The organism is Actimicrobium sp. CCI2.3 (genome assembly GCF_035019065.1).
GTDB lineage: Bacteria > Pseudomonadota > Gammaproteobacteria > Burkholderiales > Burkholderiaceae_D > Actimicrobium.
Map to the genome: position 1 here is coordinate 1 of NZ_JASJWR010000028.1, position 57,671 is coordinate 57,671.

Annotated in this window: 52 protein-coding genes; 20 read left to right on the plus strand and 32 right to left on the minus strand. The window is 57.6% G+C overall.

Features of this window, described 5'->3' with window-relative positions; genetic code table 11:
• The first annotated feature begins 4 nt into the window (after nt 1-4).
• On the plus strand, nt 5-205 hold the full coding sequence (locus QN370_RS15380) for a hypothetical protein (protein ID WP_323581748.1): 201 nt from the start codon (nt 5-7) through the stop codon (nt 203-205).
• Here the strand turns inward: QN370_RS15380 and QN370_RS15385 are convergent.
• The 10 genes from QN370_RS15385 to QN370_RS15430 all read right to left on the minus strand — a co-directional run bounded on the left by QN370_RS15385 (nt 190) and on the right by QN370_RS15430 (nt 10,419).
• Complete coding sequence (locus QN370_RS15385) at nt 190-1,386, minus strand: patatin-like phospholipase family protein (protein ID WP_322128531.1); 1,197 nt, start codon at nt 1,384-1,386, stop codon at nt 190-192. The genes QN370_RS15380 and QN370_RS15385 overlap by 16 nt on opposite strands.
• A 9-nt stretch (nt 1,387-1,395) precedes the next feature.
• Nucleotides 1,396-3,180: a gamma-glutamyltransferase gene (gene ggt, locus QN370_RS15390; RefSeq protein ID WP_322128532.1), complete on the minus strand. Its 1,785-nt coding sequence runs from the start codon at nt 3,178-3,180 to the stop codon at nt 1,396-1,398.
• Nucleotides 3,181-3,296: 116 nt separating this feature from the next.
• Nucleotides 3,297-4,055, minus strand: a complete 759-nt coding sequence (locus tag QN370_RS15395) for a 3-hydroxyacyl-CoA dehydrogenase (protein ID WP_322128533.1) — start codon at nt 4,053-4,055, stop codon at nt 3,297-3,299.
• 162 nt (nt 4,056-4,217) lie between these two features.
• Nucleotides 4,218-6,374, minus strand: a complete 2,157-nt coding sequence (locus QN370_RS15400; protein ID WP_322128534.1) for a sodium-translocating pyrophosphatase — start codon at nt 6,372-6,374, stop codon at nt 4,218-4,220.
• 262 nt (nt 6,375-6,636) lie between these two features.
• Nucleotides 6,637-7,293 (minus strand): adenylate kinase, encoded by a 657-nt coding sequence (gene adk, locus QN370_RS15405; protein ID WP_322128535.1) that lies wholly within the window; start codon nt 7,291-7,293, stop codon nt 6,637-6,639.
• A gap of 135 nt (nt 7,294-7,428) precedes the next feature.
• The gene (gene kdsB / locus QN370_RS15410; protein WP_322128536.1) at nt 7,429-8,178 is read right to left on the minus strand and encodes a 3-deoxy-manno-octulosonate cytidylyltransferase; all 750 of its coding nucleotides are present in this window, start codon (nt 8,176-8,178) and stop codon (nt 7,429-7,431) included.
• A 7-nt stretch (nt 8,179-8,185) separates the two neighbouring features.
• Nucleotides 8,186-8,374: a Trm112 family protein gene (locus QN370_RS15415; protein WP_322128537.1), complete on the minus strand. Its 189-nt coding sequence runs from the start codon at nt 8,372-8,374 to the stop codon at nt 8,186-8,188.
• Nucleotides 8,355-9,341, minus strand: coding sequence for a tetraacyldisaccharide 4'-kinase (gene lpxK, locus QN370_RS15420; protein ID WP_322128538.1), 987 nt, complete (start codon nt 9,339-9,341; stop codon nt 8,355-8,357). Before lpxK ends, QN370_RS15415 begins: the two co-directional genes overlap by 20 nt.
• 38 nt (nt 9,342-9,379) lie before the next feature.
• Entirely contained in the window at nt 9,380-9,817 is a 438-nt protein-coding gene (locus tag QN370_RS15425; protein WP_322128539.1) for a biopolymer transporter ExbD, read from the minus strand.
• A complete protein-coding gene (locus QN370_RS15430; protein ID WP_322128540.1) occupies nt 9,814-10,419 on the minus strand; it encodes a MotA/TolQ/ExbB proton channel family protein in 606 nt (201 codons plus the stop codon). The genes QN370_RS15425 and QN370_RS15430 overlap by 4 nt, the downstream gene beginning before the upstream one ends.
• 373 nt (nt 10,420-10,792) lie before the next feature.
• Here QN370_RS15430 and xseA point away from each other — a divergent pair, with 373 nt between their 5' ends.
• The 4 genes from xseA (at nt 10,793) to ahpF (ending at nt 15,418) form a co-directional block, all read left to right on the plus strand.
• The gene (gene xseA, locus QN370_RS15435) at nt 10,793-12,157 is read left to right on the plus strand and encodes an exodeoxyribonuclease VII large subunit (protein WP_322128541.1); all 1,365 of its coding nucleotides are present in this window, start codon (nt 10,793-10,795) and stop codon (nt 12,155-12,157) included.
• A gap of 105 nt (nt 12,158-12,262) precedes the next feature.
• On the plus strand, nt 12,263-12,841 hold the full coding sequence (gene sodB / locus QN370_RS15440) for a superoxide dismutase [Fe] (RefSeq protein ID WP_322128542.1): 579 nt from the start codon (nt 12,263-12,265) through the stop codon (nt 12,839-12,841).
• A gap of 266 nt (nt 12,842-13,107) precedes the next feature.
• A complete protein-coding gene (gene ahpC / locus QN370_RS15445) occupies nt 13,108-13,671 on the plus strand; it encodes an alkyl hydroperoxide reductase subunit C (protein WP_322128543.1) in 564 nt (187 codons plus the stop codon).
• 166 nt (nt 13,672-13,837) lie between these two features.
• Nucleotides 13,838-15,418 carry an alkyl hydroperoxide reductase subunit F gene (ahpF, locus tag QN370_RS15450; protein ID WP_322128544.1) on the plus strand — a complete coding sequence of 527 codons (1,581 nt, stop codon included), beginning with the start codon at nt 13,838-13,840 and terminating at the stop codon, nt 15,416-15,418.
• Between the two features lie 68 nt (nt 15,419-15,486).
• Here the strand turns inward: ahpF and QN370_RS15455 are convergent, their stop codons facing one another.
• A complete protein-coding gene (locus QN370_RS15455) occupies nt 15,487-16,170 on the minus strand; it encodes a DUF2076 domain-containing protein (RefSeq protein WP_322128545.1) in 684 nt (227 codons plus the stop codon).
• A gap of 219 nt (nt 16,171-16,389) precedes the next feature.
• On the opposite strand from QN370_RS15455, the gene QN370_RS15460 reads away from it, so the two are divergent.
• Both QN370_RS15460 and QN370_RS15465 read left to right on the plus strand, forming a co-directional pair.
• Entirely contained in the window at nt 16,390-18,774 is a 2,385-nt protein-coding gene (locus tag QN370_RS15460) for a GspE/PulE family protein (RefSeq protein WP_322128546.1), read from the plus strand.
• 176 nt (nt 18,775-18,950) lie between these two features.
• Nucleotides 18,951-19,598: a DUF642 domain-containing protein gene (locus QN370_RS15465; RefSeq protein ID WP_322128547.1), complete on the plus strand. Its 648-nt coding sequence runs from the start codon at nt 18,951-18,953 to the stop codon at nt 19,596-19,598.
• A gap of 60 nt (nt 19,599-19,658) precedes the next feature.
• On the opposite strand, the gene QN370_RS15470 is transcribed toward QN370_RS15465, so the two are convergent.
• From QN370_RS15470 to dacB, 3 genes are all read right to left on the minus strand, one after another.
• Nucleotides 19,659-21,764 (minus strand): prolyl oligopeptidase family serine peptidase, encoded by a 2,106-nt coding sequence (locus QN370_RS15470; protein ID WP_322129188.1) that lies wholly within the window; start codon nt 21,762-21,764, stop codon nt 19,659-19,661.
• Nucleotides 21,765-21,802: 38 nt separating this feature from the next.
• On the minus strand, nt 21,803-22,093 hold the full coding sequence (locus QN370_RS15475; protein ID WP_322128548.1) for a DUF427 domain-containing protein: 291 nt from the start codon (nt 22,091-22,093) through the stop codon (nt 21,803-21,805).
• Nucleotides 22,094-22,184: 91 nt separating this feature from the next.
• Nucleotides 22,185-23,585, minus strand: coding sequence for a D-alanyl-D-alanine carboxypeptidase/D-alanyl-D-alanine-endopeptidase (gene dacB / locus QN370_RS15480; RefSeq protein ID WP_322128549.1), 1,401 nt, complete (start codon nt 23,583-23,585; stop codon nt 22,185-22,187).
• 91 nt (nt 23,586-23,676) lie between these two features.
• On the opposite strand from dacB, the gene QN370_RS15485 reads away from it, so the two are divergent.
• From QN370_RS15485 to QN370_RS15510, 6 genes are all read left to right on the plus strand, one after another.
• Nucleotides 23,677-24,135, plus strand: a complete 459-nt coding sequence (locus tag QN370_RS15485) for a MarR family transcriptional regulator (protein WP_322128550.1) — start codon at nt 23,677-23,679, stop codon at nt 24,133-24,135.
• A 102-nt stretch (nt 24,136-24,237) separates the two neighbouring features.
• Entirely contained in the window at nt 24,238-24,657 is a 420-nt protein-coding gene (locus QN370_RS15490) for an organic hydroperoxide resistance protein (RefSeq protein ID WP_322128551.1), read from the plus strand.
• Nucleotides 24,658-25,060: 403 nt separating this feature from the next.
• Nucleotides 25,061-25,351 carry a co-chaperone GroES gene (locus QN370_RS15495; RefSeq protein WP_009666956.1) on the plus strand — a complete coding sequence of 97 codons (291 nt, stop codon included), beginning with the start codon at nt 25,061-25,063 and terminating at the stop codon, nt 25,349-25,351.
• A 95-nt stretch (nt 25,352-25,446) separates the two neighbouring features.
• On the plus strand, nt 25,447-27,096 hold the full coding sequence (gene groL, locus QN370_RS15500; RefSeq protein ID WP_322128552.1) for a chaperonin GroEL: 1,650 nt from the start codon (nt 25,447-25,449) through the stop codon (nt 27,094-27,096).
• Nucleotides 27,097-27,435: 339 nt separating this feature from the next.
• A complete protein-coding gene (locus QN370_RS15505) occupies nt 27,436-29,634 on the plus strand; it encodes a hypothetical protein (protein WP_322128553.1) in 2,199 nt (732 codons plus the stop codon).
• A gap of 80 nt (nt 29,635-29,714) precedes the next feature.
• Nucleotides 29,715-30,638: a 3-hydroxyacyl-CoA dehydrogenase family protein gene (locus QN370_RS15510; RefSeq protein WP_322128554.1), complete on the plus strand. Its 924-nt coding sequence runs from the start codon at nt 29,715-29,717 to the stop codon at nt 30,636-30,638.
• Nucleotides 30,639-30,657: 19 nt separating this feature from the next.
• Here the strand turns inward: QN370_RS15510 and ylqF are convergent, their stop codons facing one another.
• Together ylqF and QN370_RS15520 are read right to left on the minus strand one after the other, a co-directional pair.
• Entirely contained in the window at nt 30,658-31,590 is a 933-nt protein-coding gene (ylqF, locus tag QN370_RS15515; protein WP_322128555.1) for a ribosome biogenesis GTPase YlqF, read from the minus strand.
• 74 nt (nt 31,591-31,664) lie between these two features.
• The gene (locus tag QN370_RS15520) at nt 31,665-32,615 is read right to left on the minus strand and encodes a histone deacetylase family protein (protein ID WP_322128556.1); all 951 of its coding nucleotides are present in this window, start codon (nt 32,613-32,615) and stop codon (nt 31,665-31,667) included.
• Between the two features lie 138 nt (nt 32,616-32,753).
• Here QN370_RS15520 and QN370_RS15525 point away from each other — a divergent pair, with 138 nt between their 5' ends.
• From QN370_RS15525 to mltB, 4 genes are read left to right on the plus strand one after another with little or no spacing between them, the layout of a single operon-like run.
• Entirely contained in the window at nt 32,754-33,674 is a 921-nt protein-coding gene (locus tag QN370_RS15525) for an AAA family ATPase (RefSeq protein WP_322128557.1), read from the plus strand.
• A gap of 10 nt (nt 33,675-33,684) precedes the next feature.
• Nucleotides 33,685-34,671, plus strand: a complete 987-nt coding sequence (locus QN370_RS15530) for a DUF58 domain-containing protein (RefSeq protein ID WP_322128558.1) — start codon at nt 33,685-33,687, stop codon at nt 34,669-34,671.
• Nucleotides 34,668-36,686, plus strand: a complete 2,019-nt coding sequence (locus QN370_RS15535; RefSeq protein ID WP_322128559.1) for a DUF3488 and transglutaminase-like domain-containing protein — start codon at nt 34,668-34,670, stop codon at nt 36,684-36,686. The genes QN370_RS15530 and QN370_RS15535 overlap by 4 nt, the downstream gene beginning before the upstream one ends.
• Nucleotides 36,683-37,780: a lytic murein transglycosylase B gene (gene mltB, locus QN370_RS15540; protein ID WP_322128560.1), complete on the plus strand. Its 1,098-nt coding sequence runs from the start codon at nt 36,683-36,685 to the stop codon at nt 37,778-37,780. The genes QN370_RS15535 and mltB overlap by 4 nt, the downstream gene beginning before the upstream one ends.
• Here the strand turns inward: mltB and QN370_RS15545 are convergent.
• A complete protein-coding gene (locus QN370_RS15545; RefSeq protein WP_322128561.1) occupies nt 37,770-38,306 on the minus strand; it encodes a YaeQ family protein in 537 nt (178 codons plus the stop codon). The two genes, mltB and QN370_RS15545, sit on opposite strands and share 11 nt — an antisense overlap.
• A 139-nt stretch (nt 38,307-38,445) precedes the next feature.
• Between QN370_RS15545 and QN370_RS15550 the strand changes: the two genes are divergently transcribed.
• Together QN370_RS15550 and QN370_RS15555 are read left to right on the plus strand one after the other, a co-directional pair.
• Complete coding sequence (locus tag QN370_RS15550) at nt 38,446-39,054, plus strand: DUF1415 domain-containing protein (RefSeq protein ID WP_322128562.1); 609 nt, start codon at nt 38,446-38,448, stop codon at nt 39,052-39,054.
• 399 nt (nt 39,055-39,453) lie between these two features.
• The gene (locus tag QN370_RS15555) at nt 39,454-39,798 is read left to right on the plus strand and encodes a hypothetical protein (RefSeq protein WP_322128564.1); all 345 of its coding nucleotides are present in this window, start codon (nt 39,454-39,456) and stop codon (nt 39,796-39,798) included.
• A 121-nt stretch (nt 39,799-39,919) separates the two neighbouring features.
• Here the strand turns inward: QN370_RS15555 and cysM are convergent, their stop codons facing one another.
• The 15 genes from cysM to gyrA form a co-directional block, all read right to left on the minus strand.
• Nucleotides 39,920-40,822, minus strand: a complete 903-nt coding sequence (gene cysM, locus QN370_RS15560; protein WP_322128565.1) for a cysteine synthase CysM — start codon at nt 40,820-40,822, stop codon at nt 39,920-39,922.
• A 90-nt stretch (nt 40,823-40,912) separates the two neighbouring features.
• Nucleotides 40,913-41,212, minus strand: coding sequence for a ComEA family DNA-binding protein (locus QN370_RS15565; protein ID WP_322128566.1), 300 nt, complete (start codon nt 41,210-41,212; stop codon nt 40,913-40,915).
• Nucleotides 41,213-41,332: 120 nt separating this feature from the next.
• On the minus strand, nt 41,333-42,262 hold the full coding sequence (gene rfaE1 / locus QN370_RS15570; RefSeq protein WP_322128567.1) for a D-glycero-beta-D-manno-heptose-7-phosphate kinase: 930 nt from the start codon (nt 42,260-42,262) through the stop codon (nt 41,333-41,335).
• Nucleotides 42,259-43,632, minus strand: a complete 1,374-nt coding sequence (locus tag QN370_RS15575) for a UDP-glucose/GDP-mannose dehydrogenase family protein (RefSeq protein WP_322128568.1) — start codon at nt 43,630-43,632, stop codon at nt 42,259-42,261. Before QN370_RS15575 ends, rfaE1 begins: the two co-directional genes overlap by 4 nt.
• 52 nt (nt 43,633-43,684) lie before the next feature.
• Nucleotides 43,685-44,860, minus strand: coding sequence for a lipopolysaccharide assembly protein LapB (gene lapB / locus QN370_RS15580; protein ID WP_322128569.1), 1,176 nt, complete (start codon nt 44,858-44,860; stop codon nt 43,685-43,687).
• 46 nt (nt 44,861-44,906) lie between these two features.
• A complete protein-coding gene (locus tag QN370_RS15585; RefSeq protein ID WP_322128570.1) occupies nt 44,907-45,290 on the minus strand; it encodes a LapA family protein in 384 nt (127 codons plus the stop codon).
• A gap of 88 nt (nt 45,291-45,378) precedes the next feature.
• On the minus strand, nt 45,379-45,684 hold the full coding sequence (locus QN370_RS15590) for an integration host factor subunit beta (RefSeq protein ID WP_322128571.1): 306 nt from the start codon (nt 45,682-45,684) through the stop codon (nt 45,379-45,381).
• Between the two features lie 18 nt (nt 45,685-45,702).
• Nucleotides 45,703-47,421 (minus strand): 30S ribosomal protein S1, encoded by a 1,719-nt coding sequence (gene rpsA, locus QN370_RS15595; protein ID WP_322128572.1) that lies wholly within the window; start codon nt 47,419-47,421, stop codon nt 45,703-45,705.
• Nucleotides 47,422-47,562: 141 nt separating this feature from the next.
• The gene (cmk, locus tag QN370_RS15600) at nt 47,563-48,258 is read right to left on the minus strand and encodes a (d)CMP kinase (protein WP_322128573.1); all 696 of its coding nucleotides are present in this window, start codon (nt 48,256-48,258) and stop codon (nt 47,563-47,565) included.
• Between the two features lie 11 nt (nt 48,259-48,269).
• Complete coding sequence (gene aroA, locus QN370_RS15605; protein ID WP_322128574.1) at nt 48,270-49,592, minus strand: 3-phosphoshikimate 1-carboxyvinyltransferase; 1,323 nt, start codon at nt 49,590-49,592, stop codon at nt 48,270-48,272.
• The gene (locus tag QN370_RS15610) at nt 49,592-50,491 is read right to left on the minus strand and encodes a prephenate dehydrogenase (RefSeq protein WP_322128575.1); all 900 of its coding nucleotides are present in this window, start codon (nt 50,489-50,491) and stop codon (nt 49,592-49,594) included. The genes aroA and QN370_RS15610 overlap by 1 nt, the downstream gene beginning before the upstream one ends.
• 5 nt (nt 50,492-50,496) lie before the next feature.
• Nucleotides 50,497-51,603, minus strand: a complete 1,107-nt coding sequence (gene hisC, locus QN370_RS15615) for a histidinol-phosphate transaminase (RefSeq protein ID WP_322128576.1) — start codon at nt 51,601-51,603, stop codon at nt 50,497-50,499.
• A gap of 35 nt (nt 51,604-51,638) precedes the next feature.
• Complete coding sequence (gene pheA / locus QN370_RS15620) at nt 51,639-52,715, minus strand: prephenate dehydratase (protein WP_322128577.1); 1,077 nt, start codon at nt 52,713-52,715, stop codon at nt 51,639-51,641.
• A gap of 64 nt (nt 52,716-52,779) precedes the next feature.
• The gene (gene serC, locus QN370_RS15625; protein WP_322128578.1) at nt 52,780-53,883 is read right to left on the minus strand and encodes a 3-phosphoserine/phosphohydroxythreonine transaminase; all 1,104 of its coding nucleotides are present in this window, start codon (nt 53,881-53,883) and stop codon (nt 52,780-52,782) included.
• A 3-nt stretch (nt 53,884-53,886) separates the two neighbouring features.
• Nucleotides 53,887-56,541, minus strand: a complete 2,655-nt coding sequence (gene gyrA / locus QN370_RS15630) for a DNA gyrase subunit A (protein ID WP_322128579.1) — start codon at nt 56,539-56,541, stop codon at nt 53,887-53,889.
• A 257-nt stretch (nt 56,542-56,798) separates the two neighbouring features.
• On the opposite strand from gyrA, the gene QN370_RS15635 reads away from it, so the two are divergent.
• On the plus strand, nt 56,799-57,488 hold the full coding sequence (locus QN370_RS15635; RefSeq protein WP_322128580.1) for an OmpA family protein: 690 nt from the start codon (nt 56,799-56,801) through the stop codon (nt 57,486-57,488).
• The last annotated feature ends 183 nt before the right edge of the window (nt 57,489-57,671 follow it).

Below are 57,671 nucleotides of genomic sequence, written 5' to 3' on the forward strand. Positions count from 1 at the left end.
GTGTATAAGAGACAGCGTCTATGTCCAGCCCCCGCCCGTTTATTACGCGCCCCAACCCATCTATGTTCAGCCAGCACCTGTCTATGTGAGACCAGCACCGGTTTTCGTACCCGCTTACCCGGTGATCTATGGTCCCTACCGTGCCCCCGGTTACCGAGAGTACGTCTGGCGCAGGCACCACCACTGGCATTACGACCGCGACTGAGGAGCCGCTGGAGTCACATCAAAAAAAGCCAGCACGTCTGCACGTCGGGCAAGCGCATCACGCTCACCGAGCGCTATAAGCTCGCTGGTATAACTTGACTCGAACAAAAGATACGATGCGAGCGCCGCCCCGCGCACCTCGGTCGCCCCGATCCCTGCCAGCATCATCCGTATTGGCTTGGGCAGACTGCCGGTATGCCGACTCGCAATTTCGTCGAGCCGCTGCGATGGCGCAATGATCAGCATGTCGACCGGGCGCAACTGGGTCTGACTGCGCTGCGCCTGCGTCAATACCGACAAGGTCAGGTTGATGCGATTCATGCGCTCGATATCAACCGCCAGACTGTCAAGGAAAATGCTCGACATCGCGTGTCCGGCAATTTGCGCCAGACTGGGATAACGCGCTGTGACATCGCTATCATGCGCCGGCTCATGCAGTCGACCGGCACCGATCACAAAAACCCTGTCGGCACCAAGATGGATGGCGGGCGAAATTGGAGCCAACTGTCGCATGGAGCCATCGCCGCAGTAGTGACGCCGTCCATCGCAATACAACGGTGTGGCAGGAAACATCAATGGGATCGCAGACGATGCCAGCAAATGCTCGACGCCGATCTGGGCCCGCATCGCCACGCGCTGCGTGCGTATCCAAGGCGCAATATCGGCCTCACTCTGGTAAAACGTGATGTGCTGTCCTCCCGTATAAGACGACGCAGTGACAGCGAGCGCGTGCAACTTGCCGTCCAGCAGGGCCGCGTCGAGACGCGGAAAATTCAGCATACGATGAAGTAGCGTCACCAGCGGAGTATTGTCGAGCAACGCATTGGGTGGATTCGCGTGCCACCGGCGCAGCAACCAGCCGAACGACAGCAACGACAGCCAGCGCGCACCGGAGCGCAGTACCCCCAGAGAATCGGCGCGGTACACCTGCTCGACTGAAAAGTTCTCCCATATCTTGAGCACCAACTGCAGGCCTTCACCGAAATCATCTGCGTGACAGGCCAGTGCCGTCGCATTGATGGCACCGGCAGACGTGCCGCAGATGATGTCGTACGGATTGCGCTCTGTCGCCCAACCCGCCTCGCACAGGATGAGCGAGACCGCCTTGAGCACCCCGATTTGATAGGCACCCCGCGCACCGCCGCCACTCAGAACCAACCCGGTTTTCTTTTGATTATGCATAGCGGGCGATCAGTCGCCCTTGACCGTTCCTTCCCGACGCGGGTCGGCACCGCCGAACCAGACGTCCTCGCCATGGTCGTTCATGCGCATGATGCCTTGCAAGCCGGACGTCTGTTCCATGAGACGCACGGTATGCCCCTTGGCTTGCAGCGCCGCGACCAACGTATCGGGCACGCGACCTTGCTCCAGTTCGGTCGGACCGTTGCGGCTACCGAAGTTGGGCAGACTGATCGCGTGCTGTACATCGAGCCCCCAATCCATCATACCGACAAGTATTTTGCCGACATAATTGATGATCGCCGAGCCACCCGGCGACCCTACCGACAGCATCAACTTGGACGTGCCTTTTTCAAAGACAAAAGTTGGCGACATCGCACTGCGGGGACGTTTTCCACCCTGTACCCGATTGGCAATCGGACCGCTCTCATCGGCAGCAACAAATGAAAAATCCGTCAGCTGGTTATTGAGCAAAAAACCGTCGACCATCTGGCGCGAGCCAAACTGGTTTTCAATCGAGGTGGTCATCGATACGGCATGGCCCCGCGCATCGACGATCGAGATATGCGAGGTCGAATTGAACTCGGGCGACGTATCCGTGCCTTGTGCCAGCATGGTCGCCTGTGGTTGACCCGGCCGCGCGACGCCCATTGATTTTTCACCAATCAGCGCGCCGCGTGCAGCGAGGTATTGCTTGTCCAGCAGTGACTTGACACTCCCGCCCGGCAGCGACACGAAGTCGGTATCGGCGACATAGCGAGCGCGATCGGCAAAGGCCAGCCGACCGGCTTCGGAAAAAAGGTGCACCCCCTCCGCATCCAGCACCCCATCCGTCGGCGCATAGGCACGCATGTTGCGCGCTTCGAGCATGCCCAGCATTTGCGCAATGGCAATGCCACCGGAAGAAGGCGGCGGCATCCCGCATACAGTCCAGGCGCGATAATCACTGCACACCGGTTCGCGTACTTTAGCCTGGTAACCGGCGAGATCGGCCACCGTCAGGCCACCCGCATTAGTGGGATGTCCCTGCACTTTGGCCTCGATGTCGCGCGCCACTCGCCCGGTATAAAACGCATCGGCACCACCGGCGGCAACTTCGCGCAGAACTCTCGCCAGTGCCGGATTTTTAAGCAAATGACCCGCGCTCCACGGCTTGCCTTGAGTGCTATAAAAATAAGCGCTCGCCGTCGCGTCGCGCTTGAGAAATTGTTCTCGATCGAGCAGGCTGGCCAGACGCGGACTGACAACGAAACCCTCTTCGGCAAGTTTGATGGCGGGCCCGAACAACGATGCCCAAGGCAACTTCCCATCCTGTCGATAAGCCAGCTCCAGCATGCGCAGCAGTCCGGGCGTACCGACCGACCGACCGCCGATCACGCTGTCATCGAAGGCCATTGGTTTGCCGTCTGCATTGAAGAACAGGTTTTCGGTTGCACTGGCCGGCGCAGTTTCGCGGCCATCGTAGGCCTTCACGTTGCGACCGTCGAACGCCATCAGAAAGCCGCCTCCGCCGATACCGGACGACTGCGGCTCAACCAGGGTCAGGACCATTTCGGCCGCGATCGCCGCATCGATTGCCGATCCCCCTGCGTTAAGCATCTGGTAACCGGCGTCGGTGGCCAGCGGGTTAGCTGAAGCGATCATGAATTTTTTTGCTACGACACCAATTTTTTCGGTGTAGCCGGTGGCGGCTTCGGGAGCGGACTTGGTTGAAGGAAAAATTGGGGTGGGCTGGCTGGCACAACCAGCCAAAAAGACTGCACTGAAAACGAGGGAGGCGAGGTAGAGTTTGGCCATGCGGACTCCATGCAAAACAAAAAAGGCAAGCACATTGCTTGCCTCAGTGTAGGCTGCCCGCCCGTCGCTGTCATCGACAAATCCGTTGCGACACGCTGCGACAGATCAGTCTGTGTTTATTTAGGCTGCATCCGGATCGCGCCGTCCAGACGAATGGTTTCGCCATTGAGCATGACGTTTTCGATGATGGCCTTGGCCAGATGTGCGTACTCGGCAGGACGCCCCAGCCTTGGCGGGAACGGCACCATTTTCCCCAGCGCGTCCTGTACTTCCTGTGGCATGCCAAGCAGCATCGGCGTCTCGAAAATACCGGGCGCAATCGTCATCACGCGAATACCGCTGCGTGACAAATCCCGCGCCATCGGCAGTGTGAGGCCGACCACGGCGGCTTTTGACGACGCGTACGCGGCTTGTCCGATCTGACCATCGTAGGCCGCAACCGATGCCGTATTGATGATGATGCCGCGTTCGCCATGTTCGACACCGTCGGTTTTTTCCATTGCCGCCGCAGCCAGTCGCGCCATATTGAAGGTGCCGACCAGGTTAATGTTGACCGCGCGCTGAAACACATCGAGAGGATGCGGACCATTTTTTCCGACGGTCTTGACGGCAGGTGCCACACCGGCGCAATTGATCAGACCCCGCAACGTGCCCAATCCCACGGCCGCATCGACCGCTGCCTGGCCATCGGCTTCGGACGTCACGTCACATTTGACGAACTGGCCGCCAAGTTCGGCCGCTAACGCACACCCCGCTTCGACCTGCACATCGGCCAGCAGTACTTTGCCGCCGTTGGCGGCGATCATGCGGGCAGTGGCGGCACCGAGCCCCGATGCGCCGCCGGTGATCAGGAATACATTGTCTTTGATTTGCATACTGTTCTCGCTGGGTTGAAAAAAAGAAGGCCATCTTTACTCGTGACGTTAACGTCAACGTCAAGCTCGCAAGATTGTAACGGCAATTTTCGCCTGTACGGAAAAAAGGCCGCCATGGCAGCCTTTGGTCCTGTACTTCCCGTTTGATGCAAACCTCCGGCACTATCTGGGCGCTGCAAGCGCTGGTTGCACTGATGACACCGATGGCACCAGCGAGGCAGGCGTCGTGATTGCCGCGACGCTTATGCCGCTCTGTCCGCTGCCCATTTGCGGCCCGGTCGCTGGCAGTAGCGGCACCATCAACAGCGCAACGATGTTGATGATCTTGATCAGCGGATTGATGGCCGGACCGGCTGTGTCCTTGTAGGGATCGCCCACCGTGTCACCGGACACCGCCGCCTTGTGCGCTTCCGAACCTTTGCCGCCGTGATGGCCGTCTTCGATATATTTTTTGGCGTTATCCCAGGCACCGCCACCGGTGGTCATCGAGATCGCCACGAACAGGCCTGTCACGATGGCCCCCATCAACAATCCGCCCAGCGCAGCAGGCCCGAGCAGCATGCCGACCAGAATCGGCACGATCACCGGCAGCAGCGATGGCAAAATCATTTCCTTGATGGCTGCCGTCGTCAGCATGTCGACGGCCTTGTCGTATTCCGGCTTGCCTGTGCCGTCCATGATGCCCTTGATGTCACGGAACTGGCGTCGCACCTCGACCACCACCGCACCTGCCGCGCGCCCGACCGCTTCCATCGCCATCGCACCGAACAAATAAGGGATCAGGCCACCTATGAAAAGACCGACGATGACGAGCGGATTCGACAGGTCGAACGCCGTACTTTTGCCGACGGAATCGAGCGCATGGGTGTAGTCGGCAAACAAGACCAGCGCTGCCAGTCCGGCCGAGCCGATCGCATAGCCTTTGGTCACTGCCTTGGTGGTATTGCCCACCGCATCGAGCGGATCGGTGATGGCACGCACCGAGTCGGGCATGCCGGACATCTCGGCAATCCCGCCGGCGTTATCGGTGATCGGACCATAGGCGTCGAGCGCGACAATGATGCCTGCCATCGACAGCATCGACGTGGCAGCAATCGCAATACCGTAAAGACCGCCGAGGTAATACGACACCAGAATCGCGACGCACACGGCCAGCACCGGATACGCAGTCGATTTCATCGACACGCCCAGTCCGGCAATGATGTTGGTGCCATGTCCTGTCGTCGAGGCTTGGGCAATATGCTGCACCGGCTTGAAGTCGGTGCCGGTGTAATACTCGGTGATGTACACCATCAGTCCTGTCAGGACGATACCGACCACGGCCGATCCCATCATTGACAGGCGCATTTCCGGCGGCAACACGGTCCACGTCACGGCGGCAAAGCCGATCAGCGACAAGCCTGCTGCCCACCACAATCCGGTGTACAACGCCGACATGATTTTTTTACCGGGTTTGGCTTTTACCATTGAACAGCCAACAATCGATGCCAGGATCGACACGCCACCCAGCAGTAGCGGATACAGTGCGGCCTGCGCCTCATTGCCCTTGATCAGCAATGCGCCCAGCAGCATTGTCGCGATCAGCGTCACCACATAGGTTTCAAACAGGTCGGCTGCCATACCGGCGCAGTCGCCGACGTTGTCACCGACGTTATCGGCGATGACGGCAGGATTGCGCGGATCATCTTCCGGAATACCCGCCTCGACCTTGCCGACCAGATCAGCACCGACATCGGCACCCTTGGTGAAAATGCCGCCGCCTAAACGCGCAAAGATCGAAATCAGCGAGGCCCCGAAGGCCAGTCCGATCAGCGGTTTGAGCAAGTCATGCAGCACCACGGTACCAACGGCACCAACGGCAGCCGCACTCAGGTACCAGTAAAACAAGGTCACGCCAAGCAGTCCCAGTCCGACTACCAGCATGCCGGTGATGGCTCCGCCGCGAAAGGCCACATCGAGTGCGTCGTTCATGCCACGCGTAGCGGCCTGGGCGGTGCGCACATTGGCTTTCACCGACACGTTCATCCCGATGAAACCGCAACCACCCGACAGGACCGCGCCAACCAGAAAGCCGATAGCGGTGACCATCCCCAATCCTGGTAGCAGCGCAATCAGTAGAAACAACGACGCCCCGACCATGCCGATGGTGCGGTACTGGCGCGCCAGATACGCCGAGGCACCGAGTTCGATCGCAGCAGCAATTTCCTGCATGCGCGGATTACCCGCATCCTGCTTCAGAATCCAGCTACGCGAGACCAGACCGTACATCACTGCGATGATTCCGCATGCTACGGCGAACCACAACCCTGCTGTTGCCATGTCGACTCCTCCTCATGTTCACTACCAAGCTCACATTGGAAAAAGTATGGCGATACAGCGCCGCATTGCGCCGGCATTTGCTGCGTCGTCATGCTCAGGTCCACCCCTGCACTACGCTACCTTGCCGATGGCAACCACTGTTTGATGCAAGTGGACTGCTACTGTAAGCCACATCAGACGAGCGACCAAGAAAAAGCGGACACATGGTCCGCTGTTTTCTTACTGTTCTTCTTACTGTTCTCTTGCTGTTCCTGCTGTTCCCTTACTTGGCCAGCGCTTCGAACGCTGCATCCCGTATTGCCTCGACGGCCCCGACTCCCGCAATCTTGCGATATTTCGGAGCGCCAGGCGCTCCCGACTCAGCCCACTGGTTGTAGTAGTCAACCAGGACTTCGGTCTGCTCGTGATACACCGACAAGCGCTTCATGACGGTGGCTTCCTTGTCGTCATCACGCTGGATCAACTCTTCGCCCGTCGCGTCATCAAGATTGGCGACCTTTGGCGGATTGAAGGTGACATGGTAAGTGCGACCCGAACCCGGATGCACGCGCCGGCCACTCATGCGCTCGATGATGGCTGAATCGGGCACATCGATTTCCAATACGTAATCGAGCGTGACTCCTGCCTCCTTGAGTGCATCAGCCTGCGGTATCGTGCGCGGAAACCCGTCAAACAAATAGCCGTTGGCGCAATCCGCATGGGTCAGGCGTTCCTTGACCAAGCCGATGATGATGTCATCGGACACCAGTCCGCCGGCATCCATGACCTGCTTGGCAGCGATACCCAACGCGGAACCCGCCTTGACGGCAGCACGCAGCATGTCGCCTGTGGATATCTGGGGAATGTTGAATTTTTCTTTGATGAATGTAGCTTGTGTGCCTTTACCGGCACCAGGCGCTCCCAGAAGGATAAGGCGCATTTTTATTCCCTAACTATAGTTTTGAATTCTTGCGGTGATTGTCTCGAACAACACGACCTGAGTATGCTGTTGTATCACACGAACTTTGCACGAAACTTACCATACAAATTGATTAATACGATTATTCGGCAGCTTTCAACTGAAATGACGGCGTATCCGGGCCAGATCTTCTGCCGTATCAACACCGGCAACCGGGGCACTGTCGGTCACATGGACAGCAATCGGAAATCCGTGCCACAACACCCGCAACTGCTCGAGCGCCTCGACCTGTTCGAGCGGACTGACAGCCAGAGCCGGATAAGCTTGCAGGAAATCGTTCCGGTAAGCGTACAAACCGATATGTCGCAGTGGCCGGTAGCCTTGCGGCAGCACGGCCTGCGAAAGTGCAAACCCATCGCGATGCCACGGAATCACGGCACGCGAAAAATACAATGCCCGACTGCGCTGATCCAGCACCACCTTGACGACATTGGTATTGAACAGGTCAGCGTGATCGGTGATGGCATGGGCCGCCGAGGACATCGGCACCTGATCGGCAATCAATGCCGCCGTCGCGGCGATCAACGATGGATCGATCAATGGCTCGTCACCCTGGACATTGACCACAACCGCGTCGGACGACAAACCGAGCGCGGCCGCCACTTCGGCAATGCGGTCGGTTCCCGAAGGATGATCGGCGCGGGTCATCTGAACTTCGACGCCATGCAATTGGCAAGCGGCACGGATATCGGCATGATCAGTCGCGACAATGACACGTGCAGCACCCGACTGTGACGCACGTTCGGCCACACGCACGACCATTGGCTTGCCGCCGAGGTCGGCCAGTGGCTTGTTCGGCAAACGGGTCGATGCGAGCCGTGCCGGAATGATGACGATAAAGGACACCGACCCGTCAGCCCGGTGGTGCCAGATGGCGCGCTACGGTCTCGCGCGCTTCGTCGGCCCACATGATAGGAATGCCGTCCCGGATCGGATAGGCCAGTCTGTCAGCATGGCAGATCAGTTCCTGGGCTTTCTTGTCGAACTCCAGCGGTCCTTTGCAAATCGGGCACACCAGTATGTCAAGCAGTCGGGAATCCACGCAATTTCTCCACAATGAGTTCAGCCAGCGGGCCGTCGAAGCACGCTGCAACAGGCACGACCCACAGACGCGGGTCAATTTTCAAAGCCTCGATTTGGCCACATTTTACTGCATCCTTCTCCGTGATCAGGATCACGTCGGCATTCATCCCGGCAAACGGATTATCGGAAAAATCATGATGATCCGGCAGCGCCAATGTGTCGATCTTCAGACCCTGATCACGCAACATGCGAAAAAAACGTTCCGGATGACCAATGCCGGCGGCAGCCAGGATGTGGCCCGACAGACTCGCCAGAGGCACCGACCGCGTGCGCTGCGCGAGTGCTTCGGCACGGTGGCCGGTCAGCGTCATACGAAGAGTGTCCGTCGGAAAATCGCCGGGCACCCGTGCACCATTGACCACCGTGATATCGCGCCGTCGCGACATCGGCTCGCGCAATGGTCCGGCCGGCAATAGCCAACCGTTGCCGCCACCGCGCTCATCAAACAGGACGATTTCAATCGTGCGCTGCAACCGGTAATGCTGCAAGCCGTCGTCGGAGACGAGCACATTGACAGAGGGGTGCGCGGCCAGCAGAGCACGTCCGGCAGCAACACGGTCGCGGCCCACGAACACCGGACAGGCACCGCGACGAGCAATGAGCAGTGGCTCGTCACCGACCTGTTGCGGCAACGAGTCTGCCAGCACCGCACCGGATCGCCCATGCTGTCCGCCGTAACCGCGCGAAATCACGCCCGGCACAAAGCCTGCATCGCGCAACGCGGCCACCAGCCACAATACCAGCGGCGTCTTGCCAGTGCCGCCAACAAACACATTCCCGACCACAATCACCGGCACCGGCAGCCGCTGACTTGCCAGCCAGCCACGTCGAAAGGCGAGTCGTCGCAAAGCCGACAAGACGCCGAACAACAAGGCGATCGGCAGCAGCAGGCAAGCCAGCAAGCCACGTCGCTGCCAAGCCACCATAAGTCGCTGCGAAAAAGAGAGGGAACCGGAAGACAAAGTTATTTGCTGCTAGCACTTTGTGCAGCAAAAGTGACACGCTCGAAACCCGCCAGCCGCGCCGCTTCGAGCACATTGATCACGGACTGATGCGTGGCAGTACCGTCCGCATTAATAATCACGATCGGGTCCTTGCCCGCGTCGCCGCCCTTGCCGCTGGCGGCATTACGCATGTCGTCGGCCAGGCCACGCGTATCGCGAAACGCTACCTGCACGTTGTTGACGGCATACCGTCCCTGCGCGTCCACCATGACATTGATTTCGACAGGTCGATCGACCGCCTTTTCGGCATCGGCGGTCGGCAGCGTGATTTGCAGTTCGGTAAATTTGCTGTAGGTCGTGCTGACCATCAGGAAGATCAGGATCACTAGCAAGACATCGATGAACGGAATCAAATTGATCTCGGGGTCTTCCCTGCCGTTGCGTCGCCGAAATTTCATTTCCGTTTTCCGTGCACGGTATCGACAAAACGGACTGCCTGCATCTCCATATCCACCACAAAACTGTCCACCAGTGCCCGGAAATGCCGGTAAAACACCAATGCTGGCATTGCGATTGCCAGCCCGAACCCGGTGTTGTACAGCGCCACAGAAATGCCATGGGCAAGTTGTACAGGATTAGCCCCGGTCGCATTTTGTGCGCCGAAAATCTCGATCATGCCGACCACGGTACCAAACAACCCCATCAACGGCGCGAGTGTCGCGATTGTCCCCAGCGTCGTCAGGAAACGCTCAAGTTCATGCGCCGTGGCCATACCGGCTTCTTCGATGGATTCTTTCATGATGTCACGCGGGGCGTCGACATTGGCCAGGCCAGCCGCTAGAACCTGCCCCAGCGGCGAGTTCTGCTCCAGGTTGGCGAGTATTTCAGCATTGATCTTGCCATTGTGATAAACCCGAATGACTTCCTGCAGCAACTTGGGGGGCAGGATGCGGCTACGACGCAGGTAGATCAAGCGCTCGACGATCAGGGCCAGGCCGACTACGGATGCAATGAATAACGGCCAGATCGGCCAACCGGCAGCTTGGATGATAGCGAACAAAGCGCTCTCCCTTGAAAAATAGACGTGTATGGCTCCCGAATGTAACTTGTTGTGGCAGTCAGGGCAAGCGACCTGACGTTCACGCATTTCGGGAGATAATCTGACAATGTGCCTTGAAAGAAGATGTCGATGCCCAATGCGGCACAGCGCAGTAGAGACGTCCTGCGGACTGTGGATAACTTTGTGAATAACTTCCTGCGCAGTGTAAGACCACCACAAAACCGGCATTTCCCCTGACAGTTATGGAAAAATATCGAATACCTCTTTCCTATTAAAATCAACCACTTGGAAAGAGTTCCATTGAATACAAATTATAATTACGACATTCACAACGACCCGTGGCCCTGTGGACAGGGTTCACTATGAGGAGAGCATGAGCACCGACCATTTATTCGATAAAGCCGACAGTTCTTCGCCGGTACTCACGGTATCTGCCCTGAATCAGGCCGTGGCGCGCATGCTGGAACAGAACTTCCCATTGATGTGGGTTGCCGGCGAAGTCTCCAACTTCACGCGGGCGGCGTCGGGACACTGGTATTTTTCGCTCAAGGATGCTTCGGCGCAAGTTCGCGCGGTCATGTTTCGCGGACGCGCGCAGTACGCCGGATTTCTTCCCAAGGAAGGTGACAAGGTGGAGGTGCGCACGCTGGTGACACTGTACGCCGCGCGCGGCGACTTTCAGCTCAGTGTCGAATCAATTCGGCGGGCGGGTGTCGGCAACCTGTTTGAAGCTTTCTTGCAGCTCAAGCAGAAACTGGAAAGCGAAGGCTTGTTCGATCCGGCACGCAAGCGGCCGCTGCCGCAATTTCCGCGCACGATAGGCATCGTCACCAGTCTGCAAGCGGCTGCGCTGCGCGATGTGCTGACCACACTGAAACGCCGTACCCCGCATATAAAAGTAATCCTGTATCCGACGCCAGTTCAGGGCGACGGAGCCGCACAAAAAATCGCCCAGGCAATCACCACGGCTTCCCGCCGTGCCGAATGCGATCTGTTGCTACTGTGCCGGGGTGGCGGCAGCATCGAAGATTTGTGGTCATTCAACGATGAAACGGTGGCACGCGCCATCGTTGCCTGTCGGGTTCCTGTCATTGCTGGAATCGGCCATGAGACGGACTTCACCATTGCCGACTTTGCCGCTGACCTGCGCGCAGCAACGCCAACTGCGGCAGCAGAACTGGCTGCGCGACCTCGTCAAGAATGGATCGCGCACATCGAACTGACTGCGCGCACTTTGACACGCGTGGCGCGACGCCATCTGACAGATCGCAACCAGGGACTGGACTGGTTATCGCGCCGACTGGTCAGCCCGGCAGCAACAATCCGGCATGAACAAGTCCGGCTGGCCGGCTGGCAAGTGCGACTAGGTAATGCAACACGCACGCCACTCAATAATGCGCGACATGCACTCCATCATCTGCGCAGCCAGCTGGCGTTCCAATTACCTGACACCCGGCCAGCACGATGGCAATTGACGGAGCATCGTCGACGCCTGGCAGGTGGTATCGACACCCACACGTCCCGCCTGCGCCTGCATTTGTCCGGTCTGGAGACCCAACTCGAGTTACTCAATCCCCAACGTACGCTGGAGCGCGGTTACGCGATCATCATCGATGCCGAAGGACATATCGTACGCACGACGGCCCAGCTACATCCGGAGCAAACCGTGACGGTCCGGCTGGCTGAAGGTAACGCGCAGATCGGCATTGCCAGTGTCCAGCCAACCTTGCAGGAGTAATGTCAATGTGAGGGTGCACGCTGCAAGCCCGTGGCTTCCGACATACAATGACTTCGGTTTTTAAAGCTCTGCCTGTAATTTTATTTCACCCCTGAAAGGATGACTATGGAACACACTCTGCCCGATCTGCCATATGCAATGGACGCCCTTGCGCCGCATATCTCCAAAGAAACCCTTGAGTATCACTACGGCAAGCATCATCAAACCTACGTGACCAACCTGAACAATCTGATCAAGGGCACCGAATTCGAAAGCGCAACGCTTGAAGACATCATCAAGAAGTCGACCGGCGGCGTATTCAACAATTCCGCTCAGGTCTGGAACCACACGTTTTACTGGAACTGCCTGACGCCAAACGGCGGCGGTGCCCCGACCGGTGCACTGGCCGATGCCATCAACGCCAAGTTCGGTTCATTTGACAAGTTCAAGGAAGACTTCACCAAGTCTTGCGTCACCAATTTTGGTTCCGGCTGGACATGGCTGGTCAAAAAGGCCGATGGTTCGCTCGATCTGGCCAACACCTCCAATGCAGGCTGCCCACTGACGGGTGGCGACAAGCCGCTGATGACCTGTGATGTGTGGGAACACGCTTACTACGTCGACTACCGCAATGCCCGTCCGAAGTATGTCGAAGCATTCTGGAACCTGGTGAATTGGGATTTCGTGGCAAAAAACTTCGCCTGATAGCCTGACCTGGTTGGACGGAAGGGTCCGCACCGCAAGGGCTGGCCCTTTTTTTTCGACGCAGGACAGGGCGTCATACCCTATCCCTATCGAATACATTTAAACAATTGCATTTACGTTAGCGCCAACCTTCGCTATCGTTCGTCTACCCAATCACTGAATCACTGAATCACTGAATCACTGGACTTCTGAATTTTTGAATTTCTGAATCACCTGGTTTCTGGATTACTGCAATATTTAATCACTTCAACGAAAGCGAGCCCCACATGTCATTGATCAATACAAAAATCGTACCCTTCACTGCCAATGCTTACCACAACGGCAAATTCACTACCGTCACAGACGCAGACCTGATGGGAAAATGGTCGGTATTTGTGTTCTACCCAGCCGACTTCACGTTCGTCTGCCCAACCGAACTGGGCGACCTGGCCGACCACTACTCGACCTTCCAGAAACTGGGCGTCGAAATCTATAGCGTCTCGACCGACACGCATTTCACGCACAAAGCCTGGCACGATACGTCAGACACCATCAGCAAGATCACCTACCCGATGCTGGCTGACCCTACCGGCCATCTCACACGCGCATTTGACGTGATGATCGCTGAAGAAGGTCTCGCATTGCGCGGTACGTTCGTCATCAATCCAGAAGGCGAAATCAAGTTGTGCGAAATCCATGACAACGGTATTGGCCGTGACGCCAGCGAATTGCTGCGCAAAGTACAAGCTGCACAGTACGTTGCGGCGCATCCAAACGAAGCATGTCCTGCCAAATGGACCCCGGGTGCAGAAACACTGACCCCATCGTTCGATCTGGTTGGCAAAATCTAAGTTGTAGTAATCATGGCGTGCCCTGTGCGGCACGCCAATCGGCAGCACTTCCCCCCGATCAGCTTGATCTCCGACAGCCCAGGCTACTCCGGTGGTGGTACTGCGCATTGACCTTGGCGCCTGACCATGCGCCCATTGACACCTCATTTTTGAAAGCGAGCACATCATGCTGGATGCAAATACAAAAGCCCAATTAAAAGCCTACCTTGAAAAAGTCGTCATGCCGATCGAGATCGACGCGTCACTCGACGACAGCGCCAAGTCCGCAGAAATGCTCTCGCTGCTCAATGACATCAACAGCATGTCCAGCCAGGTCACGCTGCGTGAACACCGTAACGACGGTCACCGCACGCCGTCCTTCTCGATCAACCGCGTCGGCGCCGACATGGGTATCCGCTTTGCCGGTATCCCGATGGGTCATGAATTTACTTCGCTGATCCTGGCCCTGCTGCAGGCAGGCGGCCATCCACCGAAAACCGACGCCGATGTACTCGAGCAAATCCGCAATCTGGATGGCGACTACAAGTTCGAGACGTATATCTCGCTGTCATGCCACAGCTGCCCGGAGGTGGTCCAGTCATTGAATCTGATGGCGGTCATCAACCCGAAAATCCGTCACGTGATGATCGACGGCTCGCTGTTCCAGGATGAAGTCAAGGAACGCAACGTCATGTCGGTGCCAAGCATCTATCTCAACGGTGAATTTTTCGACTCAGGCCGCATGGAGCTGACTGAAATTCTGGCCAAGCTCGACACCGGTTCGGTCAAGCGCGATGCCGAAAAGATTTCGAAAAAAGACGTCTTCGATGTCCTGATTGTCGGCGGCGGACCTGCCGGCGCTTCAGCGGCCATTTATGCCGCCCGCAAGGGTATCCGTACCGGCATCGTTGCCGAGCGCTTTGGCGGCCAGGTCATGGATACGATGGGGATCGAAAACTTCATTTCGGTAAAAGCCACCGAAGGGCCAAAGCTGGTTGCTGCGCTCGAAGAACATGTCAAGGAATATGAAGTTGACGTCATGAATCTGCAACGCGCTGCCGCGCTGATTCCGGGCGACCTAATCGAAATCAAACTGGCCAGCGGTGCCAGTCTGAAAGCCCGTTCAGTGATCCTGGCTACCGGTGCGCGCTGGCGCGAAATGAACGTCCCGGGCGAGCAGGAATATCGCAACCGCGGCGTCGCCTACTGTCCGCATTGCGATGGTCCGTTGTACAAGGGCAAGCGCGTAGCTGTCATTGGCGGGGGAAATTCGGGAGTCGAGGCAGCAATCGACCTGGCCGGAATCGTCTCGCACGTCACGCTGATCGAATACGACACGCAGTTGCGCGCCGATGCCGTCTTGCAGCGCAAGTTGCATAGCCTGCCGAACGTCACCGTGATCACCAGTGCCTTGAGTACCGAAGTCTCTGGTGACGGTACCCGTGTCAATGGCCTGCACTACACCGACCGGACGAACGGATCGGCACACACGGTCGACCTGGAAGGCATCTTCGTGCAGATCGGGCTATTGCCGAATACGGACTGGATCAAGGGCACCGTTGCCTTGACCAACCGTGGCGAAATCGAAATCGATGCGCGTGGCCAGACCTCGATCTCCGGCGTGTTTGCAGCCGGCGACGTCACCAACATTCCATTCAAGCAGATCATCATTGCGATGGGTGAGGGTTCAAAAGCCGGATTGAGCGCCTTTGACCACCTGATTCGCACCTCCGCACCTGCGGAAAAGGAAGTGGCTAACGCCGTCTGAAAAAATTGACCTGAAAAAAAGGGGGATGGGCTTGTCGCCCTTCCCCCTTTTTTTATCGCAATATCCGCTCAAGCCATCGCGTCGTCATCACCAAAATCAATATCGCCTGCACTATCGTCAACGTTCGCACTCTGCATATCGGACGACGCGACGGGATCGACTGCCGCCGCTGCAGCGGGCTTGTCAACGCTGTCTGCCATTGACGAAAAAGCGTTACTTTGCGTCGACGGTGCCGCGGCCCCATGATGTCCCATCATGCTGCCAATCCCCTGAAACAGCAGCGCTCCGCCTGCCACGCCCGCAGCCGTCGCCGCCATCGTGCCAAGAAAATTGCCCCCCCCTCCCCCGAAAAATCCCGCGCCTGCTGGTGCCTGTGTCATTGCAGCAGGTGCACTTGCCACGGCGGCACTGGCCATCGGGACCGAAGCGGGTGTCGCTGGCGCGTTATAAGCACGCGCACTGACCGGGGAAGCAGAACGCCCCCAGGCATTATTTCCGCCATCGAGAAAACTGCTGGGCGCAACAGCAACGGCTGGAACGGCTTGCGCCTCGAGGACAGCAATGCGAGCGCTTGCGCTCGCCAAGGCCTGGTCCTGCAGCAAAGCGCGCTGCACCAGCAAGTAAAGTGCGTCAGGTTGCGCCAGCGCCGCGTCGGCGATCAGCGCCGCCGCTTCGGGGTCCTTCTGTATGCCTTGCACCTGGCGCAATTGCAGGAGGAACTCATTGAGCATTCGGGATTCAGTGGGGGTCATCGTGATTCTCCAAGGCAAAAATTAAAAAGCCACAATGAGATGGGGTCATGCCTCGTACAGTTCAAGATCGAGCAAACCATAAAACAAGTCAGTTAAACTCTTTCCAAGCTTCGTGGTTTGCCTGCCAGGACCATCATGAGAGCCTTACCATTTTCGGGAGAGCGCCATGCAGCACATCATCAATCATCAACGCGCTCGCGAAGCGCACGGCCAACGCCCATGCTGAACGATTTCAAATGGCCAATACCAGCCCATTACGACGTCATGTCACCTATCGGCATCAACGATGGGTCGGACATCGAACCCGCCGACATCACGATGCAGAACAGTCGCAGTCAGGAAGGCCTGCTCGTACGCATGGATGGAGCCGAAGCGTTTCTTGAATTCCGCACCCGGCGTGCCACGACCAGCGTGCGCATCGCCTTCGGCAGTCTGCGCCTGCTGCGCCTGACCGACCCGGTCGTGATGACGCAGTTGATGCTGTCGGATGCCCTTACCGATGACGCTACCGTGCCGCTACTGAGCCAGAAATGCGTGGTCAACTATCACAGCGGCGAACCCTTCGTGACGCAAACGCTGGGACTGGTATCAAAACCGTTTGGCTTGTTTCTCTACGTGCCGATCGGAGGGACCAATAAAGTGACCCGCTGCTTTATCCCGGCAGAAGTCATGCGCAATTACCAGCTCGGCGAGCATCTTGGAAAAATGCTGGTCGAAGAACAACTCGTCAGCGAAACCAAAATCAGTGCCGGCCTTGAAAAACAGGAGCAGCTCCGTTCGCAAAAACTGGGCGACTACCTGAAACAAAAAAACATCATCACCCAGGAAAATATCGAGGCAGCGCTACAAAGCCAGAAAAACAAACCGCAATTGCGGCTCGGCGAAGCACTCCTGCAAGAGAACATCATCACCGAATTGCAACTGGCAGATGCCCTGGCAGCGCAGATGCAAAACCGCAAAGTACCGCTGGGCGACATCCTGGTCGAAATGAATTTTGTCAGCCTCGATACGATCAAGCGCGTGCTGGCGCAAAAACTGGGCATCCCCTTCGTCAACCTGCGCGGCTTCAAGTTCGATCCGGCACTGATCAAGACCGTACCGGCCGACTTCGTGCGCAAGTACATCGTGATGCCGTTGTATCAGACCAGCACGCGCATGGTGGTCGCGATGGAAAACCCGCTGGCCAATCAGCCGCTGCAGGAACTGGCATTTACGACCAAGCTGAAAATCGATCCCGTCATGGCCTCGGTGGATGATTTGAGACTGGTCATCAGCCAGGTCTACGGCCTGCAAAGCGATGGCGGCAACATCGCCGAACTGGTCTACGAGCTCGGTGCCGACGATATCAAGTTCGACCTGCCGGCCGAGGTCATTACCGAATCCGACAACACGCTGGTGCGCCTCGTCAACAAGATCATCATCGATGCCAATGAGCAGGGCGTCTCTGACATCCACATCGAAAACATGAAAGGCAATCGACCAACACGGGTGCGCTTTCGCAAGGATGGCGTGATGCAGGCCTATTCGGAGGTCCCGGCGCAGTTCCGCAACGCGCTGGTGTCGCGTATCAAGATCATGTGCCGCCTCGACATTTCCGAAAAACGTCGCTCGCAGGATGGCAAGATGAATTTCGAGCAGTACGGGCCGGCAGCGATCGAATTGCGGGTGCTGACCATCCCGACCACCGAAGGTCTCGAAGATATCGTGATGCGGATTCTGGCAGCGCCAAAGGCGGTCTCGATCGAAAGCCTGGGCTTGTCGCAGTACGGTATTGACGGACTCAAGAAACTGGCCTTGAAACCGCATGGACTGCTGTTTGTCTGTGGCCCGACCGGCTCCGGAAAAACCACCACGCTGCATTCGCTGCTCAACTTCATCAACACCCCCGAGCGCAAAATCTGGACCGTCGAAGATCCGGTCGAGATTACCCAGGATGGATTGCGTCAGGTGCAGGTACAAACCAAGATCGACTGGACTTTTGCCGCCGTGCTGCGCAGTTTCCTGCGCGCCGATCCGGACGTCATCATGGTCGGCGAAACGCGCGACCCGGAAACCGCGAAGACCGTCATCGAAGCCTCGCTGACTGGCCACCTCGTGTTCTCGACGATGCACACCAACAGCGCCGCCGAAAGCGTCGTGCGGCTACTTGATTTTGGCCTCGATCCGTTTAACTTTGCCGATGCACTGCTGGGTGTCGTGGGGCAGCGACTTGCCCGTCGCCTGTGCAACCATTGCAAGATTTTCCACGAGGCTGGCGACGAAGAGCTCGACATGCTGGCCAGCGAATACTGCTTTGAAACCGAACTCGACAAAGACACCGTCCTGCGTCGCTGGCGTCAACATTACGGCAAGAATGAAGGTGCGATTACCCTGTACAAGGCCGGTGGCTGCGACCTGTGCAACGACAGTGGCTACAAGGGACGACTGGGCATTCACGAAGTGCTGATCGCGACCGCTGCGGTCAAGAAAAAAATCCACGCGCGCGCCAATGTGCCGGAAATCCTGCAAACGGCGGTATCGGAGGGCATGCTGACGCTACGTCAGGACGGGATAGAAAAGATTTTCCAGGGACAGACTGATTGGGAGCAGATCCGGGCAATCTAGTGGTCAAACAGCGCCTGCCTGATGAAGATTTATTTTCAAAATGTAAATTTTTGACAACTCCGAAAAATGATGAATTCTTTGCGCTACTATCCGATCCAAATGGTGTTCAAAGAACGCCATCGGGTTTCACGAACGACCATTTAGTCTTTCGCCTCATCATCATCCGGAGCGACATCATGAACTTTAAAACTTTCGCAGCAGGCACTGTGCTGGCACTGATCAGCATCACTTCGCAGGCTGCAACAAACATCGTCAGCAACGGCAGCTTCGAGAGCCAACAAATCAACCAGGCCTGGACTTCGTTGTCCGCCATTACAGGGTGGACTTCATCGGACGCGTTCGAAATCCAGCGCGGCAGTAACTTCGGCGGACAAAGCAACTTCAATACAGCCATCGACGGTACGCAATATCTGGAACTCAATGGCAGCAAACTGACAACCGTTACCCAGACATTAACGACGGCTGCCAACAGCATGTACTCATTGAGCTTTCTGTATTCCGGACGCCCGGATCAAACGCAGACTCAGCCAAGTTCAATGCAAGTACTCTGGAATAATATCGTCGTTGGTACCGTGTCGGCACCGTTCAATTCGGGCTGGCAGTCGTATTCCTACCAGCTGCAGTCCAATAACAGCAGCAGCTCACTACTAGCATTCCGGTCGACCGGCCCGACCTCGCAAGTCAGCTACGGCTCCTATCTGGACGCAGTCGCCGTGAGCGCGGTACCGGAACCGGGTTCGCTGGCAATGATGATTCTGGGTGTTGGAATGGTCGCCTATGTCAGCCGCCGTCGCGCTGACAAGTCGATCCTCGAATCACGCTGACCTGAGCGCTCGCCAGGCTAGAAAAGCCGGATAACATACCGGCTTTTTCATGTCTGCACGTCAGGGCTTGCGACTATCCATCCCCAGTACCCGGGTCAGAAACCCCCATCGATCAGCGACTTCGTCGATCTGCTTGCCAGTCGGTTTTCCGGCACCATGGCCCGCCTTGGTATCGATGCGGATCAGGACCGGTGCCGGTCCGGCCTGGGCCGCCTGCTCGGCCGCTGCAAACTTGAAACTGTGCGCCGGCACGACCCGGTCATCATGGTCCGCTGTCGTCACCAGCGTGGCCGGATAACAGGTGCCGCTGCGCAGATTATGCAATGGCGAATAAGCACGCAGCGCAGCGAACTGCGCGGCATCGTCGGACGAGCCGTAGTCTGCCGTCCAGGCCCAGCCGATCGTGAACTTGTGAAAGCGCAGCATATCCATCACACCAACGGCAGGTAGCGCGGCACCAAACAATTCCGGCCGCTGCGTCAACGCCGCCCCGACCAGCAAACCGCCATTGCTACCGCCGCCAATCGCCAGTTTCGGCGTCGAGGTGACTTTGTTGGCGATCAGCCATTCCGCTGCGCCGATGAAGTCATCGAATACATTTTGCTTCTGCAGTTTGGTACCGGCCTGATGCCAGCTTTCGCCGTACTCACCACCACCGCGCAGATTCGGCACCGCATAGACGCCGCCCATCTCCATCCAGGCCAGATTGGCGACCGAAAACGCCGGCGTCAGCGAAATATTAAAGCCACCATAGCCGTACAGATAAGTCGGGTTGCTGCCGTCGAGCTTGATGCCTTTGCGGTTGACGATGAACATCGGCACGCGCGTGCCATCCTTGCTGCGATAAAAAACCTGGCGCGTCTCGTAGTCAGTCGGGTCAAAGGCGACCTTGGGCTGACGAATCACGCTGCTGGTATCGCTGGCAATGTCATAGCGGTAAATCGTGGTCGGCGTCGTGAAGCCGGTGTACGAATAATAGGTCGTCGCCTCATCGCGCTTGCCACCGAAACCAGACGCCGTGCCCAGACCCGGCAACGCCACGTCATGTTGAAAAGTGCCGTTCAGGTCGAATACCTTGATCTGGCTGTGGGCGTCCTGCAGGTAACTACCAATGATCCGCTCGCCGACCAGGTTGGCCGATAGCAGCGTTTCGGCCGCTTGCGGCACCAGCTCTTTCCAGTCGGCCATGCCCGGCTTGCGCACATCGATGGCAACGATACGGCTGCGCGGCGCCTCCTTGTCCGTGCGGAACAGAAATACCGGACCATTGTTGTCGATGAAACTGTAGGCCGCGTCGAAGGCATCCAGCAACGGCAAGACCGGATTCCCGGCAACGGCCAGATCCTTGTAATAGACCCGAGATTTGCGCTCGGTGCCCTGCCAGATCGTGATGATCAGATACTTGCCATCATCGGTGACCCTGCCATCGAAACCCCAATCCTTGTGATCGGGACGGTCGTAGACGAGCACGTCGGCGCTTTGCAGCGTGCCGATCTGATGGTAGTAGAGCTTCTGAAAATAATTCGCTTCGGCCAGCTTGGTCGCTTCGCTCGGCGCATCGTAGCGGCTGTAAAAAAATCCCTTGCCGTCCTTGCTCCATGACGCACCGGAAAACTTCACCCACGCCAGTTCGTCAGCCAGATCCTTGCCGCTGTCGATGTCACGAATCTTCCAGGTATTCCAGTCCGATCCGGAAGCCGCGGTACCGTAGGCCAGATAACGGCCATCCGGACTCACCGCCATGCCGGCCAGTGCGACGGTGCCGTCGGCGGCCAGCGTGTTCGGATCGAGCAGCAGGCGCGGGACGTCATCGAGTTCGGCCATCGTGTAGAGCACGGCCTGGCTTTGCAGACCATCATTACGGCTGATGAAATAGCGACCGCTCTCGCGAAACGGCACACTGTAGCGCTCGTAATTCCAGAGCGTGGTCAGGCGCTCCCGGATCGCGCTGCGCGCCGGAATCTCGGACAAATACGACTGCGTCAGCTGGTTTTGCGCAGCGATCCAGTCGTGCGTCGCAGCACTGTTGCTGTCTTCCAGCCAGCGGTACGGATCGGCGACCTTGATGCCGTGATAGTCATCGACCTGATCGACCGTTTTACTGACCGGATACGTCATTGGCAAACCAGCCGGGCACTGCTGTGCCATGGCACCTTGCATTGACATCGCCGACACCAGCACCGCCGCATGACCGAGTGGCCGGATCACGCCGTGACCTGCACACCTCGCCAGAAAGCGACATAGCCGGCAATTTGCTTGGCTTCGTCTTTTGGCTCCGGGTAGAACCACGCCGCATCGGCATTGACCTTGCCATCGACGACGAGATCGTAATAGCTTGCCGTTCCCTTCCAGCCGCAGACGGTGTGTTTTTCGCTAGGTGCCAGGTACTCCTGATGGACCGCAGCAAGCGGAAAATACGTGGTGCCCTCGACGAGTTCGACGGCGGAAGAATCAGCTTGCGCAATAACTGCGCCGTTCCAGGTAGCGGTTGGCATAAGAGCTCCGTATCAGTGATGGGTGAGCAAAAATAACACACGCCACGCTGATGTGCCGAGTCCTGTCTGATCAGAATTGTGGCCGACTTTTCTATTTGTTTTCAAACACCCACTGCAGCAAGGCATCCTGCGCTTCGCCACCGCGCGCGGCATTCGGATCATTGATCAGGCAGACCACGGCAACCTGTTTGCCGGATGCCGTCTGCACATAGCCGGCAATGCTGCGCACGTTCTGCAGGCTGCCGGTCTTGATGTGTGCATGGCCGGACACGCCGTCGAAGCGCAAGCGCTTGCGCATGGTGCCGTCGTAACCAACCAGCGGCAGCGACGAGATGAATTCCGGCATCGTCGGTGCCCGGTAAGCGGCCATCAGCAATGCGCCCAGCGTGCGTGACGAAATCCGTTCGAGCCGCGACAACCCCGCACCGTTTTCCAGTATCAGGCCGGTCGCGTCGATCTGCCTGGCGGCGAGCCATCCGGCGATCGCACTGCGACTGGCCGCGATGCTGGCCGGCTGCAACGGCACCGTGCGGCCCAGCGTCAGAAACAACTGACGCGCCATCACGTTATTGCTGAACTTGTTGACGTCCCGGATCAGCTCGGGCATCGACGGCGACTCCCACTGCGCCACGGCCACCGCATCCGTCGTCACGACACCATCGATGACGCTGCCATCGAACGTGCCCCCCAGCTCGGTCCAGAGCTGGCGGAAGACCAGCTCCAGATACCGGTTCCTGCTCAGCTGATACGGGGATAGTTGCCAGGATTTTTCGCCACAACCCAGCGCATAGGGGCCATCAAAACTGGCACCGGCCGCATCAAGCGTGGCGCTGATCGGCGCGCGCCAGTCGCCGATGCACTCGCCGCTGGTGAGCTGCGGCGGACGTATCGCGTAACCGTTTAACGCCGGGTCCAGCCTGACCTTCACCACGCCCTGCTCGCGATCCGGCATGAAGCTGACCGCCAGTGCATGGAAGTTCAGCAGCAGCGCATCGGGACCCACGTTATAGGCCTTCAGCGGATCGCCATCAAACAGCGCAGGATCGGTCACCGTGTCATCGAAGGCGCTGCGATCAAGCACCAGATTGCCACGAATGTCGCGCACGCCCTGGGCCCGGATCTTGCGCAAAAAGAGCCAGAAATTCTCGATGACGAGTTTGGGGTCGCCGCTGCCGCGCAAGATCAGATCGCCCTGCAACTGCCCGTCCCGGAGTGTGCCGCGCCGGTAGGCCTCGGTGGTAAAACTGTAGGCGGGGCCAAGCAAATCGAGAGAGGCACTGGTGGTCAGCAACTTCATGGTCGAAGCCGGATTGAGGGGTAGCTCGGGATTGAGGCTGAGCACGTTACGGCCACTCGCCATATCGACCACCTCGATGCCGACACCCGACGGCGCGATGCCCGCGCGCTTGAACGCCGCGGCAACCGGCCCCGGCAATCCGGCATGTGCTGTACCGGCCAGCAACAAAGTGACCAGCACAACTTGGAGTCTCATCAGAATTCGCATAGCATTACAACCATATCGCCAGATAAACATAACAACCGATTATCCCATGCGCCACTCTCCGTCTGATCAAGGAAACTCTATGCCCTCCGCTCCACTCGCCGCTGACGATATGCTGGCACTGGATAACCAGTTCTGCTTCGCGCTGTATTCGGCCTCGCTGGCAATGACCAAGACCTACAAACCGTTCCTCGAAAAACTCGGCATCACCTATCCGCAATACCTGGTGATGCTGGTACTTTGGCAAAAAGACGATGTACTGGTCAAGCATATTGGCGAAAAACTTTTCCTCGACTCGGGCACGCTGACACCGCTGCTCAAACGCCTCGAGATACTGGCACTGGTCATGCGTACGCGTGACGATATCGACGAACGTCAGGTCCGGATCACCCTGACCCGCGAAGGCCGTCTGCTCAAACGGAAAGCCCAGGGCATACCGGAGCAAATCGTCTGCGCCAGCGGCAAGACGCCGACCACGCTGGTCGGCATGCGCTCGCAACTGCTGCAGATACGGGACGATCTGATCGGCAGCAAGGAATAGCAATCTAGATTTTAAACAATTAAATTGCACACAATCTAATTGTGAGTTAAATTATGGCACGCCATCGACATCGATGCCGCACTAACCCACATTGGAAAAACCATGCAAATCATCTATACCGCAGAAGCCACGTCTACCGGCGGCCGTGAAGGCCGTTCGATCAGCAGCGACAAGCATATCGACCTGAAGCTGAGCACACCAAAAGAAATGGGCGGTGCCGGCGGCGATGGTACCAACCCGGAGCAACTGTTCGCAGCCGGTTATTCGGCCTGCTTCATCGGCGCAATGAAATTCGTTGGCAATGCAACCAAGGTCGCCGTGCCGGCAGACACGTCGATCCACGCTGAAGTTGGCATCGGCCCGAACGACAAGGGCGGTTTCGGCATCGCCGTCACCCTGAACATCAGCATTCCAGGCATGGACAAAGCCACGGCACAAACGCTGGTCGACAAGGCCCACGAAGTCTGCCCGTATTCGAACGCTACCCGCGGCAATGTGGATGTGAAGATCGTACTGGTCTGATAGGACCTGACAGGTCTGGCGCGTCACTCCGACGTCAATCACGTATCACCATCACGGCTGGTCCCGGATTGTTCTCCGCGACCAGCCGTTTTGTCTTGTGAAGACTTCTCGAAAAGACAGCCGGCACGACCGCGCGTCAACGCCGCCATCCTTTTTGCGCAATGGCGCAAGCCAAGCGTGTGCCCCGGAATCGATGCCGGTGGCATCAGGCAATGACTCTTTCTCACCGACCCCGCTTGAAAAACAAACATGTCGCCCATATACTTAGCACTCGTCGGGAGAGAGTGCTAACAACTCCCCCGGCGTTCCACTTTTCTGGTGCGGTAATGCTGCGCAGTGAAGTCATCTTTGCAGCAGTATTGCCGCAAAACAATCGTAACCCACTGAACTTTAAGGAGTTTTCATGAACCTTCGTCCACTGCACGATCGCGTCATCGTCAAACGCCTCGACCAGGAAACAAAAACTGCGTCCGGCCTCATCATCCCTGAAGCAGCTGCTGAAAAACCGGACCAGGGCGAAGTGCTCGCCGTTGGTAACGGCAAAATTCTGGAAGATGGCAAAGTCCGTCCGCTGGATGTCAAAGTCGGTGATCGCGTTTTGTTCGGTAAATATTCGGGCCAGGCAGTCAAGATCGCCGGCGACGAATTGCTGGTCATGCGCGAAGAAGACATCATGGCAATCGTTCAAAAGTGATGTTGCTGACCGGTCAAAACGACTGGTCCACGATGTCCTGCGTTGGTCGGAACCCGGCGCAACGCAATCCCAACTGAATTCAAGGAGCTATAAACATGGCAGCTAAAGAAGTTATTTTCGGCGACGCCGCCCGTGCACGCATGGTCGAAGGCGTCAACATTCTGGCCAACGCAGTCAAGGTCACCCTGGGCCCTAAAGGCCGTAACGTCGTGCTGGAGCGCTCGTTCGGTGCCCCGACCGTGACCAAGGATGGTGTCTCGGTCGCCAAGGAAATCGAACTCAAAGACAAGCTCATGAACATGGGCGCGCAAATGGTCAAGGAAGTTGCTTCCCGCACCAGCGACAACGCCGGCGACGGCACCACGACCGCCACCGTGCTGGCACAAGCGATTGTCCGCGAAGGCATGAAGTTCGTTGCCGCCGGCATGAACCCGATGGATCTGAAGCGCGGCATCGACAAGGCTGTTGCAGCGACCGTCGAAGAACTGGCCAAGATCGCCAAGCCATGCACGACGACCAAAGAAATCGCTCAAGTTGGCGCGATCTCGGCAAACTCGGACTACTCGATCGGCGAGCGTATCGCTGAAGCGATGGAAAAAGTCGGCAAGGAAGGCGTCATCACTGTTGAAGACGGCAAATCCCTGAACGACGAACTCGACATCGTCGAAGGCATGCAGTTCGACCGCGGCTATCTGTCCCCGTACTTCATCAACAATCCAGAAAAGCAGACCGCAACACTGGACAATCCGTTCATCCTGCTGTGCGACAAAAAAATCTCCAACATCCGTGACCTTCTTCCGGTGCTGGAACAAGTCGCCAAGGCCGGTCGTCCACTGCTGATCATCGCAGAAGACATCGAAGGCGAAGCGCTGGCAACCCTGGTTGTCAACAACATCCGCGGCATCCTGAAGACCTGTGCTGTCAAGGCACCAGGTTTTGGCGATCGTCGTAAAGCCATGCTCGAAGACATCGCCATCCTTACCGGTGGTCAAGTCATCGCTGAAGAAGTCGGCCTGACACTGGAAAAGATCACGCTGGAAGATCTGGGCCAAGCCAAGCGTATCGAAATCGGCAAGGAAAACACCACTATCATCGACGGCGCTGGTCAAGCTGTGGCGATCGAAGCACGCGTCAAGCAAGTGCGTGTCCAGATCGAAGAAGCGACCTCGGACTACGACCGTGAAAAACTGCAAGAGCGCGTTGCCAAACTGGCCGGCGGTGTTGCAGTGATCAAGGTTGGCGCTGCCACCGAAGTCGAAATGAAAGAAAAGAAAGCCCGTGTCGAAGATGCACTGCACGCTACCCGCGCTGCCGTGGAAGAAGGTATTGTTCCTGGCGGTGGCGTTGCCCTGCTGCGCGCACGTGCCAACATCAACGTCAAAGGCGACAATCCTGACCAGGAAGCCGGTATCAAGATTGTCCTGCGCGCCATGGAAGAGCCACTGCGCATGATCGTGCAAAACGCTGGCGAAGAAGCCTCAGTTGTGGTTGCACGCGTCCTCGAAGGCACGGGTAACTACGGTTACAACGCGGCCAACGGCACCTACGGCGATATGGTCGAAATGGGTGTTCTGGATCCAGCCAAGGTCACGCGTTCGGCACTGCAAAACGCCGCTTCGATCGCATCCCTGATGCTGACAACCGACTGCATGGTCTGCGAACTGGCCGAAGACAAGCCAGCCGGCGGCATGGGCGGCGGCATGGGTGGTATGGGCGGCATGGGTGGTATGGACGGCATGATGTAATGTCGATGGCAGCGCTTCGGAAAGCTACCGAAGCGCTGCTGTACTGCAATTAAAAAGCCTGCATGGTTCATCGCCATGCAGGCTTTTTTGCGTCTTGTCGCACCTGAGATTTAATCCGCATCAAACAATCATCAAGCGACCATCGAAAGAGCCTGATCTCCCCCGTTAATAACGGAACCCGTGTTCATCCTCTGGCCACATAACGCCGCCCACCCGCGCAAGTCCCTTATTGCCGGTTCAGCACGCGACACCGTTGCGGTGCCCGCGTTATCGCCCAACGCACTTCTGCCTGCAACACGCAGAAGCGCTTCTATCAGGATGCTTCACAAGGAGAATACGATGTTTTCAACCATCACTAGACTACCCCCACCAACCCTGTGCCAGCCACCGAATCAACACAGTCTTGGCGACAAGATCAATCGCCTCGTTGCCAGCGGCTATGCCCGCGCACTTCAACAATTTGCAACGCCTTCCAGCTTGCCTGGGCGCTCTTCCCCGTCACAAAAAACAGCCCGACGCGGAATCGTATCGCAAGCGATTCTGGAATCACTCCAATCGATGCCAGCGACCAAAGCCGCCTCCAGCAGCTTCGCTTTCAATCGCGAACACCTGGCGCTGACGGATACCTGCAACTTGCAACGCGCAGTCGTCACCAAGCTGGCCCCGGAGGCAACGACGCAACCTGCTCTGGTGGTTCATCACAACCCTGCTGTCAATGATATCGAAGCGCTGGTTGCCAAACACGGCCCGGTGAGCTTGAGCCTTCTCGGCATGCTCGCTGCGCACGAAGGCGGCAGTGCACTTCCGCGCAGTCATACGGTGCTGGTGCTGCACACCTTTCGTGATGAGCACGGCTGCTGCTTTGCCGTGGTGGTCGACGGCAACCCGCATGCGCGCAATGCGTTCAAAGATGCTGCCGAAGAAACGGCACAGCGCATCGGCAAGCAATTGCACGAACTCGGCCAACCCGAACTGGCGGCCGTTGAGCGAAAGCTGGCACTACGCGGTGAACGCATGGGAAGGGAGGAAGCCATTCATGATCTGATCAATCTCGACCGTGCGTTTGAAACCCATGAGGCGACCACAACGAGTTATCGCAATTTCCTCGGGACACTGGGCAAGGACCTTGAAAAAGAAGGGCTGCTCGACAATGACTTCAACATGAATTCCCTCCCGACAGCGCAAGCGACTTACGCGCGCAATGTCCGGATCGACGGTGCGTTGCCCGGCGAGATCGCCAACGCCTTGCGCGAGCAGATCAAACGACGTCCCGACTATGTGAAGCCATTTATACCCCTGCAATCGCCGGTAGCGCCGCCGGACCTGTTTGAACAGATTCCTGCGGTGCGCGATGTCTTCAATGCGCCTTCCGTAGCAGGTCGCTGGTCACCACCCGCCACGACAGAAGAGCTGAAAAATGCACTTCGCCAGGAATCGACCTTTGCCGCCGCCGTCGATGCACCTGAAAACCAGGCACGCCTGGACATGCTGCACAAAGCCATTACCAACACGGTGCTGCCACCGAATCATCGCGGGGTGTCGCTGCAATTACAGTTCCCCGTCACCTATGGCCATGTCGCGCATATTGCGCCACTCAATTTGTGGCGCGAAGCGGGACCGGACGGCACGTCAGGCAAGCTGCAGATGGGATGTCTGTATCAGGACGCCCGGCTCCAGATGGGCCTCCTGCATCAGGAAGCCACCCCGATCAGCGGCAAGGTATGGGAAGGCGAAGTACACCCGACATTCGATACGTCGGCAGTCTATCCTGGCGGCGTGGCACCGATTGCCGAGTCACTCAAGTTCACTGGTCTGCCCAACGTGACCACCGTCCTGCCGTGCAAATATCCGGACAAGATCGTGCCGCTGACACGTGCCATGGCGGGGCGCGACAACGCTTATCCGTATGGCGGCACGCCGCTCTGGCACGGTGACAAAGGTCGCTTCCCGCCGGAGCGTCCCTTCAATTCCTGCTCGAATACCTCGTATGAAGTGCACATGATTTGCAACGGTCAATATCCGACTTATCAATCGACCCTGCCGGAACTATGGCGCGGAAAAATCGGCGAGCTCTACAACGTCGATCAGCGCAAAATCCAGACATGCCGGGTCGGGGACAAAGAGTATAACGTCGAGGACATGCTGCATTTGCCGTTCGACATCGTCGGCGCGATGTGGCCGAAAGTGACCGTTCACTCGGCCACGTTACCAAGCGCTGTGCCGTGTACTTATGCGCCGGAACATCCGGCACCGACGCCACTTGAGGTTGGCGACAATCTGCGTTTGCCGGACGCCGTTTTTCCGGCACGCTTCCATGCCGCCCGTTTCATCAATCCCGTCAAGGACATGCGCCTCGCCGACGGAACGCCGATCAAGAACGGCATCACGTATTTTGCCGATACGCTGCGTCAGGGGATTTTTTACTCCAACAATAAAGCCGGCAAAAAGCTCGATTTCTGGCTCTCGGGCATCGCAACTTCTTCGCAGACCGATGGCTCACGCCACGACTTGACCGGCGACAAGGGGGCCGTGGTGTAAAGTCACAGACTATTCATCAACGGGGCATGCCACGTTCGGCGCGGCATGCCCCTTCCCCAACCCGGCTGAAAAGGACAACAATGAAAATCGGTTCCATTGGTGTAATCGGTGGCGGCTTGATGGGTGCGGGTATCGCGACGCGCTTTGCTCTTGCCGGTTTTGACACCATCCTGATCGAAGCAGATCCCCGGCGCATGACGCAGATTCCCGTCATCGTCAACGACATCCTCACCGAATTGATCGACGCAGAGTCATGCACGCCAGCCCAGCGCCAGCAGGCACAGCAGTCGCTGACCGTCACCAGCGATCTGGCCGCGCTGGCGAACGCCGCCATCGTGATCGAAGCGATTCCGGAAGTGCTTGAGATCAAGCACACGCTGTATGCACAGCTCGAATGTCTGCTGCCGGCGGACGCGCTCATCATGAGTAATACCAGCGGTTTTTTGCCTGACCTGCTGTGTGAAAACATGCAGCACAAGCAGCGTTTTCTGATCGCGCATTTCTGGAATCCGCCGCATCTGATTCCGCTGGTAGAAGTCGTTCCGGCCAGCGCGACCACACCGGACGTCATTGAAAAAACCATGGCAGTGCTGCACCAGATCAAGGCCGAACCAGTCTTGCTCGCCAAGGCGATCCCCGGCTTCATTGGCAATCGCTTGCAGTTCGCACTCTTGCGCGAGGCGCTGCATATCGTGCGCAGTGGCGCTGCCGACGCGGCAACAGTCGACGCGGTCATGACCGCCTCATTGGGACGACGCTACAGCATCATGGGACCACTGGAATCAGCCGACCTGGGCGGACTGAACACATTGCTACAGATCGGCATGCATCTGATGCCAGAGCTGGCAGATGACCAGCAACCGCTCGAACTGCTGCGCCAGCAGGTTGAACAAGGTGATTTCGGCATCTCCAGCGGACGCGGATTTTATGAATGGAATGAAGAACGCATTGCGTCGGTAAGCGCCCGCCGCCGCGCACTGCTACGCCGCAATCGCACCGCCTGAGACCCGATCAACCGGCGAATCAATTGCGATAGTTATCCGTCGGTGCCTCGACGAATGCGGCTTTTGCCGCGGCCTTGGCATCGAGCATGGCCTGATGCTCGGCCAGCAGGACTTCGCGCGTCTGCGGCGTCTCCAGCGAAATCCGTCCCAAGGCACCGCTGCGGTAATCCTGCAGCAACGTGTGCGCCGCTTTTTCCAGATCAACGCCCTTGCCTTTGAGGCGAAAGCCACGTCGCAACGCGACGGCCTCGACGATCCCGACACCGTCCATTGCAGCCGGATCAACCCCATAGCGCGCTGCCAATTGCTGCGGATAGTACATGAGCAAGGCATCCGCCAGAAACGTCGCCACCTCTTCTTCGATCAGCGCGTTGCTGCCCACTGCATGGCTTGCTGCCAGCATCAGTCCATCGCTGGGCAGTGCGATTTTTGGCCACAACATGCCAGGCGTATCAGTGAGCACGATGTTATTTCCGAGATACAGGCGCTGCTGAATCTTGGTGACCGCCGGCTCATCGCCGACCTTGGCCACGCGCTTTTTTAACAGCGCATTCATCAGCGTGGATTTGCCAACGTTCGGAATGCCCATGATCATGATGCGCAGCGGCTTCAGTGGCGTACCCCGATGCGGTGCGATCTTCATGCACAGGGCCGGAATTCTGGCGACATCGGCGGGTAGCTTGCAGCTCAGTGCCACCGCATGCACGTCGGGCTGGCGGTTGTAATACGCGATCCATGCCGCCGTCGCAGCCGGATCAGCGATATCGCTTTTGTTGAGGATTTTCAGGCAGGGCCGCTGCCGGTCGGCACGCAGCGTTTCGATCATCGGATTGCAGCTGGCCTGTGGCAAACGGGCGTCCAGCACCTCGATCACCATGTCGACCTTCTCCATGGCTTCGGCCGCCTTCTTGCGGGCGGCATTCATGTGACCTGGGTACCATTGTATGGACATTGACGATTCGATCCTGAGAAAAGAGGTCGCTATTCTACCCGCTGCCTGCCGCAGACCGGACCGTTCTGTCAGGCTTAATCGATTTCAGCCAGCACCTTCAGATGGGCGACCACGCTGCGTCCGAGTGCCGACAGGTTGTAGCCGCCTTCCAGGCAGCTGACGATACGACCCTGTGCGTACTGCTGCGCGACCAGCATGATCTGTTTCGTGATCCAGGCATAGTCTTCTTCGAGCAAACCCATCTGGCCGAGATCATCTTCGCGATGGGCATCAAAACCCGCCGAGATAAAGATCATTTGTGGCTGGTGCGCGTGCAATGCCGGCAGCCATTTATCGGTGACCACCTGGCGCACGATGTCGCCACCGCTAAAGGCAGGCACGCCGACATTGACCATGTTGTGCAAGCCCGGTTTGCTGCCTGACTCCTCGACAAACGGATACAGCGCCTCCTGAAAAAAACTCGTCATCAGCACGCGCGGATCATCCCGGAACGTGTCATGGGTACCGTTGCCATGATGGACATCAAAGTCAACAATCGCGATCCGCTGCAAACCATGAAATTCGATTGCCCGGCGGGCCGCAATCGCGACATTATTGAACAGGCAGAAACCCATAGGCGCAGTTGGCGTGGCGTGATGGCCGGGCGGGCGAATCGAACAGAATGCGTTGTCAAGCTCGCCAGCCATTACCGCGTCCGTTGCTGCCACCGCCGCGCCCGCCGCGCGCAATGCTGCGGTCATGCTGTGGGCATTGAGGAAGGTGTCGGGATCGATCGCAAAGTACGGTTCAACATCAGGCCGATCAAGCGGAACATGATCGGTCACGCGCGCAATCGCTTCCGCCGTGTGCACACTGGACAACATGGCGATCGTCGCCAAGGGCGCTTCATGATGCTGCAACAGACAGCTGATGCGACTAGCGATCAGCTGGTCATCAATGGCTTGCAGGCGCGCGGGTGCCTCGGGATGCCACGATCCCATCTCATGGCGACTGCAATCGGAATGGGTAAAAAAACCAGTACTCATGGGCCCTTGACGGTTATTGGCATTCCACCGACAGAAATATTCCATCAGGCAATACCTAGCGTTCTCGCATAGAATCTGGCAAGTGTAACCAAGATTGCAGTGCACAAGTTCCTCCCACCGACTATTCTCTGACGACTCATGTACTCACCCGTTCACGCTGCGGCAAAACAGATCAACCAGATCGTGGTTGGCAAGGAACTTCAGGTGCGCCAGGCGCTGGTTTGCCTGCTGGCCGGTGGCCATTTGCTGATCGAGGACGTCCCCGGTGTCGGCAAAACGACACTGGCCCATGCGCTGGCAATTTCGCTGGGCATGCAATTCAATCGTGTGCAATTTACTAGCGACCTGATGCCGGCTGATGTGGTGGGCGTCTCGATCTTCGACCGTGAAACCAGCCGCTTCGTGTTCCATCCGGGACCGATTTTCACGCAAGTACTGCTGGGCGACGAGATCAACCGCGCCACGCCCAAAACCCAGTCCGCCCTGCTTGAAGCGATGGAAGAGCGACAGGTCACCGCCGATGGAGTCACGCGGGCGCTACCGCAGCCATTTTTTGTGATCGCCACCCAAAATCCGGCCCACCAGATCGGCACATTTCCGTTACCGGAATCCCAGCTCGATCGCTTCCTGATGTGCCTGTCGCTCGGTTATCCGGACATTGCCGCCGAGCGTGCGCTGCTCATGGGCGAAGATCGACGCAGCATGCTGCAGGCACTGCGTGCGTCCATGCAACCAGCCGATTTGCTGGCGGCACGGGCCGGTCTGGCGAGCATCCACACCTCCGACAAGCTGATTGATTATGTCCATGCGCTGGTGCTGGCGTCGCGCCAGAATGGCCTGTTCCAGGAGGGCTTGAGTCCGCGTGCCGCCATCGCACTGGTGCAGGCAGCACGTGCCTGGGCCGCGCTCGAAGGTCGCAATCATGTGATTCCCGAAGATGTGCAGGCCGTCCTCGGGCCGGTTGCCACGCATCGCTTGCGGCCATTGAAATCGGCCAGCGGATCCGCCCTGACAAGCCGCGATCTGATCGCGCAAATGATCAAGTCGGTCGCCCTCTGACGCGGCACCAATGACGATCGAGCGCACCCGGATCGGCACCTTGATTGATCGCTGGCTCTATCGACTGGCGGGTCCGGAGACGGGTGAAATCGTCCTCAGCCAGCGACGTGTCTTCATCGTCCCGAGCGGTGCAGGCTGGGGCTTCGCCACCATGCTGGTGCTGCTATTTACCGGCTCCGTCAACTACAACCTGAACCTTGGCTTTGCCTTTACTTTCCTGATCGCTTCATGTGCGGTGGTCGACATGCACCTGACCTTTCGCAATCTGGCCTATCTGCATCTGGCACCAGGTCGTGCTCCAGCGATTTTTTGCGGCGATATGGCGTCGTTCGAGTTGCAGTTGATCAACCGGCGCAAGCATGACCGGTATGCGATCTGGATGGATTTTTACGGTCATGCCGGTGCCGTCGCGCAGGCGGTCGATGTCGCTGCGCTGGGTACCAGCAAAATCACGCTGGGCGTGGCAAGCGTCACACGCGGCTGGTTACCGGCACCGCGTGTACGACTGGTCACGCGCTTTCCGCTGGGTTTGTTGCGAGCCTGGAGTTACTGGCAACCCGACATGCGGGTACTGGTCTATCCGCACCCCGAACAAGGTGCACCACCGTTGCCGCTGGTGGCCAACCATGCTGCGCACGGCATCGGGATGGCGGGCAGCGACGACTTCGCCGGTATCCGTGCGTATCGGCCCGGTGATCCGATGCAGCAACTTGCATGGCGCCAGATTGCCCGGATCGATCCGGCACTCGGCGGCATGCTGCTGACCAAACAGTTCGAAGGCGGTGCCGTGAGCGAACTGGTGATCGATTTTGCTGCCTTTCCACGGGTGATGGACTTGGAACTGAAGCTCTCGCGCATGACGCGCTGGGTGCTGGATGCCGAAGCCAGTCGCTTGCCGTATGCATTCCGGCTAGGCGCGCTGAACCTGCCATCCGCGCACGGACCGGCACAACAAGCGGCCTGTCTGCAGGCACTGGCCGAGTTTGCGCCAGCATGACCACGACCTCCGTACCCGCCCGCAAAGTGCGCACACCGATCGCCCGCGACAAGGCCGACATGCTGACCTTGCTGGGTGCGTGTCTGCTGGTGCTGCTGCCGCATTTCTTTCATTTGCCACTGTGGATTTCGGCTGGCGTCGCGACCCTGCTTGGCTGGCGCAGCTGGATCACCTGGACCGGCAGACGATTGCCTCCGCGCTGGTTATTGTTGCCCGTCGCGGCACTGGCGATGGCCGGCATTTACCTCGCCTACCGGACTCTGCTCGGACGCGACGCCGGGGTGGCCATGCTGGCGCTGCTGCTCATCCTCAAGCTGCTGGAGATGCATGCCAGACGGGATTTGTTCGTGGTGCTGTTCCTGAGTTTTTTTCTGCTGCTGACTAACTTTTTTTACTCGCAAAACATCCTCACCGCATTGTTGATGGCCATTGCCGTGGTGGCGCTGCTCACCGCACAACTGTCCTTCCAGTTCACTGGTACCGTACCACCCCTGAAAAAAAAGCTGCGCCTCGCCACGCTCATTGTCGGCCTGGCCACGCCCTTGATGCTGGTACTGTTTCTGGTGTTTCCGCGCATTCAGGGGCCGCTGTGGGGTTTGCCGGGCGATGCGACCGGTGCCCGTACGGGGCTGTCGGACTCCATGACACCGGGAATGATTTCCTCGCTCGCGCTATCCGATGACATCGCCTTTCGCGTCAAATTCATCGATCCGGTACCGTCCCAGGCCACGCTGTACTGGCGCGCCAGTGTGCTGTCCCATTTCGATGGCCGGACGTGGACGGCACAACCCCAGACTCCAATGAAAGCCGGCAGCGTAAAAGCCTTGCCAGGCAGTGCGTCCACACGCTACGAGGTAACGATGGAGCCGCATGGCCGACGTTGGCTGTTCGCGCTGGAGACACCTGTCGCACCACCACAACTGCGCGGCAACAACGCTTATCTCGCCAACGATTTCCAGCTGCTGGCCAGCGAGCGAATCGACACCCGGCTGCGCTACGACGTCACGTCGTGGACGCAGTTCTCATTGCAGGCCGATAGCGTGCCGGATGAACTCAACGATGGATTGCAACGCGTCGCCGGTATCAATCCGGCCACCACCGGCTTCGCCCGCAGCTTGCTGGCGCGCTCCAGCGACAGCGCAGAACTGATCGGACTGGTGCTGCAATACTTTCGCCGCGAACCCTTCCGCTATACGCTCGAGCCACCCCTGCTAGGCCGCAATGCCGTCGACGAATTCTTATTTTCTAGCCGAGCCGGTTTTTGCGAACACTATGCCTCTGCCTTTGTCGTACTGATGCGTGAACTGGGCATACCGGCGCGCGTTGTCACAGGCTACCAGGGTGGCGAAATCAATCCGAGCGACGGGTATATGGAAGTGCGCCAGAGCGACGCTCATGCCTGGGCCGAAGTGTGGATAGAACAACGCGGCTGGATCCGGGTCGACCCGACTGGCGCGGTCGCCCCGGAACGGATCGAGCGCAGTGTCGCCAGCCAGTCGGGCCGGCGCTTGTTTGGCGGACTGGTGACGCTGTCGCCCGCACGTGGTTCGTGGCTGGCACTGACCCGATTCAACTGGGATGCGCTCTCGAATGCGTGGAACCAGCGCGTACTGAACTATTCCTCCGAACAGCAAAAAAATCTGGTCGCCCGGCTCGGCATCGACAAAGTCGACTGGCCGGTACTGACCGCACTGATGCTGGGTGCAGGCAGTCTGGTGATGGCCATCATGATGCTGCCGCTGCTGAAGAACCGCGCCACACGCGATCCGGCCGGCAAGCTGTATGCGGCGTTTTGCCGGCGTATGGCGCGCTTCGGCCTGATCCGTGCGCCACACGATGGGCCGCGCACTTTCATGGCTGTCGTGGCAGCCAATACGCTACTGCCGGAGCACACAAAAGCGGCTGCGCTCCGCTTTCTGGTCAGCTATGAGGCGCTGCAGTATGGTACGGTGGCACCTCGCCGGCGTCGTGCTGCGCTGTCCTACCTACACACTTTATTGGCCGCCTGTCGATGACTTTTTCCGTATTTCCCCAACACGTACTGCGTAGTACCACGCTCGCCCTTTCTCTCACCCTCGGTGTTGCCTGCGCCTCGGCAGCCGAACCGGAGCGCTCTGCCAGTGCGCGCACAGGTCAGTTGGCCGATTTTTCGCGATGGCAAGAAGTCGGTGACTTCATTGACCTGATGGTGACGCGCCATGGATTCGATCGTACTGCCCTGGAAGAATTGTTTCGACAGACTGCCTACATCGAACGCACCGTCCAGCTAATGAAGCCTGCACCGGCAAGCCGGCCAAAAAACTGGAAGGCGTATCGGGCCCGTTTTGTCGAACCGGTTCGCATCAATGGTGGCGTGCGTTTCTGGAATGAGAACGCCGAGGCGCTGGCGCGTGCCGAATCGCAATTTGGCGTGCCGGCTGAAATCATCGTTGCGATCATTGGTGTCGAAACACTCTACGGCCGCTATACCGGCAACTTCCGCGTCATGGATGTGATTACGACGCTGGCCTTCGATTATCCGGATACCCCGACGCGCACGGCGCGGATGGCGTATTTTCGCGGCGAACTCGAAAACACACTGCTCTACGCACGGGATTCGAAGATCGATCCGTTGAGCCTGACCGGCTCGTACGCTGGTGCCATCGGCTGGCCCCAGTTCATGCCTGGCAGCATTCGCGGCTATGCCGTCGATTTCGACGGAGACGGCAAAATCGATTTGCGCAATTCGCCGGCAGATGCGATTGGCAGCGTCGCCAGTTTTCTGGTCAAGCATGGCTGGCGCCGTGGCGAGCCGATCGTCTTTCCGGCTTCAGTGAGTGCCAAAGACGGTGCTGGCGCGCAAGCCTGGGATAGTTTCATCAACCAGGGACTGGAGGCCAAGTTCAGCGTCACTGATCTCAAGGCGGCGGGCGTGCTGCCCACAACACCGCTCCCGGACAACATGCTGTTCGGATTGGTTGACTTGCAGAATGGCGACGAAGCGCCAGAATTCTGGCTCGGTGCCGCAAACTTCTTTGCCATCACGATGTACAACCGCAGCTTCTTTTATGCGATGTCGGTAGTCGACCTGAGTCGCTCGGTGCGTTCTGCCCGGGCCATTAACCCTTGAGCAGGGTCAGGTCGATCTGCAGGGTCTCGCCATTACCGCTGACCCAGACCTCTCCGTCCTGCATCGTGTATTGCAATTGCATGTTGCGCTGTGCCAGCTTGGCCATTTCCAGGCTGCTGGACGGCGACAAGTTGATGACCTCGAGGTTACGTGCCCGGTCGACCCGGCTGCCGATCTGGTTCCACCAGATCGGGCTGCTGTAACTGTAGCTGTAGATCTTGACCTTATCGGCGCGACCGCAGGCTTTCAGGATACGGCGGTCATCCGGTTGCCCGACATCAATCCAGAGGTCAATCGCGCCGGTCAGGTCTTTTTGCCAGATATCCGGTTCGTCCGCATCCGCAATCCCCTTGGCAAACACCAGTGCTTCATGGGCATGGCGCGCAAATGCCAGCAAGCGCACCATCATTCGTTCGTCGGTTTCGGATGGGTGACGCGCGATGGTCAGTACATGGTTCTGGTAATAATGCCGATCCATATCGGCGATCTGGATATCTGCTTTGTAAATGGTTGCCTTGATTGCCATTGCGGGGTGGTTTTCCTGATGCGATAGGTGAATGGTTGCGCGAATGCGGTTGTGAAGCATAGCTGATCACACTCAACAGCAGCGTAAAAGATGGTGCCGTCGCCTATAATGGCGACCCGATTCCCGACCACGCGCCACCATGCCTTCTACTGTAGCCGACCCAACCCTGTTCATCAGTGCAACCCGCACCTGGCTGGAACGCGCGGTAATTGGCCTGAACCTGTGCCCGTTCGCCAAAGCTGTTCATAGTCGCAACCAGATCCGCTTTCAGGTCAGTAACGCAACGACGACGTCGGCGCTCCTGGCGGACCTGGCAGAAGAAATGCGGATGCTGTCAGAAAGCGATCCCGAGATCATCGACACCACGTTGCTGATTCACCCCCACCTGCTTGCCGACTTCCTCGACTATAACGATTTCCTTGATCTGGCCGACCAGGCGCTGGAGGACTTGCAGCTTGATGGCATCTTGCAGATCGCCAGCTTTCATCCGCACTATCAATTCGCAGGGACGCGCCCCGACGATATCGAGAATTACACCAATCGGTCGCCTTACCCGACATTGCATCTGCTGCGTGAAAACAGCATCGACCGTGCCGTAGAAACATTCCCGGATGCAGCCAGTATTTTTGAACGTAATATCGCGACATTGCACGGACTCGGCCATGCCGGTTGGCGGGCGTTGAACCTGGACTCCATAGAAACAGGCAACACTGACGACCAAAAGCCAGTCGACCAATCAGATGGGTAACGGAAGTCGACGGCACGACTCATCCCATTGAGCATTATCAAAATATCATCATGGCGACTGAATAAACTTGATGACACGTGAAATGAAGTGTCGATGGGTAATTCAATTCATTACTACCAGGCTACCGCGCGGAAATAATGAGGAAACAAACCGGGAAGAACCTCTGCCCTTCTTAAATTCGCAACTTCCAGCAGGTCTTGCGCATTGATTTTTGCATTTTCGTGTCCATGTGGGTTGTACTGCCAGCTGTTATTACAAGCGCTGGTAACCCGCCAAAAAAAATGCGAGCGCAATTGCAACTGTATGAATTCGATGTAGTCCAAGCATTTATTGCTAATAAACCACAGACGACGCATTTTTCCTTGTACACTTAACTTGCCCTATGGAATTATTTAGATTATGACCACTCAGTTAGAACACACCATGTCCAGTAACCGGCTTTCAGATCTCCTAGCGTACGACCCGAACAACCTGCTTGATTCGTTAATCAGCAAGTTGAACCTTAAAAACGATGCGGCGCTTTCGCGTGCGCTGGAAGTGGCACCTCCCGTTATTAGCAAGATTCGCCATCGCCGTCTGCCGGTCGGTGCCTCGCTGCTGATCCGCATGCACGAAGTCAGCGATCTCAGCATCCGCGACCTGCGCGTTCTCATGGGCGATCGGCGTGACAAGTTCCGCATTAGCGACAAGCAATTCAAGCCAAAGGATGGAACGTCTGGTGGCCAGGACGATTCACAAGACTGATTTACAAGGCTGAATTACAGGGCTGAATTACAAAGCCAATAATCGGGATCCTCTTTTCAGATGATCCCTTTTTGGTTTGCCCTCCGGTCAGGCCAGCGCGAACCAGCATGGGCACGGCACCTCAGGCCGGAAATATACCGGTCGACAAGTAGCGATCGCCACGATCACAGACGATGAATACGATCGTCGCATTCTCAACGCTCTGAGAAATCCTCAGTGCAACCTCACATGCACCCGCAGCAGACGGGCCGCAAAAAATACCTTCCTCAGCAGCAAGTCGTCTTGCCATTGTCTCGGCAGATGACTGGCTGACGTTTTCAACCTGGTCGACGCGTGTCCGGTCAAAAATCTTTGGCAGGTAGGCTTCCGGCCATTTTCGAATGCCGGGAATCTGCGATCCTTCCTCCGGTTGCGCGCCAACGATCTGGATCGCCGAATTTTTTTCCTTCAAAAATTGCGATACGCCCATGATGGTGCCGGTGGTACCCATCGCGCTGACGAAGTGTGTGACCTTGCCGTCGGTATCGCGCCAGATTTCCGGGCCTGTCGTCTGATAATGGGCCAATGGATTGTCCGGGTTACCGAACTGATCAAGAATCGTGCCCTGACCATCCTTTTGCATTTGTTCAGCCAGATCACGGGCGTATTCCATGCCACCCGTTTTGGGTGTCAGAATAATCTTGGCACCGTAAGCCGCCATGCTTTGCTTGCGTTCCTCGCTGAGGTTTTCGGGCATCAGCAAGATCATTTTGTAGCCGCGCATTGCAGCGACCATCGCCAGTGCAATTCCGGTATTGCCGCTGGTTGCTTCAATCAGCGTATCGCCCGGCTTGATGACGCCACGCTCTTCGGCATGCAGGATCATCGAGTGTGCAGCACGGTCCTTGACCGACCCCGCCGGATTATTGCCTTCTAGCTTGCCGAGGATGATGTTGTTACGCTGCGCGACGCTGTCGCCACCGATACGCGTGAGCTGGATTAGCGGCGTGTTGCCAATCGTGTCTTCTAAAGTCAGGTAAGCCATGGTATCCAGTCGCGTCAAGTTAAGCCGGTCATTCTAAACGCAGAAGTATCAGCGCGTCCTGATGACCGGCATCACCGCAACGGCAAGCAGTTATTTCGCCGGCTCCGTGGCCTTGCGGGGATTGCCGTCCACGGTCAAACCGGCATCGGAAAGCCGGACTGCACTTTTTTTCTTGATACCTTTGACGCGCTGCTCGAGGTCTGCCCAACTCTTGAATTTCCCGCTTTTCTGGCGCTCATCGAGGATGGCTTGCGACATGCGCGGTCCGATACCCTTGATACCGTCGAGCGCGGCCTGATCAGCCTGATTGACATCGACACTGGCTGCCGCATGACAGGAACTGGCAAGCAACAGCGCGCTTGCGATTGCCAGTAAACATTTTTTGATCATCAACTTCCCCTGTTCTAACGTGGTTGAATTATTGAAGAAGCAGTATTCAACAAGCCAGGAAGAACAGGTCGCTTTTGGTGTTCTGCTGCTATCGGCATCACACCAATTACTTGTCTTGCGTTAGCCAAACAACTCTTCGCTGGTAACCGTCGCCGTTCCGAGCTTGCCAACGACAATACCCCCCGCTTTGTTAGCCAGCAGGACCGCTTCCGACAGGGTTTTCCCTGCACCGAGCATCGCCGCCATCGTGGCAATGACGGTATCGCCAGCACCCGAGACGTCATAGACCTCCCTGGTCATCGCGGGTGTGTGCAGTACTTCGGTGTCCGTGTACAGAGTCATGCCCTCTTCAGATCGCGTCAGTAGCAAGGCCTCCAACCTGAGTGACTGGCGCAATTGCTGCGCCTTCGCGGTCAGTTCACTTTCATCGCGCCAACTGCCAACAACGCGCCTGAATTCGGATTTATTCGGGGTGAGCAGCGAAGCGCCTGCATAACGCGAAAAATCATCACCCTTCGGATCAACCAGCGTGCGCTTGCCGAGTCGTACCGCCGACGCAATCATCTCGGCGACATTGACCAGGCTGCCTTTGGCATAGTCAGACAGCACGATGACATCGTATTGTGGCAACAGCGCGTTGTACTGCGTCAGTTTGTCGCGCAAGACGATATCGGTCGGGGCTTCCTCGAAATCGATTCGCAGCAATTGCTGTTGCCTGCCAATCACGCGCAATTTGATGATGGTCGAGATGGCCGGATCACGATTCAGAAAGCAACCGATCTTCAATTCGGCCAATTGCAGCGCGATCGTATCTGCCGCCTCGTCCTGTCCGACCACACCAAGCAAACCGACCTGCGCACCCAGCATGGCGGCATTGCGTGCCACGTTGGCAGCACCACCCAGACGTTCTTCGCGCCGCTCGACGCGCACGATGGGCACCGGTGCTTCCGGTGAAATCCGGCTGACCTCGCCGAACCAGTAACGATCGAGCATGATGTCGCCCACCACCAGAATGCGACTGGCAGCCAAGGCGTTCGGGTGCGCGGTCATGCCTGCGTCAGGACAGAACGGCCAATGCCGTGATACTCAATGCCCGCAACAACCATCGCCTCCGGCTCGAACAGATTGCGGCCATCGAAGATCACCGGCGTTTTTAATAGCTTTTTCAGGGTTCCAAAATCAGGACTGCGGAACGCTTTCCATTCGGTAACGATCACCAGTGCATCCGCTTCGTTGAGCGCATCGGTCGGATTGTCACAAAAACGGATGCGTGCCGCTGCCGCAGCGTCAGCGGCGAAGTCCAGCGCCAGCGCACGTCGTGCCTCGCTCATCGCGACCGGATCGTACACCGCCACGGAAGCGCCACGCGCCAGCAATTCAGCGATCAGCACCCGCGACGAGGCTTCGCGCATGTCATCGGTGTTAGGCTTGAAGGCCAGCCCCCAGATGGCAAAGTGCCGTCCGGCCAGGTCAGCACCAAATCGACTGACGATCTTGCCACCCAACACGTGTTTCTGACGATCGTTGACGGCTTCGACGGCACGCAGGATCAGCAATTCCTGGCCATGCGCACGGGCGGTGCGCTCCAGCGCCTGTACGTCTTTCGGGAAACAGGAGCCGCCATATCCGCAACCGGCGTAAAGGAAACTGTAGCCGATACGCGGGTCCGAACCGATGCCCTGGCGCACCGACTCGATATCAACACCCACGTGGTCCGCCAGATTAGCCAGTTCATTCATGAACGAAATACGCGTCGCCAGCATCGCATTGGCAGCGTATTTGGTGAACTCCGCCGAGCGGACGTCCATCCAGAAAGTGCGCTCATGATTGCGATTGAATGGGGCATACAGGTTCTTCATGAGCTGACGCGCCTGCGTTCCGCCGGGCGTCGAGTCGCAGCCAATGACAATGCGGTCGGGGCGCATGAAGTCTTCGACGGCTGCGCCCTCTTTCAGGAACTCCGGGTTGGAGACGACCGAAAAAGTAGCCGTGCTATTGCGGTCAGTTAATGCCGCTTGTATCGACTCAGTGACCTTGTCGGCGGTGCCTACGGGGACGGTTGATTTATCAACGATAACCTTGAAGCCAGTCATGTGCCGACCGATATTGCGCGCCGCCGCCAGCACATATTGCAGATCGGCAGAACCATCTTCATCCGGCGGCGTGCCGACCGCGATGAACTGGATATCACCATGCGCGACACTCGCCGCCACGTCCGTAGAAAATGTCAGCCGTCCGGCAGCGCGATTGCGCGCAACCACATCGGCCAGTCCCGGCTCGTGAATCGGAATGCCGCCGGCATTGAGCAGGTCGATCTTGCTCTGGTCGACATCAAGACAGAACACATTATTGCCAAGTTCGGCCAGACAGGCCCCCGTGACAAGGCCAACATAGCCGGTGCCAATTATCGTTATTTTCATTGCATGGTTCTCGCTGCAAATGCACGCCCGCCGTGACAGGCGCGCCGGTTGGTTAGTTCATCACGTTCAATTCTTCGGTACGGCGCGGCGAATAGGTTTCCCAGCGACTGCAACCCGGACATTGCCAGTAGAACTGGCGTGCCTTGAAGCCGCAATGACTACACTGATAACGTGCCAGTTTCTGCGCATAACCATGTACCAGATTCTTGACTAGCGATAACTCGGGCCGCACGCTGGGAGGCGCGTCCATCAGGCGGGCATCAAGTAACTTGTCGAGCCCCAGCAAGGTCGGCGTGCGACGCAATTCGTCGCTGACCAACTGGTTCGCTGCTTCAACGCCATCGAGCTCCAGCACCGCCTTGAACACGACCTCCAGCAAATCGATCGACGAGGCGTCGGCCATATACGACTTGAGCAGGTTGGCACCTTCTTGCGCTCGCCCGAGCGTCCGGTAGCCGTCCATTAACCGCTGCGCCACCAGCGCGACATGCGGCACGCTTTGCTGCTCGACCCGCCGCCAGGCAAGCAACGCTGCTTCGACATCGCCCTTGGCGAGGAACACGTCGCCAATCAGCAGTGTCGCTCGGACGTTCTTGCGGTCTGCCAGCAAGGCTTTCTCGAGGACTTTCAACGCGGAGTCGGCATGGGTGTGCACCAGTTCGTCCTGGGCGATTTCGCAATAGAACTGGGCGATCTCTTTTTGCCGACCGCCGGCACCGGACTCTTGCAATGCCGTGGCCGCGTCGATGGCACGCGTCCATTCTTTTTCACGCTGATAGATCTCGAGCAGTGCGCGGCGGGCTTGTGCGCTGTACTGCGTTTCAACGAGCAGGTTGAAGGTTTCCTCGGCGCGATCGAGCAAGCCTGCTTTCAGGTAATCCTGTCCAAGTTCGTATTGCGCGTGAACCTGGTGTTCGAGCGGCAGATCGGGACGCGCCAGCAAATTCTGATGCACTCTGATGGCCCGTTCGGTTTCGCCGCGACGGCGGAACAGGTTACCCAGCGCGAAGTGCAACTCCACTGTTTCGGGGTCAAGCTTGACGATTTCAATGAAGGCGTCGATAGCTTTGTCAGGTTGCTCGTTGAGCAGGAAATTCAATCCCTTGAAGTAACCGTTCGGCAAGGTGCGCGACTCGGCAATCAGTTGACGGATATCAACCCGGGCCGCGATCCAGCCAAGGCCAAAAAAAATCGGAATACCAAGTAACCACCAAATTTCAAATTCCATGTGTTACCAGGACTTTCATGTGTTTGATCGAGCGTTCGTAAAATAATTAGCTCACAACCGTATCAGGTTGCGGTGGCTGGGACCGTGCTTCACGTACAGTCTTCTGCTCTTGCAACATCGTCGCAATTACTTTTTTGTGGCGAGTCAGTTCACGACGATGCCGTACAAAAGACGGCAGCATGCCGAATACGCCGAGGATCGCACCGATGGCAAAAAAACCGAATAACAGCATGACCAGCGGGCCACGGATTTCATAGCCGAGGAAAAAGTTCAACGCGGCTTCCTGCGTATTCTTCAACGCGAAACCAAAAAACAGCACTGCTACCAGCACAGATAAAATTTTAAGCAGGAATTTCATGTGCCTCTCCTTGTTGGCAAAGCGGATGTTATCAGCCCGTGATGCCCAAACGGTGGAATACGAAACGGTCAATTAGTTGCCGTCATCAATTCGGATCGACGAAATTGTACGTGAAAAAAAACGGCATCCGAGGATGCCGTTTTATTTTCATGCAAACAATTCAGTCCTCGATGATCGGTTGCCCGACCATCGCATCAACCCGCTCACGCAATTCCTTGCCAGGCTTGAAGTGCGGCACCCGTTTTTCGGGAACCATCACCTTTTCACCCGACTTCGGGTTACGTCCAATCCGAGGCGGCCGACTGTTCAATGAAAAACTGCCGAACCCGCGTATCTCGATGCGCTGGCCTGAGGCCAGCGCATCGGTCATTGCGTCGAGAATTGTCTTGACCGCGTAGTCCGCATCTTTTGCTACCAGCTGCGGGTACCGTTCGGCCAAGCGAGCGATAAGTTCCGACTTAGTCATTTACAAGCGCGGCAACAATTAGTTCTTGTTGTCGAATTTAGCTTTCAGCAAAGCGCCGAGGCTGGTGGTTCCGGAAGCAGCGTTCGAATCGGTAGCGGTCGACATCTTGCGCATTTCTTCTTGCGTTTCGACATTGTCTTTTGCCTTGATCGACAACTGGATACCGCGAGCTTTACGGTCGATGTTCAGCACCATGGCTTCGACGCTGTCGCCAACTTTCAGGTGCGTACCGGCATCTTCAACGCGATCGCGCGAGATTTCGGAAGCGCGCAAGTAGCCTTCGACTTCTTCGGACAACTGGATCACGGCGCCCTTAGGCTCGACCATCTTGACGATACCGGTGACCAGCGAACCCTTGTCGTTCATGGCTGCGAAGTTGTTGAACGGATCGCCTTCGAGTTGCTTGACGCCCAGTGAAACGCGCTCGCGCTCGACATCGATGGCCAACACGATGGCTTCGAGTTCGTCGCCCTTTTTGAAGCGGCGGACAGCTTCTTCGCCTGTTTCGGTCCACGACAGATCCGACAAATGCACCAGACCGTCGATGTTGCCAGCCAGGCCGATGAACACGCCGAAGTCGGTGATCGACTTGATCGCGCCGCGGACTTTGTCGCCCTTCTTGTGGGTGACAGCAAAGTCATCCCAAGGATTGGCTTTGCACTGCTTCATGCCGAGGCTGATACGACGACGCTCTTCGTCGATCTCAAGAACCATGACTTCAACTTCATCGCCCAATTGGACAACTTTGTTTGGTGCGACGTTCTTGTTGGTCCAGTCCATTTCGGACACGTGGACCAGACCTTCGATACCCTGCTCGACTTCAACGAATGCGCCGTAGTCGGTGAGGTTCGTGACCTTGCCGAACAGACGGGTGCTTTGTGGGTAACGACGTGACAGACCGGTCCAAGGATCGTCGCCCAGTTGCTTGACGCCCAGCGAAACGCGGTTCTTTTCTTGATCGTACTTGAGGACCTTGGCAGTGATTTCCTGACCGACGGTCAGCACTTCCGATGGGTGACGCACACGACGCCATGCCAGATCGGTGATGTGCAACAGACCATCGATACCGCCCAGGTCCACGAAGGCGCCATAGTCGGTGATGTTCTTGACGATACCGGTAACGACGGTACCTTCTTTCAGCGTTTCCATCAGTTTCTGACGCTCTTCACCCATCGATGCTTCGATGACGGCGCGGCGGGACAGAACGACGTTGTTACGCTTGCGGTCCAGTTTGATGACCTTGAATTCGAGGGTCTTGCCTTCGAACGGGGTGGTGTCCTTGACCGGACGGGTATCGACCAGCGAACCTGGAAGGAACGCGCGAATACCATTGGTCAGCACGGTCAGACCGCCTTTGACCTTGCCATTGACGGTACCGATAACGATCTCGCCGGACTCCATCGCTTTTTCGAGCGAGAGCCACGATGCGAGGCGCTTGGCCTTGTCGCGGGACAGGATGGTATCGCCGAAGCCGTTTTCCAACGATTCGATGGCAACAGAAATGAAATCACCAACGTTGACTTCGAGTTCGCCATTGTCGTTTTTGAATTCTTCGATTGGAATGAACGCTTCTGACTTCAGACCAGCGTTGACGATAACGAAGTTATGGTCAAGACGGACGACTTCAGCAGAGATCACTTCGCCGGAACGCATGTCCTGGCGCAACAACGATTCTTCAAAAAGAGCGGCAAAACTTTCCATACCAACAGCGGATTCAGTAGATGAGACAGTAGTCATAGCGAGGTTTTGAGCAGGTTGCCTGTGGTGGAGACGCTCAACGTGAACGGGCCAGTCAGAGGGTTAGGTGTGTTTATGTTCATTGCCGCTTTGCGCGACAGGGAACGCCAGATAGAACAATTACTTAGTTGCTTTGCTGCGTTACTTTGCTGCGGGATGAGCATCTTCCCGCTTGCGTGCTGCTGCGTACCAGGCCAGTACCTGAGCGACTGCATCTTCTGCGGTCATGTTCGAGGTTTCCAGCAAGTGCGCGTCCTCGGCGGGCCTGAGCGGCGCAATGATGCGGCTTGCATCGCGTTCATCGCGTTCGTTCAAATCTTTTTGGAGATCGTGCAGTGTAGCAGACATTCCTTTGCCGATCAATTGCTTGAAACGCCGCTCTGCGCGCGCTTCCGCAGTCGCGGTCAAAAAAACTTTAAGCGTGGCACGCGGAAAAATCACCGTCCCCATGTCGCGTCCATCGGCAACCAGTCCCGGCGGCGATCGAAAGCCGAGTTGCAGTGCATAGAGCGCCTGCCGCACTGTCGGCAATGTCGCGATGCACGACGCGAACTTGCCAACCGCTTCGGCACGAATCGCCGCGGTCACGTCCTCGTTCGACAGGAACACATGCTCGCCCTTGAAGTGGCAATTGAGGCCGGCTGCGGCCTTGGCCAAACCGTGTTCATCGTTTGGCTCGACATGCTTGCGCATCGCCGACAGCGCGGTAAGCCGGTACAGGGCACCGGAGTCGAGGTAGTGAAATCCCAGCCGTACGGCTACAAGATGCGCGACCGTGCCTTTGCCCGACGCGGTCGGGCCATCGATGGTTATGACGGGAATGGGGGTCAAAGGCATGGTTTAAGACTTCACAAAGAGGGCGTGGCGACTGTCGCGAAGACGTCGAAATAATCAGGGAAGGTTTTTGCCACGCAGTCGGGATCGTTGATCCGGATCTGTGCGCCGCGCTGCGCGGCACCATCGAGCGATGCCAGAGAAAAGCACATCGCCATCCGGTGATCGTCGTAAGTAGCGATCTCGGCGGCGGTGAGTTCGACCGGCGGCGTGATACGCAGGTAGTCGGCACCCTCCTCGACGGTCGCGCCCAGCTTGCGCAATTCGGTTGCCATCGCATGAATGCGGTCGGTTTCCTTGACGCGCCAGCTACCGATATTACGCAGCGTGCTGGGACCATCGGCGTAAAGCGCGGCCATCGCGATCGTCATGGCGGCATCGGGGATGTGGTTGAAATCGGCATCGATGGCTTTGAGGACACCGTTTGCGCTGGACTCGATCCAGTTCTCGCCCATCGTGATGGTCGCGCCCATTTGTCGCAACGCGTCGACGAAACGCACGTCGCCCTGAATACTGTTGCTGCCGACTCCCTCGACCCGCACCGGTCCACCGGCAATCGCACCGGCCGCCAGAAAATACGAGGCCGACGACGCATCACCTTCAACATGGATGCGACCGGGACTGACATAGCATTGAGCGGCGGCGATGGTGAACGATTGCCAGCCGTCACGCTCGACCTCGACACCGAAGCGGCGCATCAGGTTGATCGTGATCTCGATGTAAGGCTTGGAAATGAGCTCGCCAATGACGTTGATCTTGACCGCTTGCGTGCGCGCGATCAGCGGCGCGACCATCAGCAGCGCAGTGAGAAACTGGCTCGATACATTGCCGCGAACGTCCAGCGACTGCGTGTGGATCTGTCCGGTACGAATGTGCAGTGGCGGAAAGCCAGCCACGCCGGTGCAGGCGATCTTCGCGCCGATGGCATTGAGTGCGTCGACCAGATCACCAATCGGCCGCTCGTGCATCCGCGCCACGCCGTGCAGCGTGTAATCACCACCAACGATTGCCAGCGCCGCCGTCAGTGGGCGGATCGCCGTACCGGCATTGCCCATGAACAGGTCAGCTCGCTGATTCGGAAACTTGCCGGCGCCGCCAGTGACGGTGTAATCCTGTGTGGCACCGCTACGCTGCCAATCGATACCCAATGATTGCAACGCGGTGAGCATCACGTGGGTATCGTCGGAGGCCAGCAAATCACGGATATCGGTTGTGCCTTCGGCCAGCGCAGCCAACAGCAGTACCCGATTTGAAATACTTTTAGAACCCGGCAAACGGACTGTGCCCTGCGCGCGTTGCGCCGGTTGCAGATCAATGTGCGGAGGGTATTGTCGCATCAGTCACCACCTCGTTTTACTTGCAGCTCTGCAGCCTCGATCGCACTGATCCAGTTATGCCGCGCTTGCTGCGCATTGGTATAAATCGCTTCAAGTCCGGCACCATCGCGTTCGGCCAGCAGGGCCCGCAAGCCGTGCAATTGATCGAGGTAGGAGTCGAGCTCAGTGAGCAACGCCGGCTGGTTGGCCAGCGAGATATCGCGCCACATTTCCGGCGACGAACCGGCAATGCGCGTGAAATCCCGAAACCCGCTGGCTGCATACTGGAACAGCAATTCGGCATGCGGCTTGCGCGCAATATCGTCGACCAGCGCATACGACAGCAGGTGCGGTAAATGGCTGACCGCGGCAAAGATGCGATCGTGATCAGCGGCACTGAGCCGATGAATCATGGCACCGCAAGCCTGCCATGCCTGGGCCACCCGCTCGATATCGGCGGCGCTGTTTTCCGGCAAGGCGGTCAGTACGACTTTTTTGCCGACATACAAATCAACGATCGCCGCTTCCGGACCGTTCTGTTCGCGACCAGCAATCGGATGACCGGGAACGAACTGGCCGATCTTGTCACCCAGCGCAGCACGCGCCGCCGCGACGACATCGGCCTTGGTGCTGCCTGCATCGGTGACAACCGTACCTGCTTGCAGATACGGTTGTATCGACCGCAAGATGGCCTCGGTTTGCGCTACCGGAGCAGCGATCAATACCAAGTCGGCATCGCGTACCGCGTCTTCGACAGATGCCGCAATGGTGTCGATGATACCCAGCGCCTGCGCTCGCACCAGCACGCCAGGGGTGCGGCCAAAGCCGACGATGTGATCGACGCGGCCGGCACGCGTCAAGGCCAGCGCGAACGAACCGCCGATCAGGCCAACACCGAAGATGGCGACTTTTTTCAGCATGGTGGTCAGGCGAGTATTCCGGTTAGTGCAGCGATGAAGGTGGCATTCTCGGCCGGCAAACCGATCGAGATGCGCAGCCATTGCGGCAAGCCGTAATTGCCGACAGGCCGCACGATTACGCCGCATTTGAGCAGGGCCAGGTTGACGCGTGCGCCGGCACCGTCATCGTCACCGACCTTGACCAGTACGAAGTTGCCCGACGACGGCACATACTGCAACCCGAGCGTATTGAACGCGGCCGTCAGCTGCGCGTAACCGGCGTCGTTGATCTGTGCACCCTTGGCCAGAAAAGCATGGTCGTTCAATGCCGCAATCGCAGCGGCTTGCGCCATCGAATTGACATTGAATGGCTGGCGAATCCGGTTGAGCAAATCCGTCACCGCCGGTTGCGCGATACCAAAGCCGATGCGTAATCCGGCCAGCCCGTAGGCCTTGGACAAACTGCGCGAGACCAGCAAGTTCGGATACTGACGCACCCAGGCGATCGAGTCATATTGCAATGCGGGCGGTAGATACTCGTTGTAGGCTTCATCGAGCACGACCACGATGTGCGACGGCACCTGTGCAAGGAACCCGGCGATCGCGGCCGCCGGCAAAAAAGTACCGGTAGGATTGTTCGGATTAGCGATGAAGATCAATCGCGTGGCGGGTGTGATCGCCGCCGCCATCGCATCGAGATCGTGCCCAAAATCTCTGGCGGCGACCACCACCGATTTGCCGCCAACCGCCTGCGTTGCCAGTGGATATACCGCGAACGAGTACTGCGCGTAAATCACTTCCTGGCCTGGTTCGACAAACGCATGCGCCGCCAGTTCGAGAATGTCGTTGCTGCCATTGCCCAGCGTGACCCACTCTTGCGCGACATCATGCTTGGTACCGATCACGGCTTTCAGCGCGAAGCCGTTGGCGTCCGGATAGCGACCGAGATCCTCCATCGCTTCCAGCATCGCCAGTCGTGCCGACTCCGGCATGCCGAGCGGATTTTCATTCGACGCCAGCTTGACGATGCTTGCTTCATCAAGCCCGAATTCACGGGCGACTTCGGAAATCGGTTTACCGCCCTGATAGGGAGCGATCGCACGGACGTAGTCGGGGCCGAATTGAAATGACATGATGGATTTCCGCGTTAGTGTTATTGGAAGAGCGTCTACAGGCTGGCGGGATAGGAACCCAGTAGCTTGAAAAACGCGGCATTGGTTTTGAGCTCATCGAGTGCCCGCGCGACTTTGGCATCGTGCGCATGACCCTCGACATCGACATAAAAATAGTATTCCCAGGTACCCATGCGCGCCGGTCGTGACTCGAACCGCGTCATCGAGACGCCGTTTGCCGCCAGCGGCGCCAGCAGATTGTAGACCGCACCCGGCTTGTTCGGCACCGACAGCACCAGCGAGGTCTGGTCCGTGCCGCTTGGCGTCGTGTGCAAGCGGCCAATGATGGCAAAGCGGGTCCGGTTGTGGGGATCGTCCTGAATATGCGCATTGACTACTTGCAGGCCGTACTTGGCACCGGCAATTTCGCTGGCCACGGCGGCGCAATGCGGGTCATCACCTGCCATGCGGGCCGCTTCGCCATTCGATGCCACAGCATGACGCGCGATGCCGGCCACATTCATGTTCAGCCAGACCTGGCACTGCGCCAGTGCTTGCGAATGCGCGCAGATCTGCGTGATGCCGTCTAGCGTGCCGGAACGCGTCATCAAACTGTGATGGACCGGGATCGAAATTTCGCCACTGATGGCGAGCGTGGTTTGCAGCAGCAAATCAAGCGTGCGATTGATCACGCCCTCTGACGAGTTCTCGATCGGCACGACGCCGAAGTCAGCGGTCCCGGCTTCGGTGGCGCGAAACACTTCATCGATCGAGGCGCACGGCATGCCTTCGACCGCGTGTCCGAACTGCTGATAAACAGCTTGTTCGCTGAAGGTGCCAGCCGGTCCGAGATAGGCGACCGTGACGCGCTTTTCGAGCGCGCGGCAGGCCGACATGATTTCGCGAAAGATGGTCTGCACATCAGTTGCCACCAGCGGGCCGGGATTGCGTTCGGCGACGCTGCGCAAGACTTGCGCTTCGCGTTCGGGACGAAATACCGGCGCATTGGTTTCAGCTTTGACGTGGCCGACTTCCTGGGCCACGCTGGCGCGCTGGTTGAGCAACGCAAGAATTTGCGCGTCAATCGAATCGATCTGTTCGCGCAGCGGTTTGAGTTTGCTATCGATGGTCATTCGTCGGCCTGTGGTTGGTCACGTTGGTCACGCGCGGCACGATGCCGCGCTGGCGCAAGGGGTTTTACCGGTGAGCACTTTCAAATTCCTGCATCCAGGAAATCAGCGCTTGTACGCCTTCGATAGGCATCGCGTTGTAGATCGATGCACGCATGCCGCCGACGGACTTGTGGCCCTTGAGCTGCAGCAAATGGCGTTGTTTTGCGCCCGCCAGAAATGCGTCGTTCCGTGTTTCGTCGCGCAGGAAAAAAGGCACGTTCATGCGCGACCGGTCAACGCCGGCCACGCGATTAAAGTACAGCTTGCTGTTGTCGATGTACTCGTACAGCAGCGTCGCCTTGGTGATATTGCGCTGCTCCATCGCGGCCACGCCACCCTGACGCTTGAGCCACTGAAAGACCAGCCCCGCGATATAAATTCCGTAGGTCGGCGGCGTGTTGTACATCGAACCGTTCTCGGCCACGATTTTCCAGTCGAAGGCCGACGGGCAAATCGGCAATGCATGACCGAGCAAGTCATCCCGCACGATGACGATGGTCAGGCCAGCCGGACCGATATTTTTTTGCGCTCCGGCGAACAGCACGCCGTGTTTGCTGACATCGATCACGCGCGACAAAATATGCGACGAGACATCGGCCACCAATGGCGCATCGTTGGTATCGGCGGCGATATCGGGGGGCACCCCGATCTCGACGCCATCGATGGTTTCGTTACTGCAGATATGCACATAGGCCGGGTCGGCCGAGAGCGCCCAGTCAGCGCGCGCCGGCACGCGATCAAAGCCAGTGGCCTTGGACGACGCGGCGACATTGACCTGCGCATACTTGCCGGCTTCCTTGATCGACTTGCCGGTCCAGGAACCCGTGTGAATGAAATCGATCACCGCTGGCTGCGCTTTGCGACCGAGCAGATTCATCGGCACGATCGCGTTTTCAGCCAGGCCACCGCCCTGCAGGAACAGTATCTGGTAGTTGTCCGGCACCGCCATCAGCTCGCGCAAATCCTTTTGCGCCGCCGCCATGATGGACATGAATTCGGGACCGCGATGACTCATCTCCATGACCGACATGCCACTGCCGTGCCAGTCGAGCATGTCGGCTGCGGCTTCGACCAGTACTTCGCGCGGCAATACGGCAGGACCGGCGGAAAAATTGAATACGGTGCTCATGGCTTACTCTTTTTCGTCATCGGCCGGAGTGTCATCGATTGCCGTGTCTGCAGCACCGACGCCCTCATCCTCTTCGTCGACATCCGGTTCGACAATGCGCTGCAAGCCGCTCAGCTTGGTGCCATCTTCGACGGCGATCAATGTCACGCCTTGCGTGGCGCGACCCATTTCGCGGATCTCGGCAACCCGGGTACGGATCAGAACGCCACCGGTGGTGATCAGCATGATTTCATCGGATGGTTCGACCAGCGTTGCAGCGACCACGCGACCATTCCGTTCGCTAGTCTGGATGGCGATCATTCCTTTTGTGCCGCGACCGTGACGGGTGTATTCAGCGATCGGGGTGCGCTTGCCGAAACCGTTTTCAGTCGCAGTCAGCACGGATTGCTGTTCGTTTTCTGCTACCAGCAACGCGATGACTTGCTGGCCTTCCTCGAGGTTCATGCCGCGCACGCCGCGGGCGGTACGGCCCATCGGACGCACATCGTTTTCATCGAAGCGCACCGCCTTGCCGGAGTCCGAGAATAGCATCACGTCATGCTGGCCATCGGTCAGCGCGGCACCAATCAGGAAGTCACCTTCATCGAGATCGACCGCAATGATGCCGGCCTTGCGCGGATTGCTGAAATCGCTCAGTGGTGTTTTCTTGACGGTACCAAGACTGGTCGCCATGAAAATATAGCGGTCTTCCGGGAAGCTGCGGTTGTCGCCGGATACCGGCAGGATCACCGTAACTTTTTCACCGTCAAGCAGCGGGAACATGTTGACGATCGGCTTGCCGCGCGAATTGCGCGAGCCTTGCGGCACTTCCCAGACCTTGAGCCAGTACAGGCGACCACGGTTGCTGAAGCACAGAATGTAGTCGTGAGTATTGGCGATGAAGAGCTGATCGATCCAGTCGTCGTCCTTGGTTGCCATCGCTTGCTTGCCGCGCCCGCCACGCTTTTGCGCGCGGTATTCGGACATCGGTTGCGACTTCATGTAACCCGTGTGCGACAGCGTGACCACCATGTCTTGCGGCGTGATCAGATCTTCGGTGCCCAGATCGGTGGCATTGTGCTCGATGAACGAGCGACGCTCGTCCTTGGCACCAATACCGTATTCCATCTTGGCCGCAGTCAGTTCGTCGACGATGATGATCGTCACGCGCTCCGGCTTGGACAGGATGTCGAGCAAGTCGGCGATCTGCGCCATGACTTCCTTGTACTCGTTGACGATCTTGTCCTGCTCCAGACCCGTCAGGCGCTGCAGACGCATCTGCAAAATTTCCTGCGCCTGATCGTCCGACAGCTTGTACAAGCCATCCGGCTGGATGCCGTAATGCTTGGGCAGGTTCTCGGGGCGGAAGGCATTGATGCCACCGAGTGCTTCTTCGCCGGTGCGCACCAGCATCTCGCGCACAACCGATGAATCCCACGCCCGTGCCATCAGTTCGACCTTGGCAATCGGTGGCGTTGGCGCGGCCTTGATGATGGCAATGAAGTCATCGATATTGGCCAGCGCAACAGCCAGGCCTTCGAGTACATGCCCGCGTTCACGCGCGCGGCGCAGCTCGAAAATAGTCCGGCGTGTGACGACTTCGCGACGATGCGACAGGAAACACTGAAGCATCTGCTTGAGATTGAGCAACTTCGGCTGCCCATCAACCAGCGCCACCATGTTCATGCCGAAGGTGTCTTGCAGCTGGGTCTGCTTGTACAAATTATTGAGCACGACTTCCGGTACTTCGGCGCGTTTCAGTTCGATGACAACCCGCATGCCAGACTTGTCTGATTCATCGCGGATGTCGGAAATACCGTCGAGCTTCTTGTCGCGCACCAGTTCTGCAATGCGTTCAAGCAGAGACTTCTTATTCACCTGGTACGGCAACTCGTCGACGATGATCGCCGTCCGGCTTTCCTTGCCGTACTCCTCGAAATGGGTCTTGGCGCGCATGACGATGCGACCTCGACCGGTACGATAGCCGTCGCGAACACCGGAGACGCCATAGATGATGCCGGCGGTCGGGAAGTCCGGAGCGGGAATGATTTCGATCAGTTCATCGATGGTGCAATCGGCATTGCGTAATACATACAGTGCGCCATCGATGACTTCAGTAATGTTATGCGGCGGGATGTTTGTTGCCATGCCGACGGCGATTCCTGAAGCGCCATTGATCAGCAGATTCGGGATCCGGGTCGGCAGCACCGTCGGTTCCTTTTCCTTGCCATCATAGTTCGGCACAAAATCGACCGTATCTTTGTCGATATCGGCAAGGATTTCATTGGCAATCTTGTCGAGCCGGCACTCGGTGTAGCGCATCGCTGCGGCGTTATCGCCATCGACCGAACCAAAATTACCCTGTCCGTCGACCAGCGTGTAGCGCAAAGAAAAATCCTGCGCCATCCGTACGAGCGTGTCGTAGATCGATTGGTCGCCATGCGGGTGGTATTTACCCATGACTTCACCGACGACGCGCGCGCATTTCACGTACGGTCGATTCCAGACGTTATTCATTTCGTGCATCGCAAACAGTACCCGGCGATGCACCGGCTTGAGCCCGTCTCGCACGTCAGGCAATGCCCTCCCGACAATCACGCTCATCGCGTAGTCTAGGTAGCTTTTGCGCATCTCGTCTTCAAGTGAAATCGGGATAGTTTCTTTAGCGAATTGATCCATGGGAGAGTGAACTGTTCTTTGACTAAGGTTGTGGTGCGTTGCACATGGCGCGCCAGTGTCGCAATTGAGCCATCTAAGCCTTCGATTTTAGCATGCGCGTCGAGGGGCTCTGCGCTTTTAGGCGCGGACCGGGTCAGCGCCCAGACTTGCTAATTCTGTCAACCAGACAAGAAATTATGCTTAAATGTGCGAGGGTTCACTGACTGACCGGCTAACGGCATCAGCCCAGCTCATCAGCTCATCTAAATTTAAATCTTATGTTCAATAAATTGACTTTCAGCCTACTGTCAGGACTGCTTGTCTTTGACGCCACGGCGCAAACATTTCCTGATGTCCGGACCAACTCTCAATCCAGTGCCTACGCACAAGACGGCCGTGGCACGATTACTCGCAGCGGCACCGGACTTTGCTGGCGTACCGGATATTGGTCAACGACAGACGCCGCAACCGGGTGCGATGGAGAATTGACATCCCCCCTTGCCCGGCCAACAGCGCCTGACTTGGTTCCATCCACAGCCAAAAATGCCGATGCTGCGCCTCTGGCGCTGATTGCACCGGCCAGTCGTTGCGATTTCAGCATCACGCTGCAAGGCGACATCGCTTTTGCCTTTGGCAAAGCCAACATAGCGGGCAATGCTGGTGATCGTATAAAACACGATTACCAAGACCGCGTTGGACGCTGCAGTCGTATCGAATCCATTTCTGTTACCGGCCATACTGATCGCATTGGCTCGGTAGCAAATAATGCCTATTTATCAGAACAACGCGCAAAAGCGGCTGCAGCACTACTGGGTATTAATCTTAATTCCACGCAAGTCAGCATAGCGGGCATCGGCAGCACCCAGTCGATCACGTCTTGCCCGGAAAATCTTACTCGATCAGAATTAATTGCCTGCCTAGCCGACGACCGGCGCGCCACGATAGAAGTTCATGGCGAAGCAAGGTAACAGGAGAGCCGATTTTTAAAAAACCCGGCTTTCATGGCGCACCAGTATTCTTTATGGACAAAACCCAAGGGGGAGTTACGACGCTTTCCGGCTAGCCCGGGCTAATTGCTGGACTCGGAGCATAGTCGCCCGCTACTTGCCGTTATCAACCCCGGCAAAAAATCTGAATCAGGAGAGTCTGCG

What these genes read in the sequence shown, in the direction of transcription:
- QN370_RS15470 (WP_322129188.1), bottom strand. Translation starts at nt 21,764, where the DNA reads ATGTCAATGCAAGGTGCCATGGCACAGCAGTGCCCGGCTGGTTTGCCA.
- QN370_RS15530 (WP_322128558.1), top strand. Translation starts at nt 33,685, where the DNA reads ATGACGATCGAGCGCACCCGGATCGGCACCTTGATTGATCGCTGGCTC.
- QN370_RS15460 (WP_322128546.1), top strand. Translation starts at nt 16,390, where the DNA reads ATGCTGAACGATTTCAAATGGCCAATACCAGCCCATTACGACGTCATG.
- QN370_RS15565 (WP_322128566.1), bottom strand. Translation starts at nt 41,212, where the DNA reads ATGATCAAAAAATGTTTACTGGCAATCGCAAGCGCGCTGTTGCTTGCC.
- QN370_RS15455 (WP_322128545.1), bottom strand. Translation starts at nt 16,170, where the DNA reads ATGACCCCCACTGAATCCCGAATGCTCAATGAGTTCCTCCTGCAATTG.
- QN370_RS15545 (WP_322128561.1), bottom strand. Translation starts at nt 38,306, where the DNA reads ATGGCAATCAAGGCAACCATTTACAAAGCAGATATCCAGATCGCCGAT.
- QN370_RS15610 (WP_322128575.1), bottom strand. Translation starts at nt 50,491, where the DNA reads ATGCTGAAAAAAGTCGCCATCTTCGGTGTTGGCCTGATCGGCGGTTCG.
- dacB (WP_322128549.1), bottom strand. Translation starts at nt 23,585, where the DNA reads ATGAGACTCCAAGTTGTGCTGGTCACTTTGTTGCTGGCCGGTACAGCA.
- QN370_RS15495 (WP_009666956.1), top strand. Translation starts at nt 25,061, where the DNA reads ATGAACCTTCGTCCACTGCACGATCGCGTCATCGTCAAACGCCTCGAC.
- rfaE1 (WP_322128567.1), bottom strand. Translation starts at nt 42,262, where the DNA reads ATGACCGCGCACCCGAACGCCTTGGCTGCCAGTCGCATTCTGGTGGTG.
- cysM (WP_322128565.1), bottom strand. Translation starts at nt 40,822, where the DNA reads ATGGCTTACCTGACTTTAGAAGACACGATTGGCAACACGCCGCTAATC.
- ahpF (WP_322128544.1), top strand. Translation starts at nt 13,838, where the DNA reads ATGCTGGATGCAAATACAAAAGCCCAATTAAAAGCCTACCTTGAAAAA.
- QN370_RS15385 (WP_322128531.1), bottom strand. Translation starts at nt 1,386, where the DNA reads ATGCATAATCAAAAGAAAACCGGGTTGGTTCTGAGTGGCGGCGGTGCG.
- mltB (WP_322128560.1), top strand. Translation starts at nt 36,683, where the DNA reads ATGACTTTTTCCGTATTTCCCCAACACGTACTGCGTAGTACCACGCTC.
- cmk (WP_322128573.1), bottom strand. Translation starts at nt 48,258, where the DNA reads ATGCCTTTGACCCCCATTCCCGTCATAACCATCGATGGCCCGACCGCG.
- QN370_RS15425 (WP_322128539.1), bottom strand. Translation starts at nt 9,817, where the DNA reads ATGAAATTTCGGCGACGCAACGGCAGGGAAGACCCCGAGATCAATTTG.
- ylqF (WP_322128555.1), bottom strand. Translation starts at nt 31,590, where the DNA reads ATGTCCATACAATGGTACCCAGGTCACATGAATGCCGCCCGCAAGAAG.
- ahpC (WP_322128543.1), top strand. Translation starts at nt 13,108, where the DNA reads ATGTCATTGATCAATACAAAAATCGTACCCTTCACTGCCAATGCTTAC.
- QN370_RS15575 (WP_322128568.1), bottom strand. Translation starts at nt 43,632, where the DNA reads ATGAAAATAACGATAATTGGCACCGGCTATGTTGGCCTTGTCACGGGG.
- QN370_RS15525 (WP_322128557.1), top strand. Translation starts at nt 32,754, where the DNA reads ATGTACTCACCCGTTCACGCTGCGGCAAAACAGATCAACCAGATCGTG.
- QN370_RS15510 (WP_322128554.1), top strand. Translation starts at nt 29,715, where the DNA reads ATGAAAATCGGTTCCATTGGTGTAATCGGTGGCGGCTTGATGGGTGCG.
- QN370_RS15635 (WP_322128580.1), top strand. Translation starts at nt 56,799, where the DNA reads ATGTTCAATAAATTGACTTTCAGCCTACTGTCAGGACTGCTTGTCTTT.
- hisC (WP_322128576.1), bottom strand. Translation starts at nt 51,603, where the DNA reads ATGTCATTTCAATTCGGCCCCGACTACGTCCGTGCGATCGCTCCCTAT.
- serC (WP_322128578.1), bottom strand. Translation starts at nt 53,883, where the DNA reads ATGAGCACCGTATTCAATTTTTCCGCCGGTCCTGCCGTATTGCCGCGC.
- sodB (WP_322128542.1), top strand. Translation starts at nt 12,263, where the DNA reads ATGGAACACACTCTGCCCGATCTGCCATATGCAATGGACGCCCTTGCG.
- QN370_RS15465 (WP_322128547.1), top strand. Translation starts at nt 18,951, where the DNA reads ATGAACTTTAAAACTTTCGCAGCAGGCACTGTGCTGGCACTGATCAGC.
- lapB (WP_322128569.1), bottom strand. Translation starts at nt 44,860, where the DNA reads ATGGAATTTGAAATTTGGTGGTTACTTGGTATTCCGATTTTTTTTGGC.
- QN370_RS15400 (WP_322128534.1), bottom strand. Translation starts at nt 6,374, where the DNA reads ATGGCAACAGCAGGGTTGTGGTTCGCCGTAGCATGCGGAATCATCGCA.
- QN370_RS15590 (WP_322128571.1), bottom strand. Translation starts at nt 45,684, where the DNA reads ATGACTAAGTCGGAACTTATCGCTCGCTTGGCCGAACGGTACCCGCAG.
- QN370_RS15475 (WP_322128548.1), bottom strand. Translation starts at nt 22,093, where the DNA reads ATGCCAACCGCTACCTGGAACGGCGCAGTTATTGCGCAAGCTGATTCT.
- xseA (WP_322128541.1), top strand. Translation starts at nt 10,793, where the DNA reads ATGAGCACCGACCATTTATTCGATAAAGCCGACAGTTCTTCGCCGGTA.
- QN370_RS15485 (WP_322128550.1), top strand. Translation starts at nt 23,677, where the DNA reads ATGCCCTCCGCTCCACTCGCCGCTGACGATATGCTGGCACTGGATAAC.
- QN370_RS15535 (WP_322128559.1), top strand. Translation starts at nt 34,668, where the DNA reads ATGACCACGACCTCCGTACCCGCCCGCAAAGTGCGCACACCGATCGCC.
- QN370_RS15550 (WP_322128562.1), top strand. Translation starts at nt 38,446, where the DNA reads ATGCCTTCTACTGTAGCCGACCCAACCCTGTTCATCAGTGCAACCCGC.
- aroA (WP_322128574.1), bottom strand. Translation starts at nt 49,592, where the DNA reads ATGCGACAATACCCTCCGCACATTGATCTGCAACCGGCGCAACGCGCG.
- QN370_RS15520 (WP_322128556.1), bottom strand. Translation starts at nt 32,615, where the DNA reads ATGAGTACTGGTTTTTTTACCCATTCCGATTGCAGTCGCCATGAGATG.
- QN370_RS15505 (WP_322128553.1), top strand. Translation starts at nt 27,436, where the DNA reads ATGTTTTCAACCATCACTAGACTACCCCCACCAACCCTGTGCCAGCCA.
- QN370_RS15555 (WP_322128564.1), top strand. Translation starts at nt 39,454, where the DNA reads ATGACCACTCAGTTAGAACACACCATGTCCAGTAACCGGCTTTCAGAT.
- adk (WP_322128535.1), bottom strand. Translation starts at nt 7,293, where the DNA reads ATGCGCCTTATCCTTCTGGGAGCGCCTGGTGCCGGTAAAGGCACACAA.
- ggt (WP_322128532.1), bottom strand. Translation starts at nt 3,180, where the DNA reads ATGGCCAAACTCTACCTCGCCTCCCTCGTTTTCAGTGCAGTCTTTTTG.
- rpsA (WP_322128572.1), bottom strand. Translation starts at nt 47,421, where the DNA reads ATGACTACTGTCTCATCTACTGAATCCGCTGTTGGTATGGAAAGTTTT.
- pheA (WP_322128577.1), bottom strand. Translation starts at nt 52,715, where the DNA reads ATGACCATCGATAGCAAACTCAAACCGCTGCGCGAACAGATCGATTCG.
- gyrA (WP_322128579.1), bottom strand. Translation starts at nt 56,541, where the DNA reads ATGGATCAATTCGCTAAAGAAACTATCCCGATTTCACTTGAAGACGAG.
- groL (WP_322128552.1), top strand. Translation starts at nt 25,447, where the DNA reads ATGGCAGCTAAAGAAGTTATTTTCGGCGACGCCGCCCGTGCACGCATG.
- QN370_RS15490 (WP_322128551.1), top strand. Translation starts at nt 24,238, where the DNA reads ATGCAAATCATCTATACCGCAGAAGCCACGTCTACCGGCGGCCGTGAA.
- lpxK (WP_322128538.1), bottom strand. Translation starts at nt 9,341, where the DNA reads ATGGTGGCTTGGCAGCGACGTGGCTTGCTGGCTTGCCTGCTGCTGCCG.
- QN370_RS15395 (WP_322128533.1), bottom strand. Translation starts at nt 4,055, where the DNA reads ATGCAAATCAAAGACAATGTATTCCTGATCACCGGCGGCGCATCGGGG.